At 71.2% G+C, this 57,084-nt stretch carries 50 protein-coding genes (1 of these 50 cut by a window edge); 22 read left to right on the top strand and 28 right to left on the bottom strand.

Annotation, left to right across the window (positions count from 1 at the left end):
• On the top strand, window positions 1–958 hold the 3' portion of the coding sequence (locus ACZ63E_RS15790; RefSeq protein ID WP_465336722.1) for a glycosyltransferase family 4 protein. The gene continues 179 nt to the left of window position 1, outside the view; 958 of the gene's 1,137 nt are visible here — the last part of the coding sequence; its start codon lies beyond the left edge, outside the window; the stop codon is at window positions 956–958.
• 53 nt (window positions 959–1,011) lie between these two features.
• Here ACZ63E_RS15790 and ACZ63E_RS15785 read toward each other — a convergent pair whose 3' ends face one another.
• Genes ACZ63E_RS15785 through ACZ63E_RS15775 form a run of 3 tightly spaced genes read right to left on the bottom strand, consistent with a single transcriptional unit; the run spans window position 1,012 to window position 3,955 of the window.
• Entirely contained in the window at window positions 1,012–2,082 is a 1,071-nt protein-coding gene (locus tag ACZ63E_RS15785; protein WP_465336624.1) for a hypothetical protein, read from the bottom strand.
• 4 nt (window positions 2,083–2,086) lie between these two features.
• On the bottom strand, window positions 2,087–2,269 hold the full coding sequence (locus ACZ63E_RS15780; RefSeq protein ID WP_465336623.1) for a hypothetical protein: 183 nt from the start codon (window positions 2,267–2,269) through the stop codon (window positions 2,087–2,089).
• 3 nt (window positions 2,270–2,272) lie between these two features.
• Window positions 2,273–3,955 carry an MmpA family trehalose lipid delivery protein gene (locus ACZ63E_RS15775; protein ID WP_465336622.1) on the bottom strand — a complete coding sequence of 561 codons (1,683 nt, stop codon included), beginning with the start codon at window positions 3,953–3,955 and terminating at the stop codon, window positions 2,273–2,275.
• 70 nt (window positions 3,956–4,025) lie between these two features.
• Here ACZ63E_RS15775 and ACZ63E_RS15770 point away from each other — a divergent pair, with 70 nt between their 5' ends.
• Window positions 4,026–5,246 carry a lipopolysaccharide biosynthesis protein gene (locus ACZ63E_RS15770; protein WP_465336621.1) on the top strand — a complete coding sequence of 407 codons (1,221 nt, stop codon included), beginning with the start codon at window positions 4,026–4,028 and terminating at the stop codon, window positions 5,244–5,246.
• 4 nt (window positions 5,247–5,250) lie between these two features.
• On the opposite strand, the gene ACZ63E_RS15765 is transcribed toward ACZ63E_RS15770, so the two are convergent.
• Window positions 5,251–9,261, bottom strand: coding sequence for an alpha-(1->3)-arabinofuranosyltransferase (locus ACZ63E_RS15765; protein ID WP_465336620.1), 4,011 nt, complete (start codon window positions 9,259–9,261; stop codon window positions 5,251–5,253).
• A 126-nt stretch (window positions 9,262–9,387) separates the two neighbouring features.
• Between ACZ63E_RS15765 and ACZ63E_RS15760 the strand changes: the two genes are divergently transcribed.
• Window positions 9,388–10,038, top strand: a complete 651-nt coding sequence (locus tag ACZ63E_RS15760) for a class I SAM-dependent methyltransferase (RefSeq protein WP_465336619.1) — start codon at window positions 9,388–9,390, stop codon at window positions 10,036–10,038.
• Between the two features lie 29 nt (window positions 10,039–10,067).
• Here the strand turns inward: ACZ63E_RS15760 and ACZ63E_RS15755 are convergent, their stop codons facing one another.
• Together ACZ63E_RS15755 and ACZ63E_RS15750 are read right to left on the bottom strand one after the other, a co-directional pair.
• Window positions 10,068–11,816 carry a hypothetical protein gene (locus tag ACZ63E_RS15755; protein ID WP_465336618.1) on the bottom strand — a complete coding sequence of 583 codons (1,749 nt, stop codon included), beginning with the start codon at window positions 11,814–11,816 and terminating at the stop codon, window positions 10,068–10,070.
• Window positions 11,817–11,826: 10 nt separating this feature from the next.
• Window positions 11,827–13,407, bottom strand: a complete 1,581-nt coding sequence (locus ACZ63E_RS15750) for a substrate-binding and VWA domain-containing protein (RefSeq protein ID WP_465336617.1) — start codon at window positions 13,405–13,407, stop codon at window positions 11,827–11,829.
• A 261-nt stretch (window positions 13,408–13,668) separates the two neighbouring features.
• Between ACZ63E_RS15750 and ACZ63E_RS15745 the strand changes: the two genes are divergently transcribed.
• A complete protein-coding gene (locus ACZ63E_RS15745) occupies window positions 13,669–14,469 on the top strand; it encodes a hypothetical protein (protein ID WP_465336616.1) in 801 nt (266 codons plus the stop codon).
• A gap of 38 nt (window positions 14,470–14,507) precedes the next feature.
• On the opposite strand, the gene pdxR is transcribed toward ACZ63E_RS15745, so the two are convergent.
• On the bottom strand, window positions 14,508–15,896 hold the full coding sequence (pdxR, locus tag ACZ63E_RS15740) for a MocR-like pyridoxine biosynthesis transcription factor PdxR (RefSeq protein WP_465336615.1): 1,389 nt from the start codon (window positions 15,894–15,896) through the stop codon (window positions 14,508–14,510).
• A gap of 47 nt (window positions 15,897–15,943) precedes the next feature.
• Between pdxR and ACZ63E_RS15735 the strand changes: the two genes are divergently transcribed.
• Window positions 15,944–16,402 (top strand): carboxymuconolactone decarboxylase family protein, encoded by a 459-nt coding sequence (locus ACZ63E_RS15735; RefSeq protein WP_465336614.1) that lies wholly within the window; start codon window positions 15,944–15,946, stop codon window positions 16,400–16,402.
• Window positions 16,399–17,781, top strand: coding sequence for an MFS transporter (locus ACZ63E_RS15730; RefSeq protein ID WP_465336613.1), 1,383 nt, complete (start codon window positions 16,399–16,401; stop codon window positions 17,779–17,781). Before ACZ63E_RS15735 ends, ACZ63E_RS15730 begins: the two co-directional genes overlap by 4 nt.
• 56 nt (window positions 17,782–17,837) lie before the next feature.
• Here ACZ63E_RS15730 and ACZ63E_RS15725 read toward each other — a convergent pair whose 3' ends face one another.
• Window positions 17,838–19,301, bottom strand: a complete 1,464-nt coding sequence (locus ACZ63E_RS15725; RefSeq protein WP_465336612.1) for an MFS transporter — start codon at window positions 19,299–19,301, stop codon at window positions 17,838–17,840.
• Window positions 19,302–19,387: 86 nt separating this feature from the next.
• On the opposite strand from ACZ63E_RS15725, the gene ACZ63E_RS15720 reads away from it, so the two are divergent.
• On the top strand, window positions 19,388–19,762 hold the full coding sequence (locus ACZ63E_RS15720) for a MarR family winged helix-turn-helix transcriptional regulator (RefSeq protein WP_465336611.1): 375 nt from the start codon (window positions 19,388–19,390) through the stop codon (window positions 19,760–19,762).
• Here the strand turns inward: ACZ63E_RS15720 and ACZ63E_RS15715 are convergent.
• The 9 genes from ACZ63E_RS15715 to ACZ63E_RS15675 form a co-directional block, all read right to left on the bottom strand.
• A complete protein-coding gene (locus ACZ63E_RS15715; protein WP_465336610.1) occupies window positions 19,759–21,117 on the bottom strand; it encodes a S1C family serine protease in 1,359 nt (452 codons plus the stop codon). The genes ACZ63E_RS15720 and ACZ63E_RS15715 overlap by 4 nt on opposite strands.
• 134 nt (window positions 21,118–21,251) lie before the next feature.
• Window positions 21,252–21,770 (bottom strand): cyclodeaminase/cyclohydrolase family protein, encoded by a 519-nt coding sequence (locus ACZ63E_RS15710; RefSeq protein WP_465336609.1) that lies wholly within the window; start codon window positions 21,768–21,770, stop codon window positions 21,252–21,254.
• A 3-nt stretch (window positions 21,771–21,773) separates the two neighbouring features.
• Entirely contained in the window at window positions 21,774–24,209 is a 2,436-nt protein-coding gene (locus ACZ63E_RS15705) for a GcvT family protein (RefSeq protein ID WP_465336608.1), read from the bottom strand.
• A 10-nt stretch (window positions 24,210–24,219) separates the two neighbouring features.
• Window positions 24,220–25,062 carry a formyltetrahydrofolate deformylase gene (gene purU, locus ACZ63E_RS15700; RefSeq protein ID WP_465336607.1) on the bottom strand — a complete coding sequence of 281 codons (843 nt, stop codon included), beginning with the start codon at window positions 25,060–25,062 and terminating at the stop codon, window positions 24,220–24,222.
• Window positions 25,059–25,538 (bottom strand): sarcosine oxidase subunit gamma, encoded by a 480-nt coding sequence (locus ACZ63E_RS15695; RefSeq protein ID WP_465336606.1) that lies wholly within the window; start codon window positions 25,536–25,538, stop codon window positions 25,059–25,061. Before ACZ63E_RS15695 ends, purU begins: the two co-directional genes overlap by 4 nt.
• Window positions 25,528–28,065 (bottom strand): 2Fe-2S iron-sulfur cluster-binding protein, encoded by a 2,538-nt coding sequence (locus ACZ63E_RS15690; protein WP_465336605.1) that lies wholly within the window; start codon window positions 28,063–28,065, stop codon window positions 25,528–25,530. The genes ACZ63E_RS15695 and ACZ63E_RS15690 overlap by 11 nt, the downstream gene beginning before the upstream one ends.
• Window positions 28,062–28,340, bottom strand: coding sequence for a sarcosine oxidase subunit delta (locus ACZ63E_RS15685; protein ID WP_285475991.1), 279 nt, complete (start codon window positions 28,338–28,340; stop codon window positions 28,062–28,064). Before ACZ63E_RS15685 ends, ACZ63E_RS15690 begins: the two co-directional genes overlap by 4 nt.
• An 8-nt stretch (window positions 28,341–28,348) precedes the next feature.
• Window positions 28,349–29,578: a sarcosine oxidase subunit beta family protein gene (locus ACZ63E_RS15680; protein WP_465336604.1), complete on the bottom strand. Its 1,230-nt coding sequence runs from the start codon at window positions 29,576–29,578 to the stop codon at window positions 28,349–28,351.
• Window positions 29,575–29,856: a hypothetical protein gene (locus ACZ63E_RS15675; protein ID WP_465336603.1), complete on the bottom strand. Its 282-nt coding sequence runs from the start codon at window positions 29,854–29,856 to the stop codon at window positions 29,575–29,577. The genes ACZ63E_RS15680 and ACZ63E_RS15675 overlap by 4 nt, the downstream gene beginning before the upstream one ends.
• A 57-nt stretch (window positions 29,857–29,913) precedes the next feature.
• On the opposite strand from ACZ63E_RS15675, the gene ACZ63E_RS15670 reads away from it, so the two are divergent.
• On the top strand, window positions 29,914–30,561 hold the full coding sequence (locus ACZ63E_RS15670) for a GntR family transcriptional regulator (protein ID WP_465336602.1): 648 nt from the start codon (window positions 29,914–29,916) through the stop codon (window positions 30,559–30,561).
• Here the strand turns inward: ACZ63E_RS15670 and ACZ63E_RS15665 are convergent.
• Complete coding sequence (locus ACZ63E_RS15665) at window positions 30,558–31,679, bottom strand: aromatic ring-hydroxylating oxygenase subunit alpha (protein ID WP_465336601.1); 1,122 nt, start codon at window positions 31,677–31,679, stop codon at window positions 30,558–30,560. The genes ACZ63E_RS15670 and ACZ63E_RS15665 overlap by 4 nt on opposite strands.
• A gap of 278 nt (window positions 31,680–31,957) precedes the next feature.
• On the bottom strand, window positions 31,958–32,539 hold the full coding sequence (locus ACZ63E_RS15660) for a TetR/AcrR family transcriptional regulator (protein WP_465336600.1): 582 nt from the start codon (window positions 32,537–32,539) through the stop codon (window positions 31,958–31,960).
• 91 nt (window positions 32,540–32,630) lie between these two features.
• On the opposite strand from ACZ63E_RS15660, the gene ACZ63E_RS15655 reads away from it, so the two are divergent.
• From ACZ63E_RS15655 to ACZ63E_RS15630, 6 genes are all read left to right on the top strand, one after another.
• Window positions 32,631–34,091, top strand: a complete 1,461-nt coding sequence (locus ACZ63E_RS15655) for an aldehyde dehydrogenase family protein (protein ID WP_465336599.1) — start codon at window positions 32,631–32,633, stop codon at window positions 34,089–34,091.
• A 32-nt stretch (window positions 34,092–34,123) separates the two neighbouring features.
• Window positions 34,124–35,692, top strand: a complete 1,569-nt coding sequence (locus ACZ63E_RS15650) for an amino acid permease (RefSeq protein WP_465336598.1) — start codon at window positions 34,124–34,126, stop codon at window positions 35,690–35,692.
• A 9-nt stretch (window positions 35,693–35,701) separates the two neighbouring features.
• Window positions 35,702–37,357, top strand: a complete 1,656-nt coding sequence (betA, locus tag ACZ63E_RS15645; protein WP_465336597.1) for a choline dehydrogenase — start codon at window positions 35,702–35,704, stop codon at window positions 37,355–37,357.
• A gap of 184 nt (window positions 37,358–37,541) precedes the next feature.
• Window positions 37,542–37,862 (top strand): bifunctional 3-phenylpropionate/cinnamic acid dioxygenase ferredoxin subunit, encoded by a 321-nt coding sequence (locus ACZ63E_RS15640; protein WP_465336596.1) that lies wholly within the window; start codon window positions 37,542–37,544, stop codon window positions 37,860–37,862.
• Complete coding sequence (locus ACZ63E_RS15635) at window positions 37,859–38,989, top strand: NAD(P)/FAD-dependent oxidoreductase (protein ID WP_465336595.1); 1,131 nt, start codon at window positions 37,859–37,861, stop codon at window positions 38,987–38,989. The genes ACZ63E_RS15640 and ACZ63E_RS15635 overlap by 4 nt, the downstream gene beginning before the upstream one ends.
• Before the next feature lie 38 nt (window positions 38,990–39,027).
• Window positions 39,028–39,513 carry a putative immunity protein gene (locus tag ACZ63E_RS15630; RefSeq protein WP_465336594.1) on the top strand — a complete coding sequence of 162 codons (486 nt, stop codon included), beginning with the start codon at window positions 39,028–39,030 and terminating at the stop codon, window positions 39,511–39,513.
• On the opposite strand, the gene ACZ63E_RS15625 is transcribed toward ACZ63E_RS15630, so the two are convergent.
• From ACZ63E_RS15625 to pdhA, 6 genes are read right to left on the bottom strand one after another with little or no spacing between them, the layout of a single operon-like run.
• Window positions 39,506–40,531, bottom strand: coding sequence for a class I SAM-dependent methyltransferase (locus ACZ63E_RS15625; RefSeq protein WP_465336593.1), 1,026 nt, complete (start codon window positions 40,529–40,531; stop codon window positions 39,506–39,508). The two genes, ACZ63E_RS15630 and ACZ63E_RS15625, sit on opposite strands and share 8 nt — an antisense overlap.
• A 44-nt stretch (window positions 40,532–40,575) precedes the next feature.
• On the bottom strand, window positions 40,576–41,580 hold the full coding sequence (locus ACZ63E_RS15620) for a hypothetical protein (RefSeq protein WP_465336592.1): 1,005 nt from the start codon (window positions 41,578–41,580) through the stop codon (window positions 40,576–40,578).
• Window positions 41,577–42,125, bottom strand: coding sequence for a hypothetical protein (locus tag ACZ63E_RS15615; RefSeq protein ID WP_465336591.1), 549 nt, complete (start codon window positions 42,123–42,125; stop codon window positions 41,577–41,579). The genes ACZ63E_RS15620 and ACZ63E_RS15615 overlap by 4 nt, the downstream gene beginning before the upstream one ends.
• A 55-nt stretch (window positions 42,126–42,180) precedes the next feature.
• Window positions 42,181–43,359 carry a dihydrolipoamide acetyltransferase family protein gene (locus tag ACZ63E_RS15610; protein WP_465336590.1) on the bottom strand — a complete coding sequence of 393 codons (1,179 nt, stop codon included), beginning with the start codon at window positions 43,357–43,359 and terminating at the stop codon, window positions 42,181–42,183.
• Window positions 43,352–44,347: an alpha-ketoacid dehydrogenase subunit beta gene (locus tag ACZ63E_RS15605; protein ID WP_465336589.1), complete on the bottom strand. Its 996-nt coding sequence runs from the start codon at window positions 44,345–44,347 to the stop codon at window positions 43,352–43,354. Before ACZ63E_RS15605 ends, ACZ63E_RS15610 begins: the two co-directional genes overlap by 8 nt.
• On the bottom strand, window positions 44,347–45,417 hold the full coding sequence (pdhA, locus tag ACZ63E_RS15600; protein WP_465336588.1) for a pyruvate dehydrogenase (acetyl-transferring) E1 component subunit alpha: 1,071 nt from the start codon (window positions 45,415–45,417) through the stop codon (window positions 44,347–44,349). Before pdhA ends, ACZ63E_RS15605 begins: the two co-directional genes overlap by 1 nt.
• A gap of 77 nt (window positions 45,418–45,494) precedes the next feature.
• On the opposite strand from pdhA, the gene ACZ63E_RS15595 reads away from it, so the two are divergent.
• On the top strand, window positions 45,495–46,028 hold the full coding sequence (locus ACZ63E_RS15595) for an Lrp/AsnC family transcriptional regulator (RefSeq protein WP_465336587.1): 534 nt from the start codon (window positions 45,495–45,497) through the stop codon (window positions 46,026–46,028).
• A 5-nt stretch (window positions 46,029–46,033) separates the two neighbouring features.
• On the opposite strand, the gene ACZ63E_RS15590 is transcribed toward ACZ63E_RS15595, so the two are convergent.
• The gene (locus tag ACZ63E_RS15590; protein ID WP_465336586.1) at window positions 46,034–47,260 is read right to left on the bottom strand and encodes a pentapeptide repeat-containing protein; all 1,227 of its coding nucleotides are present in this window, start codon (window positions 47,258–47,260) and stop codon (window positions 46,034–46,036) included.
• Window positions 47,261–47,346: 86 nt separating this feature from the next.
• On the opposite strand from ACZ63E_RS15590, the gene ACZ63E_RS15585 reads away from it, so the two are divergent.
• The 3 genes from ACZ63E_RS15585 (at window position 47,347) to ACZ63E_RS15575 (ending at window position 52,595) form a co-directional block, all read left to right on the top strand.
• On the top strand, window positions 47,347–47,844 hold the full coding sequence (locus ACZ63E_RS15585; RefSeq protein WP_465336585.1) for a DUF2199 domain-containing protein: 498 nt from the start codon (window positions 47,347–47,349) through the stop codon (window positions 47,842–47,844).
• A 251-nt stretch (window positions 47,845–48,095) separates the two neighbouring features.
• Entirely contained in the window at window positions 48,096–50,690 is a 2,595-nt protein-coding gene (locus ACZ63E_RS15580) for a glycoside hydrolase family 3 N-terminal domain-containing protein (protein ID WP_465336584.1), read from the top strand.
• Between the two features lie 276 nt (window positions 50,691–50,966).
• Complete coding sequence (locus tag ACZ63E_RS15575) at window positions 50,967–52,595, top strand: DUF885 domain-containing protein (RefSeq protein ID WP_465336583.1); 1,629 nt, start codon at window positions 50,967–50,969, stop codon at window positions 52,593–52,595.
• On the opposite strand, the gene ACZ63E_RS15570 is transcribed toward ACZ63E_RS15575, so the two are convergent.
• Both ACZ63E_RS15570 and ACZ63E_RS15565 read right to left on the bottom strand, forming a co-directional pair.
• Window positions 52,577–53,002 carry a hypothetical protein gene (locus ACZ63E_RS15570; RefSeq protein ID WP_465336582.1) on the bottom strand — a complete coding sequence of 142 codons (426 nt, stop codon included), beginning with the start codon at window positions 53,000–53,002 and terminating at the stop codon, window positions 52,577–52,579. The genes ACZ63E_RS15575 and ACZ63E_RS15570 overlap by 19 nt on opposite strands.
• Window positions 53,003–53,146: 144 nt before the next feature.
• A complete protein-coding gene (locus ACZ63E_RS15565; protein ID WP_465336581.1) occupies window positions 53,147–54,265 on the bottom strand; it encodes a PucR family transcriptional regulator in 1,119 nt (372 codons plus the stop codon).
• 117 nt (window positions 54,266–54,382) lie between these two features.
• Here ACZ63E_RS15565 and ACZ63E_RS15560 point away from each other — a divergent pair, with 117 nt between their 5' ends.
• From ACZ63E_RS15560 to ACZ63E_RS15545, 4 genes are all read left to right on the top strand, one after another.
• The gene (locus ACZ63E_RS15560; protein ID WP_465336580.1) at window positions 54,383–55,258 is read left to right on the top strand and encodes an esterase/lipase family protein; all 876 of its coding nucleotides are present in this window, start codon (window positions 54,383–54,385) and stop codon (window positions 55,256–55,258) included.
• A 57-nt stretch (window positions 55,259–55,315) separates the two neighbouring features.
• Window positions 55,316–55,525 (top strand): hypothetical protein, encoded by a 210-nt coding sequence (locus tag ACZ63E_RS15555; protein ID WP_465336579.1) that lies wholly within the window; start codon window positions 55,316–55,318, stop codon window positions 55,523–55,525.
• Window positions 55,526–55,588: 63 nt separating this feature from the next.
• Window positions 55,589–55,858, top strand: a complete 270-nt coding sequence (locus ACZ63E_RS15550) for a helix-turn-helix domain-containing protein (RefSeq protein WP_465336578.1) — start codon at window positions 55,589–55,591, stop codon at window positions 55,856–55,858.
• A 96-nt stretch (window positions 55,859–55,954) separates the two neighbouring features.
• A complete protein-coding gene (locus tag ACZ63E_RS15545) occupies window positions 55,955–56,986 on the top strand; it encodes a trypsin-like serine peptidase (protein WP_465336577.1) in 1,032 nt (343 codons plus the stop codon).
• Window positions 56,987–57,084: the final 98 nt, after the last annotated feature.

Raw genomic sequence — 57,084 nt, 5'->3', positions numbered from 1 at the left:
CAACAAGTTCGGCGTCTACGCGCACGCGCTGCGGGCGATCCGCCGGGCTCGCGCGGACCTCGTGGTGGACGTCCAGAACGGCATGCCGTTCTTCGCCCGGCTGGTCGCCGGCTGTCCCGTGCTGGTGCTCGTGCACCACGTCCACAAGGAACAGTGGATCAGCGCGCTCGGCGAGGTGCTGGGGCGGGCCGGCTGGTGGATCGAGTCGCGGCTGGCGCCGTGGCTGTTCCGGAAGTGCCGGTACGTCACGGTTTCCGAGGTCACCAAGGCCGAGCTGGCCGGGCTGGGCGTCGAGAACGCGCGGGTGAGCGTGGTGCCGAACGGGCTCGACGCGCCACCGGTGTGCGTGTCCGAACGGGACGCGTCGCCGACGCTCGTCGCGGTGAGCAGGCTGGTGCCGCACAAGCGGATCGAGCACGCCATCGACGTCGTCGCACAGCTCGCCCGGCGCTGGCCGGAGCTGCGGCTCGAGGTCGTCGGCCAGGGGCCGTGGGACGAGGTGCTGCGCGCGCACGCGGCGTCGCGCGGGGTGGCCGACCGGGTGGTCCTGCACGGCTGGGTCGACGAGCAGGCCAAGCACGAGGTGCTCGCGCGGTCGTGGCTGCACCTGTGCCCGTCGGTCAAGGAGGGCTGGGGCATCGTCATCATGGAGGCCGCGGCGCACGGCGTGCCCTCGGTCGCCTACCGATCGGCCGGCGGAGTCGCCGAATCCATTGTGGAGGGCCGCACCGGCCTGCTGGCGGACGACTTCGACGACTTCACGGCCCGGGTCGACGGCCTCCTCGCCGACGGCCTGCGGCGCGCGGAGATGGGCCTGGCCGGGGCCGAGCGGGCCGGCCGGTTCAGCTGGGACGCGAGTGTCGGCGAGTTCGCTTCGCTGGTGGAGGACGTCTCCGGGCGGCCGGCGCCGCGGCCGCGGGTCCTGGTCACTGCCCGGGTCCCGGAGCTCGCCGAGTGAAATGAATGAGTCATTCACGTCGCCCAGCGCCATGAATGAGTCACTCAAGTCGGTCAGTGCCGCGGCTCCTGCTCCCGCACCGCGTCCCGGAACTCACCGAGCAGCCGCGCGGCCGCCAGCGCGTCGAAGTCCTTGCGGCGGGCGCGGACCGTCACCGTCGTGGTGCCGCCCGTGGTCGCCGCGCCGAACGCCACCCCGGACCGGCCGCTGGCCGCCGGGTAGAACGCCAGTGAGCGCACGGTGTCCCCCGTGGACACCACCCCCAGGTTCGACATCAGGAACGTCGACCCGAGCCGGCTCGCCAGCAGGCGCGTGCCCAGCCGGGCCAGCCGGCTGCTGCGGGCCGGGAAGTCGGGCTCCGGCGGCTGTTCGCGCAACACGGTCGCGACGTCGTCCGCCGCCGGGTGGTTTCCCAGCCGCAGCCGGAAGAACGCGCTGTCGTGCACGGGTTCCGGTGCGACGCCCGGCCGCCACGACGCGCCCAGCGCCGCCACGATCCGGTCGGCGCGCTTCCGGTGGGCCTGGTTCCAGCGTTCGGTCGTGCGGGCCGCCGCGGCGACGAACCCCGCGGCGCCCAGGCGCACCCGCTGCTCGTACGCGGCCGCGAAGACGTCTCCCGCGGCCGGAGCGGCCCGGTCGGGAGCAATCCGCGCGGGCGGCGTGAAAAGGGCTTCAGCGAGCCGCTGGACGGCGGAGACGAGGAACGCCTTGCCCGCCACGCGTTCGCCGATCCCGGTCGCGCCCGAGGACACCGGGACGTCGAGGAGGATGCCGAGCAGGGCCAGCAGGCCGAGACCGTCGAGCGCGCCGTGGTGCGCGGCGACCAGGAGCGTCAGCTCGTCCACACAGACGGCGACGCGAACCAGCGGATCGGCGCGTTCGTAAGGCGCGACAGCGAACCGCTCGCGGACGGCGGGCAGGTCGGCCGCGGTGGTCAGCTCGATTTCGGGCAGCACACCGAGATGCGGATACTGCTGAGCGGCGGCAGCCAGCCGCGAGCGGAGCTTCTCCGGGTCGGGCACGGCCGTGCCGAGCTCCGCTTCGAGGAGGATGCTCCAGGAAACGGTGGGGTCGCCGTAGAGCCCGACGACGCGGTGCGCGTGGTCGGAGGCGAGCCGGGGCACCGCGTCAGCGGTTCCCGTAGAGCTTGGCCGGGTGGTCGGCGGGGTTGTACTTCAACGGCGCGTTGAGCTTTTCCTGCACCTGCGTGGTGCTGTCCGGATCCGCGCCCTTGGTGAGTGCGAAGCCCGCCCCCGTCGCCAGTCCGCCTCCGATGATGACGGCGGCGACCACGCCGATGACCGTGCCCACGTGTCACTCCTTCCGCGGCGGGGAACTCCTGCCGCGGCCCAATGTACGCATCGGTAACATGCGGCACAACAGTGCGACGCACAGCAACCCGAGCGCTACTCCGTTCGCCACCAAGGCGGGCGCCCACGCGATCTCCTTCACCGCCGGCACACCCGGGGTCCGGTAGAGCGTCAGCCAGTCACCCGACCACACCTCCGTCGCGCCGTCGAGCAACCGCGTGTCGACCTCGCCGGGTGTCCCGTGTTCGACGAGGATCCAGCCGATACCCGCGTCGGTGAGCTGCCGCGCCGACGTCGCCGCGCGGACGTCCCCGATCCTCGGGTCCTCACCGGCGATGCGTTCGGGACCGACCTGCAGCGCGTCGTCCATCAGCACCGGTTTCGGCAGGACGCGCGGCGCCGGGTCGAGCTGCGTGCGGCCGTCGTTCCAGGCGAAGCCGCGGAACGCCGAAAGCGGCAGCGCCAGCACGTCGCCCGGCCGGTCACCGAGCACTTCGGACACTGCCTGCCAGTCGGGCGGGTACTGCGCGGTGCCGAGCCGTCCCCAGCCGCCCCAGGCGAGGTCCGGCATGGTGAGCAGCGGGAAGACGACCGCCGCGGTCACCAGCGCGGCGCGCCCGCCCGCGGTCCGCAGTTTCGCCGCGGCGACCTCGATGGCCAGCGCGAACCCCAGCGAGAGCGGCAATGCCCACCAGGCCACCCACTTCTGGGCGTCCCGCAGCAGTCCCGCGCCGGGCACGTGCCGCGTCGCGAAGTCCAGCAGCGTCGCCCCGCCCGGCAACGTCGCCAGGGACGCCAGGAGCACCCCCGCGACACCGAGCAGGACAAGAGCGCGGACGGGCGGGGTCCCCCACCGCGCGGCGAGCGGGCGGAACCCGGCGACCGCGATGGCGACGACCACGAGGACGAGCACCGGGATCAACGGCATGCTCCGGCTGCCCGGCACCGTTTCGGCGTTCCAGATCCCCCCGAGGCCGAGCACGCTGAGCAGCGCGGGGCCCCAGCTTTCCGCGCGGGCGCTGAACGCCGCGACACCGGCCGGGTCGGAGAACGTGCCGCCGGTGTTGAGGAACGCCGGGACCAGCCACGGCAGGTTCAGCAGCAGGGAGAGCGCGACCGTTTGCCAGATCCGGCGCGGTCCCGCCGCCACGATCGCGACGGCGGCCGCGAGCACTCCGCCCGGCGGCGTCAGCACGGCCGGGGCGCAGGCGAGCACCAGCCTCGGCAGGGCGTTCGGCTCGTGGTCACGCGCCGACAGTCCCGCCCGGACGATCCACGGCAGGCACGCGTACGTCAGCAGCAGCGGCCAGTGCCCGATGAACAACCGCTCCGCGACGTACGGCGTCCAGGCGTACGCCGTCGCGGCGACGAGCCGGGTGCCGAGGTGTTCGGTCGGGACGAGCCGTCCCGCGCCCTGGGCGGCGAAGAAGATGGCCAGCAGCAAGACGATCTTCTGGACGATGTCTCCGGGCACCACGGTGGTCACGAGCGCGACGACGGCATCGGCGGGGACCGAGCGCGGCAGCACGGCGCCGAGCCCGAAGGCGTCCGGCACAAAATACTGGCGTGGCGCGAAGACCATGTCATAGCTCAGGACGAACCCGCGCCCGAGCAGGGGCGCGCAGACGGCGAACGCCAGCACCGCGGACAGCACGGGGAGCGCGAAGCGTCTGCTCGGTGTGTCCACTGCCCTTCCTTTCCGGTGCGGGCACGGTTATGGTGCCTGGTCATTACCCGCCGGTAACGGGAGCCCGCCGTTGAGCGTAGACACCGAAGTGCCGACGCGGACGGGCAACCGGGTCGCGGCGATCCTCGTCTCGCTCGCGCTCGCGGGCAACAACGCGGGCAGCTACGTGCTGAGCCTGGTGGCCGCGCGGCTCCTCGCGCCCGGCGCGTTCGGGGAGCTGAGCTCGCTGCTGGCGGTGCTGGTGATCGGCGTCGTCCCGGCGATGGGCCTGCAGACGGTGGTCGCGCTGCGCGTCGCCCGCTCGCCGCAGCACACCGGCTCGCTGTTCGCGCTGGGGCTGATGACCAGCGCGATCGTCGCGGCGGCGGCGTTGACGCTCAGCCCGTTGCTGGTGCTCCTGCTGCACCTGGGCTCCCTGGCGCCGGCGTTGCTGCTGACCGCCTCGCTGGGGCCGTTGACGCTGCTCGGGCTGTTCCACGGGCTCCTGCAGGGCGGCCACCGGTTCGCGACGCTGGCCGGCCTGATCGCGCTGGAGGGGGCGGGCAAGGTCGGCGGTTCCCTGGCGGGGCTGCTGGTTTCGGGGTCGACGACGGGCGCGCTGGCCGGCACGGCGATCGGTTCGCTGGCGGTGGTCACGGCGGGCTGGCAGGTCTGCGGCCGCCCGCGTCCCCGCTGGTCCGACCGCCACGGCGCCGAGGTGCTGCACACGGCCCAGGCGATGCTGGCGCTGGTGCTCCTGGTGAACCTGGACCTGGTCCTCGCGCGGCACACGCTCCCGGCGGCGTCGGCCGGCGAGTACGCGCTGGGGGCGATCGTCACGAAGATCGCGTACTGGCTGCCGCAGGCGGTGGGCGTGCTGGTGCTCCCCCGGTTCGCGCTGTCGGCCGGCCGTCGCCGGGTGCTGCCGGTGGCGCTGGCGGTGTGCGCGGCGCTGGACTCGGTGGTGCTGCTGGTTTCCGTGGTGCTGGGCCCGTCGCTGCTGGCGTTTATCGGCGGCGCGAAGTACGCCGGGAGCACGATGCCGGTGTGGCCGTTCGCGCTGGCCGGGTCGATGCTCGCGCTGGTGCAGATCCTGTTGTACGCGCGCCTGGCCGACGGCGACCGCCGCGTGACGGTGCTGATGTGGGCGGCGGTGGCCGTGGAGGCACTGGTGATCACGGCCTGGCTGCACGCGTCGGCGGCGCAGGTGGTGACGGTGGCCGCCTGCTGTGCCGGTGGGCTGGCCGTGGCCGGGGTGGCACTGGAGCTGCGAGCTCGCCGGTCTTCCGCGGCCGTCGTGAGTGGTAATTAGGGTTCTAACCCGAATTACCACTCACGACATCTTTGCGGGTGAACCAGTCCACACAGGTCGACACCATCGCGGCCGCCGCCAGCAGCAGAGCCGCCTGGGTCACCGGCCCGTAGGCCCACTCCTGCCCGTGCCCCAGCACCCGCCCGAACACCGACACCACCACGGCCACGAGCACCCCGCCCAAGGCGATGTACCGCGGCGCCCGCTCCGAGAACTGCCGCGCCAGCAGGCACCCGATCAGCAGCACCACCGGCAGCATCCCGCCCAGCGCTACGAGCAGCCCGATCAGCACCACCGGCACCAGCGACCCGCCCGGAGCCACCGTGAAAACCTTCCGCCGGGCCGGCCAGAACACCCCCACCAGCAGCAAAAGCACCGCCAACGCGCCGATCAGCAACCCCAGCCGGTACGAAGAGTCCGGGCCGAACGACAGGGAGACCACCCCGCCCGCGCCGGCCGGGACGATCCACGCCTGCTGCCAGCCGTCGACCCGGGTGCGGGTCAGCTCACGACCGTCCAAAGTGGCCGTCCAGCCCGCGTTCGCGTTTTCCGGCACCGCCAGCACGGCCTCTTCGCCCGGCGCCACCGTCACCGACCGCGACGCCGCGTCCCACTTGCCCACCTGGACCGCGCGGTGCACCGGTGGCGCCGTGGCCGTCGCCGGGCGCAGCCAGAGGTCCTGGACCACGAACGACTCCGACCGGTCCGTCCGCAGCTCGTGCCCGCCGGCCGGGAGCACGATGCCGCCCTCGGAGTCGCGGCACATCCGCAGCTGAAGCGGCCGGTGCGCGGTGATGTCGGCCAGCGTGCCCTGCACCGACGTCCGGTAGTCGAGGCCGTCCAGGTGGACGTTCGGCCCGGACCCGCACGGCACCGTGAACGCCGGGTCCGGGCCGGGCAGCAGACCGTCCGTTCCGGACAGTGAGAGGTTGCCGATCCCCACCGCCGAGCGGGCCGTGGGATCATCGTCGTCGCCGGGCAGCACGATCTGCAGCTGGTCGGTGTCCAGCGGCTCGAAGCTCGCGGACCCACCCGCGTCGAGCTCCACCGTGCGGTTGCCCGTACGGCCGATCAGCTGCACCTGCCGCGGCACCCGGGCCCCGCTCGACGGCGAAACCCCGATGTGCAGCCCGGAAATCCGCTTCGGCCCGGTCCACCCGAGCGTGAGCGTCGGCCGCAGGTCGGTGATGTCGGGCTGCCACGTCGTGCCCGCGTCGCCGTCCACGGCCGCGAACCCGCCCGCCGCCGGGTCACCGCCGAGCTGCGACGTCGACGCGACCGAAACCCCGGGCAGCTGCACCGGGTTCTTGCCACCCCCGGCGGGCAGCACCGAGCCGCCGACCAGGAACGTCTGCTCGGCCGTGGTGCTGAAGAGCCGCCGGATGCCGTCGGGCTCCTCGCCGTCGCGGGCGGCGGAGGCGTCGCACCGCACCGCGCCGTCGGCGGGCAGGCACGCGTACCGCGGTGACGCGCCGCGCGTGAAGGCGAACCCGGGCGCGGGGCCGGCCGGCAGGTCCGCGGGCACCTCCAGCGCACGCTGCGGCTGGGTGCCGGGAATGGCCAGCTCCGCGATGCCGACGTTGCCGTCCTGCCGCCCGACCACCAGCGACAGCAACGTGATCCGCACCTTGCGCGTGACGCCGGCGGCGACGGAGTAGCTGTGCGCACCCGCGCCGCGGACGACCTGCTGGTCGACCGAGCCGTTGTCGGTCGTGATCCGGACGCGCGTCGCCGGCCAGCCCACCCGGATGTCGTCCACCATCTGCAGGTCCACCGAGGTCACCAGCCGCGGGGTGTCCAGCTCCACCTCGAGCCACTGCCCGATCGGCCCGGTGAACGACGACGAGTGCCACGCCGTGCGCGGGTCGCCGTCGATCGCGGCGAACGGCTGGTGCCCCGGGTCCGAGCCGCCGAAGGCGTCGGCGAACGACGCGGCCGTCGACGCCGTCACCGAGCGGATGCCCCGGTAGGCGGCCACGGTCTGGTGCTCCTGCCCCGGGAACGGCAGCACGTCACCGGCCGCGCGTTGCTGGCGGTAGGCCTCGCCGGCGGTCAGCGTCTGGCTGAGGTTGTCCCGCACCCCGCCGACGTTCCGCTCGGCGCGCCGCAGGCCGTCGGTCACCAGCCGGGGCCCACCCGGCGAGCCGCCGTCACCGGTCAGCACGGTCGGCGTCGCCGGGTCGAGCTGACCGGAGTCGATCAGCGGCAGCAGGTTCTCCGGCCCGCCACTGACCGTCGGGACGTCCTTTGTGGACGTCGCGGTCGCGAGCGGCACCTGCTGCCGCACCTCGTAGACCTCCAGCGGCCCGAACTCGGCCGCCTTGCCGATGCCCGGCGACCCGGCGAGCCCTGCGCGCAGCGTGGCGATCGACGGGGCCGTGGTCCGTTCCCGGTCGATGTCGTTGCGCAGCAACAAGAATCGGTAGCCTGAACGCGCGAGCAGCGCGGCCAGCCCGGGATCACCACGGCCGTCGGCGAGCGCGGCGTCCACGGAGTCCATCAGCCGTGTGTTGCCTTCCGACCCCAGCGGCACCTGGTTGCGAACCGCCCACGGGCTCTTCGCGATCGCCTGCGCGGGCTCGTCGACCGTGCGGCCCCAGTCGTACTCGCCGAACCCGGTGGCCGGCAGCATCAGCGTCCGCGCGTTCGGATCGGCCTTCGCGACGTAGTCCATCGCGTTGTGCCAGTAGGCGGGCACCTCGTCCCAGCCCGGGCCGGACCGCAGGTTCAGCAGCCACGCCGGCGCGGCCATCACCAGCACCAGCAGCAGCCCGAGCGCGGGCCGCAGGAGCCGGCGCGCGGACTTCAGCCGGGCCGGGCTCGAGATGCCGTGCACGAACGCCAGCATCAGCGGCAGCCGCAGCACCGGCTCGAACTTGTGGACGTTGCGCAGCGGGGCCAGCGGCCCGTCGAGCAGGTGCCGGACCTGCTCGGCCAGCGGGCTGTCGAGCGTGCCGACGTACCCGATGGTCAACAGGGTCAGCCCGGTGAGCACACCCAGCACCAGGAACCGCCGCTCGGGCAGGCCGCGCCGGGTCAGGCCGAACAGGCCTACTCCCGCGACGAGCCCGGTCGCGAGCATCAGCACCGGGTTGTCGATCAGCGACCAGCCGCCGGGCCACCACGGCGTGCCCTGCACGACGTAGGCGACCCACTGGTTCGTCCCGCGCAGCACCTCGAACAGCGACATCGGCGCGGTGGTGTTCGTCGCGGACTCGATGTAGTCCAGGAACGGCAGGCTGTACTCACCGAGCAGCAGCAGCGGCAGGATCCACCACAGCGTCGCGCCGAGGACGAACACCGTCCACCACAGGACGAGCCGGACGTGCTCGCGGGTCCACTTCCGCGTCAGCAGCCAGAGCCCCGGCAGGACGAGCGCCATCACCACCATGGCGCCGTTGACCCCGCCCATGCACAGCACGGCCAAGGCGGACAGCCCGGCCGCGCGCCGCGGCGAGCCGGTCCGCCCCGCCCGCACCAGCGGCACCAGCACCCACGGCAGCAGCACGGCGGGCAGCATTTCCGCGGACAGACCACCGATTTCGGTCAGCATGCGCGGCGCGAGCGCGTACCCGAGCGCGCCGATCAGCCGCGTGCGCTCGGTGCCGATCTTCATCGCGCGCGCGAGCAGCAGCGCCCCGCCGAACGCGGCCGACAGCAGGATCGCGCCCCACAGCCGTTGCGCGATCCACGCGGGCATCCCCGCGGCCTGGCACAGCGCGAAGAACGGGCCCATCGGGAACAGGTAGCCGTACGCCTGGTTCTGCAGCTCGCCGGCGGTGGCCTCGGGGTTCCACAGGTGCAGCGCGCGGCCGAGGAACGCGAGCGGGTCGACGGCGAGGTCGAGCTTCGTGTCGAACGTCGTCTTCCCCGGCATCTGCAGGAACGACAACGTGGTCAGCGCCAGCACGATCCACGTGCTCGGGCGGCGGAGGAACGCGCCCACCGAGAACTTCCGGGCGCCGCCGGAGGGCGGGGCGTCGTCCCGGGCTCGTTCGCGGGTGGCGGTTACCATCCGGTAGATACTAGGCCGAAACCTGGCTACCATGTGCCGACGATTTTCCGAGTCCCCCGAACTCCTGGCAGGTGCGCCATCTCGTTCGAAGACGCCTGGGCTCTGGCCGAGCCGGTCAAGGGCTGGATGACGCGCGCGCAGGGCGAAGCGCTCTGGCACGCCGCGTGCCGGCTGGAGAAGGGTGACGTGGTCCTGGAAATCGGCAGCCACCAGGGCAGATCCACGATCGTGCTGGGCGCCGCCGCCCGCACGGTGGGGGCCACGGTGATCGCCGTCGACCCGTTCGTCGACGGCCGGCTCTTCGGCGGATCGCCGACGCGGCAACTGTTCGAGCGCAACATCCACCGGGCCGGGCTGGACGACGTCGTCGAGCTCGTCGCCGGTTACAGCACGGCACTGCGTCCTGACTGGGACCGGCCCTTACAGCTGCTTTACATCGACGGCAAGCACGACTACTGGACCTACACCGATGACCTGCGCTGGTCGGCGCACCTGCCGCCGGGCGCGGAAATCCTGGTCCACGACTGTTTCTCCTCCATCGGCGTCACGCTCGGCACGGTCGTGAAAGTCCTCTTCGGACGGCGCTACACCTATGTGGACCGGGCGACGTCGCTGGCGCGCTTCCGGCTTTCGCCGCCGTCCGCTGCGGACCGGCTGCGGGTGCTCGCACAGCTGCCGTGGTTCGTGCGCAACGTCGGCATCAAGGTGCTGCTGCGCCTGCGGTTGCGGCCGCTGGCTTGGTTGTTCGGCCACGACAGCCCGTACGACCCGTACTGATGTCGTGAGTGGTAATTCGGGTTCTAACCCTAATTATCACTCACGACGGGTTTCCCGACCTCCACCTTCGCGACGCACACCGGCGCGCCCGCGCTCGACAGCCGCAGGTCGAGGTGGTCGAACAGGCCGTCCACCGGCAGGTAGAGCGAGTGCAGGCCGGCCTGGAACCAGACCGGGGTCCGGTCCACCAGGCCTTCCCCACCGTCCGAAGTGTAGTAATCGAGCTTCAGCAGGTACCGGCCGAGCACCGGGGTGTCCAGCGCGACGCGCGCCGTCGCCTCGCCCACCGCCGTCCCGCAGTTCGGCACCGGGCCCGCCACCCCGCGGGAAACCGGTTCCACACCGGTGATCCGGTGCGGGGTGCCGGTCGCGTCGAGCTGGTGCATCCGGCTTGTCGGCTGGTCGAAGTGCGTGCCGGGCAGCAGGCCGACCACCCGGGACGCGCGCGAGTCCGCGCCGAACCACTCGTGGACCACGTCGGAGGGCACAAAAGTGTCGTAGAAGACCAGATCCGGGTCCGCGGCGACGGCCGCGCGCACGTTGGCGACGTACTGTCCCGAATGCTCGAACCGCAACGGCGGGGAAAGCCGCAGGAACCCCACGGCGGAGCCGGCGAGCAAAAGCACGCACACCACTACCGCGATCGGCCGTTCACGCTTTCCGCCGGACGGCGCAACTTCGCCGCGGGGCAGGAAAGCGAACCCTCCACAAAGGGCGGCCGCCAGCACCAGATCGGCGACGTACCGGGGATCGTCGCCCGCGGCCGGCCCGACCTCCTTCAGCCGGGTCAACGCGAGGAGCCCGACGTCCACCGCGAACAGCGCGCCGAACAGCAGCCACGCGCCCCCCGCGCGCCGCCCGCCGGCCCGCACGCCCGCGACGACCAGGGCCAGCGCGGCCGCGATCAGCAGCACCACCACCACGAACGGCGACGGCGCCCAGGTCGCGCCCGGGCCGGGGCCGGACCACGGCCCGCCCGCGAGGCCCGGCAGCAGCGTGTCCCCGACCATCCGGCCGGTCAGGTCGGCGACCGTCCCGGCCGACAGCGGCGACGCGCCCGAGCCGACCTGGCTCGACGTCAACGCGAAGAAGACCGCGACGAACGCCACCAGCAGGACGGCGTGGCCGAGCCAGTAGCGGGCCCGCTCCCGGAAGGACTGTCCCAGCCGGACGGTGACCCCGGCCAGCAGCAGCGGGATCACCGCGGCCTTCTCGTAGAACGCCAGCCCGAAGAGCGTCCAGGCGAAGGCGCCGACCCACCACCGGCCGCCGTCGGCGAGGTAGCGGACGTGGGCGTGCAGCGCCCCGGCGGCGGCGAGCACCACGGGCACCAGCTGGACGCCGAACGACCACCACAGCGTCGGGACCAGCAGCAGCGTCGAGGCGCTGAACACGGTGAACGGCACCAGGATCGCCCACCGGGCGCCGAAGCACCGCACCAGCAGGCACCAGAAGAACACCGCGGCGAGCGCCCGCATCAGCAGCAGCGGCACCATCAGCACGGCGAAGTTCAGCGGCGCCCAGGCCGTCAGCACCGCGGCGAGGAAGAACCCGCCCGGCTGCAGGTGCCCGTGGTAGTCCTGGAAGAGGAACCCGAGGTCGAACGGCCCGGCCGCGGCGGCCCGGTAGGTGACGACGAAGTCGTCCTGGGCGAAACTCCCGTGCAGCGCGGCCCACGCGTGCAGGGCGAACGGGACCGCGCCCGCGACGAACGCCACGAGCACCAGCGCGGACGGTCTTCGGCGGGCCCGTGCCGCGGGCTTTTCGGTCTCCAGCAACACGGGATCCTCAATTCTTGCAGGCGGGCGGCTGGCACATGAGCTTGCTCAGCGCCTGGTAGAAGACGTCGGAGATCTTGCGCGGGTCGGGCGTGGTGAAGGACTCGCCGCCGGTCGCGGCCGAAACCTGCTTGAGCTCGCCCGCGTCGATGTCGGGGCCGATGCCGATCCCGATGACCGACAACGGTTTCCGCGGGTCCTGCAGCCGGCCGAGCTCGGCGAGCAGGCCGGGCAGCCCGATCGAGTCGCCGTCCTCGTTGCGGCCGTCGGTGAGCACGACGACCACGTTGATCCGGCCGAGCTGCCAGCTCTGCCGGGCGTTCTGGTACGCGGCGAGGATCGAGTCGTACAGCCCGGTCGCGCCGCCGGGCTTGGGCTTGACCGCCTGCAGCGTCGCCAGGCCGCCCTTGGCGAGCTGGTCGGCGATCGAGCGCATCGGCAGCAGTTCCTTGTAGTCCTTGTCGCCGTCGAGCCGGGTGGAGAACAGCCACAGGCCGAGCTCGGTCGTCGGCTTGAACAGCCCGAGCCCCTGCGTCGCGGCTTCCAGCGTGAGCGCCATCCGGCTGCGGCCGGTGCCGGGCACGGTGGCGGCCATCGAGCCGGAGACGTCGAGCAGGACCTGGACCCGTGCGCTGAGGTTCGCCCCGGCCCAGGCCTGGAGCACGCCGTACATCGCCTCGGGCGCGGGTGGCCCGCCCGGGCGCGGCGCGGCGTTCGTGCGCGTGTCGGCCGGCCGGTCGCCGAGCAGCTGCCCGGCCGGCGTGCGGAACCCGGCGTCGCCGAACGTCTTCGTGGCGGTCTGGTCGAGCAGCAGCCGCAGGAACCGTTCGGCCGCCGACCGGGAGGCTTCCGACGCGCGCGGCAGCACGACGTACGGGTAGTCGAAGCTCGGCACCCCGGCCGCCGGGTACGCGGCGACGAGCTTGCGGGCCAGCACGGACTGTTCCGACGCCGGCGACGCGGTGTAGGGCGCCTTCACGGCCGAAAGCTTGCGGATCTCCTCGGTGAACGCGGCGGCCGGGTCGGGCGCGTCCTTCGTCAGCTGCTGCAGGCCGATCAGCGCGGCGATCCCGGCCGGGTCGCGCCCCGGGTCGGGCAACCCGACCGCGCCTCCCGCGAGGACGTCCGACCAGGACGGTGCCTTTCCCGGCCAGCCGGCCTGCTTCGCGACGTCGTCGGTCAGCGCCAGCACCACCGGCGAGCTCGCCACGGACTGGCCGGTCTCCGGCAGGTTCCACGCGCCGCCGTCGCGGGCCTGCAGCAGCCAGGTGCTCGACTCGGGCACCCAGACGTCGGGACCGTTCGCGCCGTTGGCTTCCAGCGCCGCCGCGGTGGCCGGCGACGCGCTCGCCGTGACCTCGACGCGGTAGCAGTCCCGCTCCGGTGTGGACCGCGCGAGCGTGGTCAGCACCGGCGCGATGTCGGGCGCGGCCGTGATGCGCACCGGCGTTGTGGTGTCACAGCCGCCGGACGCGAGCCGGTCGCGCAGGTAGTCGACGCCGGCCCAGGCCAGCAGCGCGAGCACGAGCAGCACGCTCAGGACGACGACCCGCGCGTCGAAGCGCCGGGACCGCGCCGGGGGTGCCGCCATGCACGTGCCTTCCGTCGGTGAAGTGCTGGCAGCTTGCCAGCCGGGTGAGCGGGAAGCCAGTACCGCGGGCGAAAGGTGACCGTGGGTGTGTGTGCCGGTGGTGAAGGAATTGCGCGGTGCGGCCGTTTTGGTGATTGACAGGAACTGCGTAACGTTTCCCGCTTGACGCCCGTCCCACGTGGGTAACAGCACGATGGCGGATCGCAGGACGATTTCGCCGTGCCCGCAAGCGGCGAATGGCACCGAACGGAGACCGAACCCGTGCGCACGATGTACGACGCGGTCACGGCCGCGAACATCCCCGGCGACGCCCAGATGGTGGCGGGATACATCGACAAGATCAAACTGGAACCCTGGTCGGCCTCGGACTGGGCGCGCTTCCCCCGCGCCGTCAAGGTCACCATCGTCAAGAAGGCCGGCACGAACGACGGCCACGTCCTCGACGTCGAACCCGGTGACGCCACACCGGGCGAGGCGCCGGGCTGGGTCCGGATGCGCCGCGCGGCCGGCGCGGACCCGACCATCTACTGCAGCCTGTCGACCTGGCCCGCGGTGCGGTCGGCGTTCTCGTCCGCCGGCGTGGCCGAGCCGCACTACTGGATCGCCCACTACAACGGCGATCCGGCCATCCCCGACGGCGCGGTGGCCAAGCAGTACCGCGGGAACGTCGCCCCGGGCTACGACGTCTCGTCGGTCGTCGACTACTGGCCCGGAGTGGACGGCATCGGATCCGCCTCGACCGGAGTGGAGATCATGGAGCGCATCACCGTCACCCCGCCCAACGCCGAGCAGAACACCGTGCGGGTCTTCCTGTCCGGCAGCCCCGGCGCGGCGGTCATCATCCGGCCCCGGCTCGGCGGCGACGGCTTCTCGAAGCCGATGTGGGTCGGCGACATCTTCGCCTGGGGCAACGACCGCCAGGGTGTCGGCCACAACCCGACGCAGACGCCGGGGTACAACAACAAGCTGACGTCCCACCGCCGCTACGACCTGCCGGGCGCGGTGTGGGCCGACATCAACTACAGCTCCGGCGACCCCTTCGAAGTCGACATCGTCGGCTGACGCCCCAAGGCCACATTGGGGCGCTCGGTGGCATCGGCTCAGGCGGGCGGCAACGCGCGGCACAGCGCGTCGACGGCCGCGGCGTAGGCGGGTTCGGACGGCGTCGCGTACCCGACCACCAGTCCGTCCGATGTGGACATCGTGGCGGCCGGGTGCCGGAAGGCGGCCAGGCCGTCCAGCGCGAGTCCCTGCCACGCCGCGGCCTTGACCGCGGACTTCTCCGTGCCCGGCGGCAGGCGCAGCACCGCGTGCAGCCCGGCGGCGACGCCGGTGGGCACGACGTGCGGCGCCCGTTCGGCGAGCGCCTCGACCAGGACGTCCCGGCGGCGCCGGTAGCGCTGCCGCATGCGCCGGATGTGCTTGTCGTAGCTGCCCGCGGTGATGAACTCGGCGAGCGTGAGCTGGTCGAGCACCCCCGCCCACGCCTCGCGCTCCCCCTTCACCGCCAGCACGGCGTCGACGAGGTGCTCCGGCAGCACGAGCCACCCGAGCCGCAGCGCCGGTGACAGGCTCTTGCTGACCGAACCGGCGTAGACGACGTGCTCGGGGTCGAGGCCCTGGACCGCGCCGACCGGCTTGCGGTCGTACCGGAACTCGCCGTCGTAGTCGTCCTCGACGAGCACCCCGCCGGACGCGCGGACGTGCCCGACCACCGCCGTGCGGCGGTCGTGGTGCAACGGGCCGCCGGTCGGGAACTGGTGCGCGGGTGTCAGCAGCACGTTCGCGACGGCCAGGTCCTCGACGCGCGCGCCCTTTTCGTCCAGGGCCAGGGGAAGCGTCTCGACACCGGCCGCGGCGAAGATCGAGCGGTGGAACGCCAGGCCGTACGACTCGACTGCGAGCGGGCCTGGCAGCACCGCCGGGAACAGCAGCCGCAACGCGTGCGCGAAGCCCGAGCAGACGACGATCCGTTCCGGTGACGTCCGCACCCCGCGGGCGCGCGCGAGGTATCCGGCCAGCGCCTCCCGCAGTTCGGGACGGCCGCGCGGGTCACCGGGGCCGAAGGCGTCGTGCGGGGCGACGTTCAGCGCCCGGCGCGCGGCGGCGAGCCAGCCGGCCCGCGGGAACGTCGTCGCGTCCGGCTGGCCCTGCCGCAGGTTGTGCCGCGGCTTCGGCGGCCCCGGCGCCTTCTTCGGGGTCCGCGACCGGGGCAGCGGCTCGGCCCGCTCGGCGACCCGCGTGCCGGAACCCTGGACGGCGGTGAGCCAGCCCTCGGCAACCAGCTCGGCGTAGGCGTCGGCGACGGTATTGCGGGCCACGCCGAGGTCGACGGCCAGGGCGCGGTACGGCGGGAGCCGGGTGCCCGGGGCGAGCCGTCCGGTGCGGACGGCGTCCCGCAACGCGGTGATGAGCGCGGCCCGCCTGCCGCCGGAGCCGGTCAGCTCGAGGTGCAGGTCGACTCCGGAATTGACCCACGAATCTGCCACGGAAATGCACCCTATACGGAGGTCAACCGAGCCCTAGATTTCTGGTCATGACGAACCGAGTGAACTTCGCCAAGACCGCCCCGAAGGCCTTCAAGGCCCTGATCGGCTTCGACGCCGCCGCCCGCGCCGGGCTCGACCCCGCGCTCGTCGAGCTGGTCCAGATCCGCGCGTCGCAGCTCAACCGCTGCGCCTACTGCCTCCACATGCACACCTCGGACGCCCGCAAGGCCGGCGAGAGCGAGGAGCGGCTGCACATGGTGGCCGTGTGGCACGAGGCCACGAGCTTCTTCAGCGAGAAGGAGCAGGCCGCGCTGGCCCTCACCGAAGCCGTCACGCTGATCTCCACCGGCGGTGTCCCGGACGACGTCTACGCCCGCGCCGCCGGCCGGTTCGGCGAGGAAGAGCTCGCCCAGCTGCTCGCGCTGATCTTCACGATCAACACGTGGAACCGCATCGCCATCACCACGGCGAAGGTGCCGGGCACGGACGAGCGGGTGACCCGGTGACCCGCCGTCCGGGCGCGGTGCTGGCGCTGCTGGCGTTCGCGCAGCTGATCATCTCCCTCGACTACAACATCGTGTACGTGGCCCTGCCGGACATCGGCCGCGAACTCGGCTTCTCCGCGCAAAGCCTGCAGTGGGTGGTGAGCGCGTACGCCGTGGCGTTCGGCGGGTTCCTCCTGCTCGGCGGGCGGGCCTGCGACCTGTTCGGCTCGCGGCGGGTGTTCGCGCTGGGCTGCGCGCTCTACGCCGGCTCGTCGCTGGCCGGCGGGCTGGCCGCCGACCCGGGCCTGCTCGTCGGGGCCCGGGCCGGGCAGGGCCTCGGCGGGGCGCTGTTGTTCCCCGCGACGCTGACGCTGGTCAGCACCAGTTTTGCGGCGGGCCGCGAGCGCAACCGCGCGTTCGCGGTCTGGGGCACCGCCGGTGGCAGCGGCATGATCCTCGGCTCCCTGCTGGGCGGGGTGCTGACGCAGGCGTTCGGCTGGGCGGCGGTGTTTTTCGTGAATGTCCCGCTGGCCGCGGTGGCCGCCGTGCTCGCTTTCCCGCTGCTGGCCGGGGATCCCGCCCGGGAGCCGGGACGCCGGTTCGACCTCGGCGGCGCGCTGACCGCGACCCTCGGCACGACCCTGCTGGTGTTCGCGCTGGTGGAAGGCCCGGAGCTGGGCTGGACGTCGGCCGTGGTCCTGGTGGCCGCGGCGGCGGGTGTGACGCTCCTGGCCGCGTTCGCCGTGATCGAACGCCGGGGCCTCGACCCGCTGCTGCCCCTGCGGCTGCTGCGGGAGCGCAACCTCGGCACCGGCGTGGTCGTGACGTTCCTCTACATGGGCACGTTCGGCACGCTGCTGTACTTCCTGACGCAGTACTTCCAGGGTGTGCACGGCTACGGCGCGCTGGCGACCGGGCTCGCGTTCGGCGTCCCGATGGTCGCGATCGCGGCGGGTTCGCAGGCCGCGGGCCGGCTGGCCACCCGCTACGGCACCCGGCCGACGCTGGTGGTGAGCCTGGTCGTCGGCGGCGCCGGTGCGGTGGCGCTCGGGCTGTCGATGACCGCGGACGCGTCCTACCTGGGGCTGGTCCCGGCGCTGGTTGTCCTGGGGCTGGGCCAGGGCGCGGGGTACACGCTGATGTTCGGCGCCGCGGCGGCGGGCATCCCCGCGCGGGAACAGGGCATCGCGTCCGGCGTCGCCTCGACCGCGCAGCAGGTCGGCGGTTCGGTGGGCCTGGCGGTGTTCGTCGCGGTGGCCAACTCGGAGACGTCCATAGTGGACGGTCTCCGCACGGCGGTTCTGCTGGCCGCGGCCGGAATCGCGCTGACGGCGTTGGCGGCCCTGCGCTTCAGCCGCCCCCGCCAGCTCACCCCGGCCCCGGCCCCGGCCCGAACGTAGTGAATGACTCATTCATGTCGCCTGGCGACATGAATGAGTCATTCACGGCATCGGATTCAGTCGGCGAGGGCCAGGAGATCGCCCTCGGGGACCGGCTCCGGTTCGGGAGCCGGGCGCTTGCGGGCCACCAGGCCGCTGATCGCGATCAGCAGGCCCAGCACCGCGATCCCGGTGACCACGCTCAGCGCCGGGGTCAGCCCGGTCAGCAGCGCGGCCGGCGAGGCCTCACGGCCGCCGTTGGCGGTCAGCACCGCCGTCACCACCGCGAGCCCGATCGCGCCGCCGACCTGCAGCGACGTGTTCAGCAGGCCACCGGCCAGCCCCTGCTCGTCGTCCGAAATCCCGGCTGTCCCCTGGATGTTGAGGGACGAGAACGCCAGCGTGAAGCCGATGCCGAGCAGGATCATGCTGGGCAGGACGTACCCCGCGTAACCCGAGTGCTCGTCCACGCGCAGGAACAGCGCGTAGCCCAGCACGTGGGCGACGACGCCCGCGAAGATCGTGCGCGGCGTGCCGACCCGGTCGATCAGCGGCTCGATGCGCGGCGAGCCGAACGCCACGATCAGCGCCGCCGGCAGGAACCCGAGCGCGGTCTGCAGTGCGGACCAGCCGAGGACCCGCTGCAGGTAGAGCATCACGACGAACTGGAACCCGATGTACGCGCCGAAGAACAGTGCGCCGCCGAGGTTCGCCCTCGCCAGCGGCCCCGACTTGAGGATTCCCAGCCGCAGCAACGGGTGGGCGCTGCGCTTCTCGATGACCACGAACGTCACGAGCAGGGCGAGCGCGACGGCGAACGTGATCAGCGTGCGCGGCGCCGCCCAGCCGATCTCGGGCGCCTCGACAACGCCGAACACCAGCAGCAGGGAGCCGGCGGCGCCGGTGATGGCGCCCGGGAAGTCGTACCCGCGGCCTTCTTCGCGCCGGTAGGACGGGATCAGCTTCCAGGCCGCGACAAACGCGACCAGCGCGATCGGCGCGGGCAGCAGGAACGTCCAGCGCCAGCCGACCTCGGTCAGCAGGCCGGAGAACACCAGCCCGGCGGAGTACCCGCTGGCGCCGAACACGGCGAAGATGCTGATCGCCTTGTTGCGGGCGGGACCTTCGTGGAACGTCGTGGTGATGATGGACAGGGCGGCCGGCGCCGTGAACGCGGCGGCGAGTCCCTTGATGAAGCGGCTGGCGATCAGCAGCGCGCCGTCGTCGACGAGGCCGCCGAGCAGCGAGGCCAGCGCGAACACAGCGACGGCGACCAGGAACACCCGGCGGCGGCCGAGCAGGTCGGCGGTGCGGCCGCCGAGCAGCAGCAGGCCGCCGTACCCCAGCACGTACCCGCTGACGACCCATTGCAGTGCGTTCGTGGACAGGCCGAGGTCGGCCTGGATGGCCGGGAGGGCGACCCCGACCATCGATACGTCGAGCGCGTCGAGGCCGATGACGATCGAGACGGTGAGCAGGACACCCCAGAGACGTGCATCCCACCGGGTCGAGGTGGTGGACAAGGCAGCGGAAGAGCTCATGGCGGCGACAGTACATGCATACGCATCTAATGTCTAAGCATTTAATGTCTTTGCATCTGATGTGCGCGCATGCTAAGTTGGTCGCTGTGAGCGACGTCGCCGAGCAAGGCCTGGTGCAGGAGTGGCACGAACTTCTGGCGCGGTATTCGGCCGTGTTCGGCACGCTCGAGTGCCGCCTGCAGGAGCGCCACGGCATCGGCGCGAACGAGTTCGAAGCCCTCGAACGGCTCGCGACCTGCGACTTCCAGTGCCGCTCGGCCGACCTCACCGGCGCGATCCACCTCAGCCAGAGCGCGACTTCACGCCTGGTGGCCCGCCTGGAGAAGGAAGGCCTGGTCCAGCGCGCGCTCTGCGACGTCGACCGGCGCGGGATCTTCGTGACCCTGACCGACGCCGGCCGCAAGCGCTACCTCGAGGCGAAGCGAACTCACCGCGAAGTGCTGAACGAGACGCTACGTTAGCCCACGGGCCCTTCGATGGCCTTGACCTGCACTTGCCGCTGAGCGCCGGAGGCGTTCGACACCGTCAGCGTCAGCTGGTCACCCGGGTGGTGGGTGTCCATCACCGTGGTCAGCGTGGTCGCCGAGTCGACCGGCGTGCCGTTGATGGCCGTGATCACGTCGCCGGCCGCCAGGCCCGCGTCCTGCGCCGGGCCGCTCGCGACGACGTCGCGCACCTGGGCGCCCTGGCCCTGGCCGTCGGCGACCGAGACGCCGATGAACGCCGTCTTGCCGATGTGGATCTTGTCGGTGGCCGTGCCCGCGACGATCTTGTGCGCGATGTCGACGGCCTGGTTGATCGGGATCGCGAAGCCCTGGCCGCCCGCGCCGCTGCGGCGGCCGTTGAGCTGGTAGCCGGTGGACGCGGCGGTGTCGACGCCGATCACCTGCGCGTTCGCGTTGACGAGCGGGCCGCCGGAGTCGCCGGACTCGATGTTCGCGCGGACCTGGATCAGCCCGGTGAGCTGCTCGGACGCCCCGCTGGATTCGTCGGAGGCGGTGATCGACTGGTCGAGCGCGCTCACCGTGCCGGGTGCGGGGACCGGGTCGCCGCCCTTGCCGCCGGCGTTGCCGAGCCCGAGGATCTGGTCGCCGACCTTGACCGTCGACGAGTCGCCGATCGACGCGGTCGGCAGCCCCGACGCGTCCTGGAGCTGCAGGACCGCGATGTCCTCGCTGCGGTCGTAGCCGACGACCTCGGCCTTGTAGGTGTCGCCGGTGCCGATGCTGGTGACCTTGATGCTGGTCGCGCCCGCGACGACGTGGTTGTTCGTGAGCACCTCGCCGTCCGGCGTGAGCACGATGCCGGTGCCCGCCGCGGCCGCGCCCTGCAGCCCGAGCTCGGTGTTGACGTTGACGATGGCCGGGTTGACCTTCGCGGACACGGCGTCGACGTCGAGCACGGTGGCCGACGCGGTGGGCTGCCCGGAGAAGCCGAAGTTCTGGTTGCCGGCGGCCGTCGGGTTGTTCACCGAGATCAGGTGCCCGATGCCGAGCCCGGCGACCACCGCCAGGGCGACCGCGACGACGGCGACGGTCAGCGCGCGCAGCGGCCGCCGGCGCGGGGGCTGCGGAACGGGCGGCGGGTAGCCGTAGCCGGGAGCCTGGCCGTAGAAGCCCTGGGGCTGGGTGTACTGCGGCGGGTACGAGCGTCCCCACTGGTCACGGGCCTGGCCGTACTGGTCGTAAGGCTGCTGGCCGTACTGCTCGTACGGCTGCTGCGGGTACCCCTGGCCGTAGTGGCCCCGCGGGTCACCCTGGCCGTAGCCGTACGGGTACTCGCCGCCGCCCTGCGGTCCTCGGTCGTACTCACTCATGCACAGCTCCAGCCCTCGACCAGCCTCCGGCCCCTCCAGGAAACGCCGCGTTCCTGAGAATTTCCTGGCGTCGATCCATGGAGTTGCTGTGGATGTACCCGCGACGACCTTCCGGCATGCCGACGTGATCCACGTTACGCCGGAACCACCCCCCGCCGGATCGAGGCCGTCAGGCGGTCCGCGTGCTCGCCCACGGCCGCCACCTCGGGCGGAGCCGCCGCGCCGGAGTGGATCTCGATGCTGATCCCGGCGGTCGTCGCCGCGGCCCGGGCCGCCTCCGCCACCGCCGCCAGGTCGGTGGCCGGCAGCGGGTCCGGCGGCACCCGGTCCGCCAGGTCCAGCACGGCGGCCGCGGCGGTGATCACCTCCGCCGCCGGTGCGCACGCGCGCCGGCGCGCCTCGGCCACCGCGAGCTCCCGCGCTTCGCCGGGCGGCAGCCGATGGGCCCGGGCGAGCATGGCCGCCGCGTGCGCCTCCTTCTCCGCCAGCCGCAACGCGTGCATGCTCAGCGCCCCGGCCTCGCGCCCGTCGGGCGACGCCTTGCCGACCAAGGCCGCCGCCTGTGCGACGTGCAACGCCGCCGTCGCCCCGCCGCCCGGGGAGGCCTCGGACGCGAGGGCCTTCAGGAAGTCACTCAGGATCTGGTCACGCACGACTCACCGCCGGATTCGTTCCATGCCGGGGTCGACCAGTGGCTCGGCGGCCACGGTGGCCGCGACCCGGCGACCGAAGTACTCGATTTCGACACTGCTGCCGACGTCCGCCGACGCCGGGAGCCAGGCGTAGGCGATCGGCCGGCCGATCGTGTAGCCGTAGGCCGCGCTGGTGACGTACCCCGCCGCGACGCCGTCGACGAACACCGGTTCCTTGCCCAGCACGACCGTGCGGCCGTCGTCGACCGTGAGGCACCGGAGCCGCCGTGACGCGGTTTCCTCGCTGCGCCCCGCGATCGCGTCACTGCCGGCGAACGGCCCCTTGGCCGGACGCACCGCGAAGCCGATCCCGGCCTCGTACGGATCGTGCTCGGTGGTCATGTCGGTGCCCCACAGCCGGTAGCCCTTCTCCAGGCGCAGGCTGTTGAACGCCGCGCGTCCGGCCGCGATCACCCCGAGCGGCTGGCCGGCCGCCCACAGCGCGTCCCACAGCCGCAGGCCGTTGTCCGCGCTGGTGTAGATCTCCCAGCCGAGTTCGCCCACATAGGACAGTCGCATCGCGACGACCGGCACTCCGGCGATACGTGCCTCGCGCGCCCGGAAGTACTTCAACCCCGTGTGCGAGAAGTCTTCCCGGCTCAACGGCTGGACGAGGTCGCGCGCCAGCGGCCCCCACACGCCGATGCAGCACGTGCCGCCGGTGGTGTCCCGCACCTGCACCCCGGCCGGCGCGTGCTTCACGAAGTGGTCGACGTCGATGTTCCCGTTGATCCCGACCTGAAACCGCTCCGGCCCGAGCCGGGCCACCGTGACGTCGCTGCGGACGCCACCCGCGTCGTCCAGCATCAGCGTGTAGGTGACCGACCCGACCGACTTCTCCAGCTGGTTCGTGGTCAATGACTGCAGGAACGCCAGTGCTCCGGTTCCGCTGACCTCCACGCGCTTCAGCGGTGTCATGTCGTACATCGCGACACCGTTGCGCGTGTGCCAGGCCTCGGCGGCCGCGATCGGCGAGTGGAACTGCGCCGACCACGCGTCGCGCGCCGGCGGGAGCGCGTCGTGCGGCAGCTTCTTCAGCAGCGGCGCGTTGGCCTCGAACCAGTGCGGCCGCTCCCAGCCGCCCGCCTCGAGGAACACCGCGCCCAGCTCCCGCTGCCGCACGTGGAACGGCGTCACGCGCAGATCGCGCGGGGAAAGTTTGGGCTGCAACGGGTGCAGGATGTCGTAGACCTCGACGAAGTTCTGCTGCGCCGTTTCGTGCACATAGGACGGTGCGAGCTGGACGTCTTCGAAGCGGTGCACGTCGATGTCGTGCACGTCCACTTCGGAATGTCCGTCGACGAGCAGCTCGGCGACGGCCTTGGCGATGCCCGCCGAGTGCGTCACCCAGATCGCTTCGGCCAGCCAGAAGCCGCGGACGTCGGCCGACTCGCCGACCAGCGACTGGCCGTCCGGGGTGAAGGAGAAGATCCCGTTGAAGCCCTCCTCGACCTTGGTCTGCCGCAACGCGGGCAGCAGCAGCTTGCTCTCCTCCCACGACGGCGCGAAGTCGTCCTCGGTGAAAGGCAGCATCGACGGCATCGCGGTCTCGGTCACCGACGGGTCCAAAGTGGACTCGTCGACCGGCATCGGCCGGTGTGCGTAGGACCCGATGCCGATCCGGTCGACGTGCTCGCGGAAGTACAGGTCCTGGTCCTGGTGGCGCAGGATCGGCAGGCTCGCCTCGACCGCTTCGGTGTTGCGCCCGACCAGCTCGTCGACGCGTCCGGTCTTGACGTACTGGTGGGCCAGCGGCAGCAGCGGCACGTCCATGCCGACCATCGCGCCGATCTCACGGCCCCAGAACCCGGCGCACGACACGACGACGTCCGCCGGGAAGTCACCCTGGTCGGTCCGGACGCCGGTGACACGCCCACCTTCCTGCAGGACGTCGGTCACCCGAGTCGAGCCGACGAACCGGGCCCCCCGCGCGGTGGCCCGTTCGGCGAGGACTTCGACGGCTTTCGCGGCCCGCGCGAGGCCGTCGGTCGGGGTGTGCAGCGCGCCGAAGACCTGCGACCCGTCGAGCAGTGGCCAGCGGTCGACGCATTCGCCGGCGTCGATGATCGAGCCGGGCACACCCCACGACGTCGCCCAGCCGTGCTTGCGTTTGAGGTCCTCCCAGCGCGCCGGAGTGGTCGCGACCTCCATGCCGCCGACCTGCAGAAAACAGTCCAGCTCCAGCAGCTTTGCGACGGTGTATTTCGCGAACTCCGTCATCGACTTGGACGCGTTCGTCTGGAAGACCAGGCCGGGCGCGTGCGAGGTCGACCCGCCGGTGCGCGGCAAGGGACCTTGGTCGAGCACGGTGACGTCGGCCCAGCCGCGGGCGGTCAGCTCGTCGGCGAGGTTCGCGCCGACGATGCCGGCGCCGATGATCACGACTTTCGGTGCGGTCATGGCGGAACTCCTAACGGAAAACGACGGTGCTGTTGCCGTTCAGCAGAACGCGGCGTTCGCAGTGCCAGCGCACCGCGCGGGAGAGGGCGAGGGCTTCGGCGTCGCGGCCGACGGTCACCAGCTCGCGCGGCGAGTAGGTATGGTCTACGCGCGCGACCTCCTGCTCGATGATCGGGCCCTCGTCGAGGTCGGGCGTGACGTAGTGCGCGGTCGCGCCGACGTACTTGACCCCGCGGTCGTAGGCCTGGTGGTAGGGCTTGGCGCCCTTGAAGCCGGGCAGGAACGAGTGGTGGATGTTGATCGCGCGGCCTTCGAGCTTGAGGCACAGGTCGTTGGACAGCACCTGCATGTACCGCGCGAGCACCACGAGGTCGGCCTGGTACTCACCGACCAGGTCGAGCAGCCGCTGTTCCGCCTCGGGTTTGGCCTCCGGGGTCACCGGGACGTGCTCGAACGGCACCCCGGCCGCCTCGCACATCGGCCGCAGGTCCTCGTGGTTCGAGACGACCACGGCGATGTCCGCGCCGAGACTGCCCGCGCGCCAGCGGAAGAGCAGATCGTTGAGGCAGTGCCCGAACTTCGACACCATCACGAGGAGCCGCGGTGGCGTCCCGTCGGAGAGGTCGAACTCCATCCCGAAGCCCCCGGCCACCACCGCGAAGTCGCGGCGCAGATCATCCACTGTGGTCGGTTCGGGTGCGGTGAACGACGTGCGGAGGAACAGCGAGCCGCGGACGTCGTCGTCGAACTGCTGGTGCTCGACGATGTCACAGCCCTGCCCGACGAGGAACGTCGTCACGGCGTGCACGATGCCCGAGCGTTCGGGGCACTTGAGCGTCAAGGTGAAGGTCACGGGACGTACTCCAGACTCGCATCGGCCAGCCAGGCTTTGAAGTAGTCCGAAAAGGACTGTCGCACGAGGATCGTGAAGCCGTCTTCGCGGACCATGAGCACGATCCCGGTGCGCGCGAACAACGTCTGCACGCACGTACCCGGTGGCGACATCTCCAGGTCGACCGAGCATCCGTGCGCCAGCACGTCGACAGCGTGCGCCCCGGTGAGCTGCACGGTCACCCGCTGACACGAAACATCCGTGACGGCCAAAACGGAGCTTTCACGTGAAAGCTCGGCCTCCAGGTCGGAGCTTTCACGTGAAAGCTCCGGCCCCAGGACCAGGTACTCGTCCGGGCCCATCCAGAGGATGTCGATGCCGTGGGTGCTGGTGAACGTGCACGGCCCGGGCAGGTCGACGCCGAGCAGGTGGTGCCCGTCGCGGAGGCGGACGGTGAGCTGGGTGCGGAACGGTTCTTCGACCGCGTCAACCGTCACGGCGGGCTCCTTCCTTGTCGAAGAGCACGGATTCGGTCACCGTCACCGGCACGACCTGGTCGCCGACCGGGACGTACAGCGTCTCGCCGACGCGCTCACGGCCCGAGCGCACCAGGGCCAGCGCGAAGGTGCGGCCGAGGGCGGCGCTGTCGTAGCTGGAGGTGACGTGCCCGAGCATCCGCACCGGTGGTTCGGGCACAGTTTCGGACTCGATGACCTGTCCCCCTTCCGGCAGCAACACCGACGGATCGACGGGGAGCAAACCAACCAGGTGTTTGCGGTCCGGGCGGTTGTTCTCGGCGCGGGCGAACGAGCGCTTGCCGAGGAAGTCGGCCTTCTTCTTGGACACCGCCCAGGACATGCCGAGGTCCTGCGGGGTGACCGTGCCGTCGGTGTCCTGGCCGATGATCGGGTAGCCCTTCTCGGCGCGCAGGACGTGCATGGTCTCGGTGCCGTACGGCATGGCGCCCTGTTCCACAATGGACTCCCAGAGCGCGAGCCCATACCACGAAGGCACGTTGATCTCGTACGCCAGCTCGCCGGAGAAGCTGATCCGGCAGACGCGCGCCTGCAGCCCGGCGACCTCGGCGTCCTGCCAGGTCATGAACCCGAACGCCTCGTTGCTCACGTCAAGACCCGGTGCAAGAGCGCCCAGGACCTCCCGCGAACGCGGGCCGACCAACGGAATGGTGGCCCAGTGCTCGGTGACCGACGTCGCGAAGACACGCAGGTGCGGCCACTCCGTCTGGAGCCACTCCTCCATCCACTCGAGCACCATCGCCGCGTTGCCGGTCGTGGTGGTGACGAGGAAGCGCTCCTCGCCGACGCGGATGACCGTGCCGTCGTCGATCACCATGCCGTCGAAGCCGCACATCACGCCGTAGCGGATCCGGCCGACCTTGAGGTTGCTCATCATGTTCGTGTAGAGCATGTCGAGGAACGCGCCGGCGTCCGGGCCCTGGACGTCGATCTTGCCCAAAGTGGACCCGTCCATCAGCGCGACGTCGGTCCGCGCCGCCCGGCATTCGCGCTGGACGGCGTCGGGCATCGACTCGCCGGGCCGCGGGTAGTACCACGGCCGTTTCCACTGGCCGACGTTCTCGAACTCGGCCCCGTGCTCGACGTGCCACGGGTGGATCATCGTGACCCGCACGGGATCGTGCAGCTCACCGCGGTTCCGCCCGGCTAGCGCGGCGAACGACACCTGCGTGTACGGCGGCCGGAACGTCGTCGGGCGCTGGGTCGCCAAGTCGACACCGAGGGCTTCGGCGGTGATGCCCGCGGCGAGGAGGCCGGACGTCTTGCCCTGGTCGTGCGCGGTGCCGATCGTCGTGTAGCGCTTGATGTGCTCCAGCGAGCGAAGCCCGGCGCCGGTCGCGCGCAGGACGTCCGACACGGTGGCGTCACGCTGCTGGTCGACGAACCGGGTGTCCACTTCGGACTCCGGCGCGGGCACCTGCCAAAGGATCTTCGTCTCCGGCAGCCCTTCGCCCGCCGCGGCACCCACAACGCTCACGTTCGGCAGTTCACCGTCCGGGACGTACGCACCGAGCCCGGCGTCGTACCGCAGCGTGCCGCGAGCCTGGCTGTAGAGGTGGACGGCCGGGTTCCAGCCGCCGGACACGAGCAGCAGGTCGCACTCGACCCGCTCCCCCTGCGTTTCTCCCAGCGGAGCGACGTGGGCGGCGGTGATGTGGGTGTCGCCGTCGGTGCCGATGACGCCGTAGCCCTCGCGGGCGTCGACGATCCGCACGATCTCGGCGCCGGCCGCCGCCAGGTCGGAGGCGGCCTCGAGCGCGGAGTCGTTGGTGGTGAACACGACCACGCGCCGCCCGGCCAGAACGCCGTACCGGTTCAGGTACGTGCGCGCGGCACCGGCGAGCATGATGCCCGGACGGTCGTTGTCCGGGAAGACGATCGGCCGCTCGTGCGCGCCGGTGGCCAGCACGATCTTGCGAGCCCGGATCCGCCACACCCGTTGCCGCGAGATCCGTTCGGGCGCGGCGGGCTCGCCCCGGCGCTCCAAAGCCAGCACGAACCCGTCGTCGTAGATGCCGAACGCCGTCGTGCGCGAAAGGAACCGGACGCCCTCCGGAGCTTCACCGCCGGGCTGGTCGTCCACGAGCAGGACCCGGCCTTCGGCTTCGGCCGCGGCGGCCCGGCCCGCGGGTCCGGCGCCGACGACCAGGACGTCGCAGTGGGCATGCTTGGCGTCATATCGCGCCGGGTCCGGTTCTGCGGCGAGCCGCCCCTGACCGCGCAGGCCGCGAGCCTTCAGGCCGTCGTACAGCTCGACGGTGGTGGCCGACAGCATCGGCTCCGGGAACGGCGCTTCGATCTGGACCAGGGCGTTCGAGTCCTCGACGCCGGCGGCGACGATGCCGCGCGGCCGGCCGTACTTGATGCTGGTCGCGACCTGGTGGATCCCGTTGGCCAGCAACGCGGAAGCCAGGGTGTCGCCGAGGAAACCGGTCAGCTCGCGGCCGTCGAAGGTGAACTTGAGCGGGACGCCGGACAGCCGGGTCATGGGATCACCGGCTTGGGTTCGTCGAGGCGGTAGACCGCCAGGAGGTCGTGGGTGCGGGTGTCGCGCACGGCGTTGAACCACCGGCGGCAGCCCGCGGAGTGGCTCCAGCGCTCGGCGAGCGGGCCGCTCGGGTTGGCGCGGAAGAAGACGAACTTCGCCCAGTCCTCATCGGACAGTGCGGCGGGATCCTCGGGGTAGGCGACGTGGGCCTGGCCGCCGTAGTGGAACTCGGCCTCTTCACGCGGCCCGCACCACGGGCAGGGAATGAGTTGCACAGGGACTCCTAGTGGGCCACGGCGGCGGCGCCGTGCTCGTCGACGAGGGAACCGGTGGTGAACCGGTCCAAAGTGAATGGTTCGGCGTACTCGTGGGGTTTGCCTCGCGCGATGGTCGCCGCGAAGACGTCGCCGACCCCGGGTGTGGCCTTGAAGCCGCCGGTGCCCCAGCCGCAGTTGAGGAACAAGTTCTCCACCGGGGTGAGCCCGATGATCGGCGACGCGTCCGGGCTGACGTCGACGATGCCCGCCCACGTCCGCAGCAGGTGCGCCCGGGCGAACACCGGGAACAGCTCCAGCGCGGCGGCCATCTGCTGCTCGATGATGTGGAACGAGCCGCGCTGGCCGTAACCGTTGTAGCTGTCGATGCCCGCGCCCATCACGAGTTCACCCTTGTGCGCCTGGGAAACGTAGACGTGTACGGCGTTCGACATGACGACCGTGGGGTGGATCGGCTCCAGCAGTTCGGACACCAAGGCCTGCAAGGGATGGGACACGAGCGGCAGGTCCAGGCCGACCATCCTCGCGAGCACCGACGAGTGCCCGGCGGCGCACAGCGCGACCTTGCCCGCGGCGATCCGGCCCCGCGACGTCTCGACGCCGGTGACCCGGCCGTCCACTGTGGAGATGCCGGTGACCTCGCAGTTCTGGATGAGGTCGACCCCCAGTTCGTGCGCGGCCCGCGCGAATCCCCAAGCGACGTAGTCATGCTTCGCGATACCCGCGCGCGGCTGGAAGGTCGCGCCGAGCACCGGATACCGGACGTCGGGCGAGGTGTTGACGATCGGGCAGATCTCCTTGACGCCGTCGGCGTCCACCCATTCGGCGTCGATGCCGTTGAGCTTGTTGGCCTCGACCCGGCGGACGCTGTCGCGGACGTCCTGCAGGCTGTGCGCGAGGTTCAGCACCCCGCGCTGGCTGAAGAGGATCGGGTAACCGAGGTCCTCTTCGAGGCCTTCCCACAGCTTGAGGGAGTGCTCGTAGATGCCGGAACTTTCGTCCCAGAGGTAGTTGGAGCGGATGATCGTGGTGTTGCGGGCCATGTTGCCGCCCGCGAGCCAGCCCTTCTCCAGCACGGCGACGTTGGTGATGCCGTGCACCTTGGCCAGGTAGTACGCGGTGGCGAGGCCGTGCCCGCCGCCGCCGACCACGATCACGTCGTAGGCGCGCTGGGGCTCGGGGTTGTCCCAGAGGAAGTCCGGGTGCTCCGGCAGGTCCGCGCCGGGTGTGCGGGTCATCGGGTCTCCTGCGGGTAGGACGGGAACGGCTCGGCCAAGGTCCGCTGCCGGCGCTCCGGTCCGGCCGCGACGACCTGTGCGATGAGCTGGTGCTCCTTCGCCGGGCGCTCAACCTCGGCCACGTCGACCCGGAAGTCCTTTCCGGACACAACGTGGCCGGAGGCGATCATCTCGAGCGTCGACCGCCGGCGGTGCAGCTCGGCGCCGATCGCTTCGGCCACGACCGGGTCGTAGCCGGCCGGGGAGCGGTTGAGCGCTGGGGCGATCGTCGAGGTCATCACGAACCTTCCGTGGTCGACTTCTGATATATCAATCGTCGATGTAGGCTAAGCGGCATGCACCCGCAGGTCAATCCCCCGTCGCTGGCCGAACAGGCGTACGTCTTCGTCCGCGACCGCCTGGTCATGCTCGACATCCGGCCGGGCGAGCCCATCAACGAGGAGTGGCTCGGCACCACGCTCGGCATGGGCCGCACGCCGATCCGCGAAGCGCTGAAACGGCTGGAGTCCGAACGGCTGGTCGTCGCCTACCCGCGGCGGGGCACGTTCGCCACCGACGTCAACATCTCCGACCTCGCGCACATCTCCGAGGTCCGGCGCACGCTCGAGCCGATGGCGACGGCCGCCGCGGCCGAGCGCGCGACCGCGGCCGACCGGGCGACGCTCACCGAGCTGCGCGCGCAGCTCGACGCCGGCGTCCCGAGCGGGGACAACGCCGAGCTGCTGCGCACCGACCTCGCCCTGCACCGGGCGATCTACCGGTGCGTGCACAACCCGTTCCTCGAGGACACGCTGATCCGGTACGACAACCTCGCGACGCGGATCTGGTGCGTGTTCGTGCCGCGGCTGTCCGGGATGGCCGGCCACGTCGACGAGCACGTCCCCCTCCTCACCGCGATCATCGAGGGTGACGCCGAGAAGGCGGCCGCGCTGACGCTGGAGCACGTCACCGGGTTCGAGGCCGCCATCCGGGCGTTGATCTAGAACCCCAGCCGGGTGCGGACCCAGTCGTGGAACTCCCCGATGTGGTGCTCGCTGGGCACGAGCACCCCGCCGCCGGCGTAGGAGCGTGAGTCCATGGCGAGCTGGCAGCGTTCACACGCCTCGAAGTCCTGCAGGTTGACGCGGTGGAACAGCTCGACCGAGCGCGTCAGGTCGCGGCCCGACTCGACCACGCCGGGCAGGTAGAGCCAGTCGCAGCGCACCAGCGTCCGGTCCGGGGCCAGCGGGAACATCCGGTGGAGGATCACGTGGTCCGGCACCAGGTTGACGAACACCTGCGGGCGGACGGTGATGGCGTAGTACTTGCGGTCCTGGTCCTCGGTGACGCCGGGCAGCCGGTCGACCCCCTCGCTGCCGTCGATGGTGAACCCCTGGACGTCACCGCCGAACGCCGCACCGTGGCCGACGTAGTACTGCGCGGCGTACCCGTCGGCGAACTCCGGGAGGACCTCGGTGAGCTCGGGGTGGATCGTCGCGCAGTGGTAGCACTCCATGAAGTTCTCGATGATCTGTTTCCAGTTCGCCTTCACGTCGTACTCGATGCGCTTGCCGAGCGCGAGGCCGTCGACGCCGTACGCCTCGATCGCCTCCGCGCCGCCGAGCCGTTCGGTGACCGCGGCGACGACGGAGCCGTCGAACGGCGGCGGCTCGTCGGCCAGGCAGACCCACGCGTAACCGAGCCACTCGCGCAGGTGGACGCGGGTGAGGCCGAACGTCGTGCGGTCGACGTCCGGCATGCCGGTGAGGTTCGGCGCGGCGATCAGCTTGCCGTCGAGGCCGTAGGTCCAGGCGTGGTACGGGCACTGGAAGGCGCGCTTCACGGTGCCGGACTCTTCGGTGCAGAGCCGGGCGCCGCGGTGGCGGCAGACGTTGAGGAACGCGCTGAGCTTCCCGTCCCGCCCCCGCGAGACGAGCACGCTCTCCTTCCCGACCTGGACGGTCTCGAACGCCCCGGGCCCGGCGAGGTCCGCGCTGCGCACGGCGCAGAACCAGTCCGCCTCGAAGATCTTCGCCTGCTCCAGCGCGAAGATCGCCGGGTCGGTGTAGTAGGTGCCGGGCAGCGTGGCGAGCAGGCTCGGCGGCAGATCGGTAGTGGTCACCGGCGTGGTCCTCTCCGCGGATCAGGACGGGAGTTGCGCAGAACGCGTCTTGTTGCTCACTCCGGAACAGAGTGACTGCCACCCGGCAACGCTGTCAAGCCAGGTTTTTCAACGCCCACCAAGACTCCCGGCACGTTTCGGGCATCACCCGTGACTGGACGGGCATCACGCGTGATTGGGCGGGCATCATGCGTGACTGAGCGGGCATCAGCGCGATGCCTCTCCAATCACGCGTGATGCCCCTTCAATCACGAGTGATGCCTCTCGGATCACGCGAGTTACGGGTTGGCCGGGCCGTGGATGGCGCGGCGGAAGAGGGTTTCGATCTCCTCGCGGGACGGGCGGGGGTCGGCGAGGGCCGCCTGCATCAGCAGGCCGCAGAACAGGCCGGCCAGGAGACGGCCGGTCAGGGGGTCGGTGCGGGAGCCGAAGAACGCGATCAGCGCCTCGTCCCAGGCCGCGCTCGCCTTGCGGAGCCGGGGGCGGTGCAACGCCGCGACGTACAGGTCGTACTCGACGACCGTGTCGCGGTACTGCTCGTTGACGTACCCCATGACGAGGTCGGCGAGCGCCGTGGCGAAGTCGACGCCCGGCGGGAGGGCGGACTCCCACTCCTTCAGCGCGTGGACGTTCTTCTCCGCGGCCTCGACCAGCGCGACCTCCAGCAGGTCGTCCAGCGTCGCGAAGTGGTAGGTCGTCGAGCCGAGCGGCACCCCCGCGGCCGCCGCGACCGAACGGTGCGTGACCCCGTCGATCCCCCGCTGCGCGACCACCTCGATCGCCGCCTTGGCGATGCGCGCGCGGCGTTCGGGGTCGTTCGGGCCGCGGCGCCTCGCCGCGGCGGGTTCGCTCTTCGCCATCGAGCCCCCTTGTGGACATCTGTACACGTATCGCGTACAAATGTACGCACTCTTGACACGAAGCAGCCACTACCGATCCGGAAGGGGCCGCATGAAGGATCTTTACATCGACGGGGCCTGGTCCGACGCCGGCACGCACTCCGACGTGCTGAACCCCGCCACCGGCCAGGTGATCGAGCAGGTCGCCGAGGCCGGGCGCGAAGAGGTCGACGCCGCGGTCGGCGCCGCGCGGCGGGCCTTCGACGGCGGCCCGTGGCGGCGGACCACCGCCACCGAACGCGGTGAGCTCCTGCGCAAAGTCGCCGCCCTGCTGGTCCGCGACCGCGAGGAGCTGGCCCGCACCGAGAGCCTCGACACCGGCAAGACGCTGGGTGAAGGCCGCATCGACATCGACGACGTGACGAACGTCTTCCGCTACTACGCCGACCTCGCCGACAAGGACGCCGGACGCCTGGTCGACGCGGGCAGCGCGTCCGTCGTCAGCCGGATCGTGCACGAGCCGGTCGGCGTCTGCGTGCTCATCGCGCCGTGGAACTACCCGCTGCTCCAGATGTCCTGGAAGGTCGCCCCCGCGCTGGCCGCGGGCAACACGATCGTGCTCAAGCCGAGCGAAGTGACGCCGCTGACCACGATCAAGCTCGTCGCCCTGCTCGAGGAGGCCGGCACCCCACCGGGCGTCGTCAACCTGCTGCTCGGGCCGGGTCACGTCGGCGCGGCCATGGTCGAGCACCCGGCCGTCGACCTTGTCTCCTTCACCGGCGGGTACGCGACCGGCGAGAAGATCATGACGGCCGCCGCGAAGGGCGTCCGCCGGGTCGCCCTCGAGCTCGGCGGCAAGAACCCGAACGTGGTCTTCGACGACGCCGACTACGACACCGCCCTCGACTACGCGCTGATGGCCGCGTTCGTCCATTCGGGACAGGTCTGCTCGGCGGGCGCGCGCCTGATCGTCCAAGATGGAATCCATGACCGGTTCGTGGCGGACCTCGCCGCGCGCGCCGACCGGATCCGGGTCGGCGACGGCCTCGATCCCGGGACCGAGACGGGCCCGCTCGTCTCGGCGCAGCACCGCGCCAAGGTCGAGGGCTACATCGAAAGCGCTCTCGCCGAGGGCGCCACGCTCCGGGCGGGCGGCAAACGCCCCGAAGGCGCCCGGTACGAAAACGGTTTCTTCCTGCGCCCGACCGTGTTCAGCGACTGCACGAAAGACATGGCGGTCGTCCGGGAAGAGGTCTTCGGCCCGGTCGTCACCGTGGAACGCTTCACCGACGAGGCCGGCGCGATCGCCCTGGCCAACAACACCGAGTACGGGCTCGCCGGAGCCGTGTGGACGTCGGACGCGTCCCGCGCCCAGCGGGTCGCCGGGGCCCTGCGCCACGGCACCGTGTGGATCAACGACTACCACCCCTACCTGCCGCAGGCGGAGTGGGGCGGGTTCGGGAAGTCCGGCATCGGCCGCGAGCTCGGACCGTCCGGGCTGGCGGAGTACCAGGAGAGCAAGCACGTCTACCAGAACATCGATCCCGTTCCGCAGCACTGGTTCAAAGGCTGAATTCCCCTCCCCCACCACGTGAGGACGTTGCCATGACCACGCAAGAAAAGCCGGCGGGCGGGGGGCCTGCCCCGGACGACAGCTCCGATCTCGAGAAGTTCGGTTACCGCCAGGAGCTCGAACGCTCCCTCGGCTCGTTCTCCAGCTTCGCCGCCGGGTTCTCTTACATCTCGATCATGACCGGCGTGTTCCAGCTGTTCTTCTTCGGCTTCGGCTCGGGCGGGCCGGCGTTCATCTGGACCTGGCCGCTGGTGTTCCTGGGCCAGCTCGCCGTCGCGCTGTGCTTCGCCGAGCTCGCCGGCCAGTTCCCGCTCGCCGGATCGGTGTACCAGTGGGCGAAACAGATCGCGAAACCCGCGACGTCGTGGCTCGCGGGCTGGATCATGATCATCGGCGCGATCGTCACGGCCGGCGCGGTCGCCGTGGCCTACCAGATCATCCTGCCGCAGGTCTCGACCGCGTTCCAGCTCGTCGGCAGCGACTCCGACGCCGGGCTGACGTCGACCCCCGGCGGCGCGCAGAACGCCATCATCCTGGCCCTGGTGCTGGTCGTGTTCGCCACGATCGTGAACGTCATCGGCGTCAAGCTGATGGCGAAGATCAACAACTTCGGCGTCGCGGTGGAGCTGTCCGCGGTCATCCTGCTGATCATCGCGCTGGCCATCCACATCAAGCGCGGCCCGCAGGTCGTCTTCGAGACGCACGCCACGGGTGACGGTCACTCGCTCGGGTACCTCGGGGCGTTCCTGGTGGCGTCGCTGATGAGCGCGTACGTCTTCTACGGCTTCGACACCGCGGGCTCGCTCGCCGAGGAGACCACCCAGCCGCGCAAGCACGCGCCGCGCGCGATCCTGCGGGCGATCACGGCGTCGTTCATCGTCGGCGGCCTGGTGATGCTGGTCGGCATGATGGCGGTCGGGGACATCAACGCCGACGAGCTGAGCACGTCCGGCATGCCGTACCTGCTGAAGAGCACGCTCGGTGAAGGCCTCGGCGACGCGTTCCTGATCTGCTCGGCGATCGCGATCACCGTGTGCTGCCTCGCCGTGCAGACCGCGGCGATCCGGATGGCGTGGGCGATGGCCCGCGACGGCCGGCTGCCGTTCAGCAAGGCGATGGCGAAGGTGTCGCCGCGCTCGAAGACGCCGATCCTGCCGGCGCTGCTCACCGGCGGCCTCACCGTCGTGGTGCTGCTGATCAATCTCGGCAACCAGCGGGCGTTCTTCATCCTGACCTCGACGGCGATCATCCTGTTCTACATCCCCTACCTGATGGTCACCGGCCCGATGCTGCTGCGCCGCCTGCGCGGGCAGTGGCCGCGCCCGGGCCACGGCCCGTACTTCAAGCTCGGCCGCTGGGGCACGTTCGTGAACCTGGTCGCGGTGGTCTACGGCGGGGCGATGACGGTCAACCTGATCTGGCCGCGTGCCGAGGTCTACGGCGACGACCACTGGTACTTCCAGTGGGGCGCGGTGATCGTCACCGGGCTGATCGTGATCATCGGTGCGATCATGCTCTACGTCCGGCGCCGCACCTGGGGCTCGTCGCACACGAGCCCCGAGCACATGCCGGACAACGCCCCGGACTCACTGCCCGGCTGAGGAGGACGCATGAGTGAAAACTACGACTTCGTCATCGTCGGCGGTGGTTCGGCGGGCTGCGCGCTGGCGAACCGGCTGTCGGCCGACCCGAACAACAAGGTCCTGGTCCTGGAAGCGGGGCGGTCCGACTACAAGTGGGACGTCTTCATCCACATGCCGGCCGCGCTGACCTTCCCGATCGGGTCGAAGTTCTACGACTGGGGCTACCGCAGCGAGCCCGAGCCGCACATGAACCGCCGCCGCATCTACCACGCGCGCGGCAAGGTGCTCGGCGGGTCGTCCAGCATCAACGGGATGATCTTCCAGCGCGGCAACCCGATGGACTACGAGCGCTGGGCCGGCGACGCGGGAATGTCCACTTGGGACTACGCGCACTGCCTGCCGTACTTCCAGCGCATGGAAAACTGCCTAGCCGATGCCCCGGACGGGCAGTGGCGCGGCCACGACGGGCCGCTCGAACTCGAGCGCGGCCCGGCGTCGAACCCGTTGTTCCAGGCGTTCTTCGACGCCGCCGAGCAGGCCGGTTACCCGCGCACCGACGACGTCAACGGCTACCGGCAGGAAGGCTTCGCGGCCTTCGACCGCAACGTCCGAAAAGGACGGCGTTTGTCCGCCGCGGGCGCTTATCTGCACCCGGTGGAGAACCGCCCCAACCTCACGGTGAAGACGCACGCGTTCGTGTCGCAGATCCTTTTCGACGGCACCCGCGCGATCGGCGTCGAGTACGCCGAGGGCCGGGGTGTGCCGGGTGAGGTGTACGGCAAGGAGATCATCCTCTGCGGCGGGGCGATCAACAGCCCGCAGCTGCTGCAGCTGTCCGGCGTCGGCAACGCGGCCGACCTGGAGAAGCTCGGCATCGACGTCGTCAAGGACCTGCCGGGGGTCGGCGAGAACCTGCAGGACCACCTGGAGGTGTACATCCAGTACGCCTGCAAGGAACCGGTGTCGATGCAGCCGTCGCTGGCCAAGTGGAAGCGGCCCTACATCGGCGCGCAGTGGCTGTTCCTGCGCAACGGCCCGGCCGCAACCAACCACTTCGAGGGCGGCGGGTTCGTCCGCTCCAACGACGAGGTGAAGTACCCGAACCTGATGTTCCACTTCCTGCCGGTGGCGATCCGCTACGACGGTTCGGCGCCCACGGAGGGGCACGGTTACCAGGTGCACGTCGGCCCGATGTACGCCGACACCCGCGGCTCGGTGAAGCTCACCTCGACCGACCCGCGGCAGCACCCGGCGATCAAGTTCAACTACCTGTCCACGGACAACGACCGTCGCGAATGGGTCGAGGCCGTGCGGGTGGCGCGGAAGATCCTCAACCAGTCCGCGATGGACACCTACAACGGCGGGGAGATCTCGCCGGGACCGTCGGTGGAGACGGACGAGGAGATCCTCGACTGGGTCGCCAAGGACGCCGAGACCGCGCTGCACCCGTCGTGCACGGCCAAGATGGGCGTGGACGAGAAGTCCGTCGTCGACCCGCAGACCATGCGGGTGCACGGCACCGAGGGCCTGCGTGTCGTCGACGCGTCGGTCATGCCCTACATCCCCAACGGCAACATCTACGCGCCGGTGATGATGACCGCCGAGAAGGCGGCCGACCTCATCCTCGGCAACACCCCGCTGGCGCCGATCAAGACGCCGTTCTACCGGCACGGGGAGAACTAGCACCCGGACGTCGCAGCGCCCGTACCGCCATCCCCGGTACGGGCCTTCGACGTGCCCGGACTATCCGTTATCGGGTAACGAAAACTACCCGGCCGTAGCCCCTTGACGATGCGCTTCACGGGACTCAGACTTTGTTGCGGATCACAGTCGATGTTCCTCAATGCGCAACTGTCTCGGAGGACTCATGATTCGCGCATGCACCGTCGACGAGCTGCCCCCGGGTGAGTCCGTCCGGATCCCCGGGGCCCCCGCGATCGCGGTGTTCAACACCGACGACGGCGAGCTCTACGCCATCGACGACACGTGCACCCACCAGGACGCTTCCCTGGCCGACGGCTGGCTCGAGGGCTGCTTCGTCGAGTGCCCGCTGCACGCGGCGCTGTTCGACCTGCGCACAGGCATGCCGAGCTGCCTCCCGGCCAAGGAGCCGGTGCGCACCTACACCGTCCTCGTCGAAGACGGCGTCATCTACGTCCAGAGCACGGCCCAGGAGGACGCGGCGTGAAGCGCGTCGCGGTCGTCGGCGCGTCGCTCGCCGGGGTCCGCGCCGCGCAGGAGCTGCGCGCGCAGGGCTACGACGGCGGGATCGTGCTGATCGGCGAAGAGGCGCACCTGCCCTACGACCGGCCGCCGCTGTCCAAGGGCTTCCTGGCCGGGACGGCTTCCCGGGCGTCGCTGGAGCTGCTCGACGCCGGGGATCTCGCGTCGCTGGCGCTGGACTTCCGGCTCGGCGTGCGGGCCACGGCGCTGGAGCCGGCCGAGCGGCGGGTCCGCCTCTCCGACGGCGGCTCGGTGCACGCGGACGGCGTCGTCATCGCCACCGGCGGCCGGGCGCGCACCTTGCCGGGCTTCGAAGCCGCCCACACGCTGCGGACGATCGACGACGCTCTCGCGTTGCGCGCGGCTCTGGTGCCCGGGGTCCGGGTGGCGATCGTCGGCGCCGGGTTCATCGGGGCCGAGGTGGCCTCGACGTGCCGGTCACTGGGCCTCGACGTGGTCGTCCTGGAAGCGTTGCCCGCGCCGCTCGCGCCGGTGCTGGGCCCGGACCTGGCGGCGGTCTGCGCGCGGCTGCACGCCGAGCACGGCACGGAGCTGCGCTGCGGGGTGTCGGTGACGGGCATGTCCGAAGCGGGCGTCCAGCTGGCCGACGGATCGCTCGTGTCGGCCGACGTGGTCGTGACCGGCGTCGGCATGACCCCGGCGACGGACTGGCTGGCCGGGTCCGGGCTGACCGTTTCCAACGGAGTCTGCGTGGACGCGGGCCTGGTCACGGAACTGCCTTCGGTGGTCGCGGTGGGCGACGTCGCGCGGTACGGGGGACGGCGGCACGAGCACTGGACGAACGCGTCCGAGCAGGCGCCGGTCGCGGTGGCGAACCTCCTGTCCGGGCAGACCTCGCGGACGTACACCCCCAGCGGGTACGTCTGGTCGGACCAGTACGCGGGACGGCTGCAGCTGGCCGGGCACCCCCGCCCGGACGACACGCTGACGTTCGTCGAGGGCGGCCCTTCGGACTCGTCTTTCGTGGCGACCTGGCACCGCGACGGTGCGACGGTGGGGGTGTTCGCGTTGAACAACCCGAAACTCTTCAACCGCCTGCGACGTCCGCTTCGGGTGCCGGCGGCCGTCTGAAAGTCTCAACCGGCGGTTCAAAGATACGCTTCACCCACATGGAGCTGACTCTCGACGAGCTGCGGGCGCTGACCGGCTGGGCCGCCGGCTGCGCTTCGCGGGCGCTGCCGTTGATCCCGGACGACCCCCGCCCGGCGGCGGCGATCGCGGCGGCGTGGGAGTTCGCTTCGGGCGGCCCGCGCACGAAAGCCTTGCGCACGGCAGCGTGGGCGGCGCTGAAGGCGGCGGGCGCGACTTCCGACCCGGCCGCGGCCGCCGCGGCCCGCGCGGCAGTCGGCGCGGCGGGGGCGGCCTACCTGCACCCGCTGGAGTCTCCGCACCAGGTGAAGCACATCGTCGGCCCCGCGCAGCAGACGGCGTTGGCGCACGAACTGGCCGGCGGTGACGCCGCGGCCGAGATCCGCTGGGCTCTCGACCACGCTCCACCGGAGGTACGCGACATCCTGAGCCGCTTCCCACCCGGCGAACCCGGCAAGTCCCGGCTCGGCGAGCTGCACCGACAGCTGGAGTCGGCGCTCAGGTGACGGTCGGGCGCTCGACGACCACGGTGGCCATCAGGGAGTGGCCGACCCCGAGTCCTTGCTGGGCTTGCTGTTCCCACGCGAAGAGCGACCTCGCGAGCTCCTTCGCGTGCTCGGCGGACGGCACGGCGGCCGCGGCGAGGATCCGGTTCCAGCCTTCGGCGAAGGCGTTGAAGAACAGCTGGACCGATCGTGGCGCGTGCCCGGCGGGCGGCTCGAACCGCAGCCGGGCGGGGTCGACGTCGGTGGCGCCGCGGGCGAGCTCGTTGAGGAGGGTGCGGTAGGGCGGGATCGCCGGGTTGAAGGACAGCGTGGCGGTGTGCCGGCCCGCGAGGATCGACCGGTCGGTGAACGTCGTCCCGCTCAGCCGGGCCCCGGCCCGGATGGCGGCTTCGACGAGCACCGCGTCGAGCGACCCGCGGTCGAAGAAGCTCATCCGGTCGTGGAGGGTCTCGGTCGCGTCCTCGAAGAAGCTCATGTTGTACGACCAGCGGGTTTCCGGCCACTTCGGCGTCCACTCGACCGAGTAGCGGCCGAGGACGTCGACCACGAGCACCGCGCTGTCGCGAGTCTCGACGATCCGCTGCATGAGACCGGTCAGGACCTCGACGACGTCCTCGTGGGGAAGGTGGGAGTAGGGCACACCGCAGGAGAGGTAAAGGTCGAAGTCGCCCGCGGGCAGTTCGGACCGCATGTCCGCGACGGCGAAGGTGGCCCGCCGTCCTGCATGGAGCGCGCGGGCGGTGTCGACCATGTCGGGATCGATGTCGACCCCGAGGTAGTCGAGGGTGTGCTCGTCGGTCAGCGGGGCGAGGGCGCCGTGCGGCTCGGTCAGCAGGGCCAGGCCGTCCCCGGTCCCACAACCGACGTCGACGACCCGCAGCGGCCGGCCGCGTTCGGGCCGGACCCGGGAGATGGCATCACGCAGGACTCGGTGGGTGACCACTTCCTCCAGCATCGTCTTGACCGGATCACGCCTTTTGGGCGAGGTGTAGTGGGCCGTCGCGTCGCGGTAGGACATGATCAAAACGTAGTTCATCACCGGTGGCGGCCGGGCGGATTTCGCTAGAGAGCCAGCTCGTCCAAGTCGCTTTCCAGCCGCGCGCGCCAGGTCCAGCGCCGTTCCGTCGTGTCCGCGTTCTCGCCGGCCGGCGGGCCCAGGGGCAGTGCCGGGTCCACGATGCGGAACGTCACGCGGTAAGCCAGCACCGAAGCCGCCGTGCGGATCCACGTGTCGCCGGCCGCTCCGGCCGGTGGGGCTACCCCCAGTGCGTGGCCGAACCACGTCGGCAGCAGCGCGTTCGAGCCGAGCGCGTCGGTGATCCTCGTCCGCAGCCGCACCTGCAGGTCGTGCCACGCTCGCTCGGCGCGCTCCAGCTGGGGCACGATCCGCGCCTCGACCGCGTCCGCCTCGCGCAACGCCAGCCGCGCCTGGTCCGCCGCCTCCGAGGCCGCCGGGATCTCCTCGTCCAGCAGCGTCCGGCGCCGGGTCGACAACGCCCGCAACGACGACTCCGCGTCCCCTCGGGCCCGCGAAGCGCGGTCCGTCGACGCCAGGACCCGCATCACCTCGAGCAGGTCGGTGTCACACCGGGCCTGCGCTTCGTGCACCGAAGCCAGCCGCGCGATCTCCTGCTCGTGCCGGGCGCGCTGCTCCTTCGTGACGAGCTCCTTGTGCAGGTCGTCCCAGCGCGCCGCCTCCGCCGCGAGCGCCCGGGTCTCCGCGCCGACGTCGTCGAGGTTCACCTGGGGCACACCGTCGGACACCCGCACCGCTCGTTCCAGGGCCTGGACCTGCTGCTGCAACCGGTCCAGCTGCCGGCCGAGCAGGTCGATGCGGTCCTCCTGGCGGTGCCCGCCGCCGCGCTCGAGCCGGTCGGTCAGGTCCGCGACGTCCTGGCGCAGCCCGCGGTCGCGGTCGTCGGCCTCCTCGACCGCGGCACGCAGCCCGTCGACCGCCGCGAACAGCTCGTCGAGGTCGCGGCGCGTCGGGTCCGCGGCCTCCGGGTAGCCGGCGTACTCCTGCTCGAACCCGGGGTCGTCGCCGTAGGTCGCGTAACCGTGGCTCACGGGATCCGGCTTTCCCGCCACAGCAACGCGGCCGTGGCCGCGACGCCCAGCGCCGCCAGGATCGTGCAGACGACCGACCCGGCCCACGGCACCAGCGCCGCCACCAGCACGGCGGCCGTGACGCTGCCCGCCCACGCGGCCCGCGTCCGCTCGCGGATGACTTCGCCGACGCGCCGGACCGGGCCGAAGCCGATCCACAGCCCGGCCGCGAACAACGGGACGAACGCCAGCAGCCACACCGGCGAAAGCACGTCGAACAGCACGAGCGCCGCGGCGGCCAGCGGAACCAGCACCGGCGCGGCCGCGAAGTACACGACCGCGCGCTGCGTCGCCGCGTGCCGCGACTCGAGCTCGGCGATGGCGAGCCGGTGCTTCGCCTCGTCGAACGCCAGCTCGGCGTCGAGCAGCCGGTGGGCCGTCGCGACGAGCTCGTCCATCACCTCGACGTCGCCGGGCGGGGTCACCAGCCCGTCCCGCAGGTCCTGCTTGAGCCGGCCCACGCGTGCTTCCGCCTGGTCCCGGTCGTGCTGGGCTGGAGTCGTCACGCGAACACTTTAAGTGCCACGGCCGTCACATCCGGCCAATCCGCCCGGTGAGTCGTTAGAGGTCGCCCAGCGCCGTGACCGGCGACTCGACGCAGTCCGCGACGAACCGGAGGAACCCGCCCGCCGTGCCGCCGTCGCAGACCCGGTGGTCGAAGGCCAGCGTCAGCTCGCAGATCTTGCGGGCGACCAGCGCGCCGTCGACCACCCACGGCCGGTCGATGATCCGGCCGATGCCGAGGATCGCGGCCTCGGGGTGGTTGATGATCGCGGCCGAGCCGTCGACGCCGAAGACGCCGTAGTTGTTGACGGTGAACGTGCCGCCGGTGAGGTCCGCGGGCGGCAGCTTGCCGTCGCGGGCGGTGCGGGCGCGGTCGCCGATCGCCGCCGAGAGGTTCCGGGTGGACAGTTCGCCTGCGTCGCGCACGACCGGGACGACCAGCCCGCGGTCGGTCTGCGCGGCGAAACCGAGGTGGATCCTGTCCAGCAGGACGATCTCGTCGCCGTCGACGCGGGAGTTCAGCTCCGGGAACTTCTTGAGCCCCGCGACGGTGAACCGCGCGATCAGCCCGAGCAGGCTCACCGGCCGGTCGGTCTTGGCATTGAGGGCCGCGCGGGCGGCGACCAGCTCGGTCGCGTCGACGTCCACCCACACCGTCGCTTCGGGGATCTCGCGCCGCGACGTCGTCAGCTTGGTCGCGACGGCCTTGCGGACGCCGGTCAGCGGGATCCGGCGCTCCCCTTCCGCCTGCGGCTTCTTCAGGAGCGCTTCGACGTCGGTCCGGCGGATGATCCCGCCGGGGCCGGTCGGGGTGACCGTCGTGAGGTCGATCCCGTTGTCCGAAGCCAGCTTCCGGACGAACGGCGAGATCACGCCGGGCGCCTTGGCCTTCGGCGCGGGAGCTTCGACGCGGCGGACGCGCTTGCGGCGCGTCGTCGGCGCGGTGCCGTAGCCGATGAGGACGTTGCCGCTGCCGCTCGATGTTGTCACGCCCGGTTCGGCGAACCCGCCGACGGACAGCAGCGGCGCGCCGACCGGCAGCAGCTGCCCCGGCTCGCCGTGCAGCGCGGACACGACGCCGGCGAACGGCACCGGCACCTCGACCGCGGCCTTCGCCGTCTCGACCTCGACGACGATCTGGTCGATCTTGACCGTGTCGCCGACGGTGACGTGCCAGTTGAGGATCGCCGCCTCGGTCAGGCCTTCGCCGAGGTCCGGCAGCAGGAAGTCAGGCACCGGCCACCACCGGGGTGTCGGCCCACTGCAGGCGCGCGATCGTGTCGAGGATCCGGTCGACGTCCGGGAGCAGGTGGCGCTCGAGCTTCGGCGCCGGGTACGGGATGTCGAGCCCGGTCACGCGCAGCACCGGCGCGTGCAGCTGGTGGAAGCACTGCTCCGTGACGCGAGCGACGACCTCGGCGCCGTACCCGCCGAAGCCGGCGGCCTCGTGGACGACCACCGCGCGGCCGGTGCGGCGCACGGAAGCCGTCACGGTCTCGTCGTCGAACGGCGACAGCGAGCGCAGGTCGACGACCTCGACGTCCCAGCCCTCTTCCTTCGCGGCTTCGGCGGTTTCCATCGCGGTGGCGACCATCGGGCCGTACGCGATGAGCGTGACGTCCTTGCCTTCGCGGCGGACGACGGCCTTGTCCATGCCCGGGCCGCTGCGCGTGAAGCTGACCTCTTCCCCGGACCAGTAGCGGGCCTTCGGCTCGAGGAAGACGACCGGGTCCGGCGACTCGATGGCGTCGCGAAGCAGGTCGTAGGCGTCCTGCGCGGTGCCCGGCGTGACGACGCGAAGGCCCGGCGTGTGCGTGTAGTAGGCCTCGCTGGAGTCGCAGTGGTGCTCGACGCCGCCGATGCCGCCGGCGTAGGGGATCCGGATGACCATCGGCAGCGAGAGCGCGCCGCGCGTGCGGTTGCGCAGCTTCGCGACGTGCGAGGTGATCTGCTCGAACGCGGGGTAGGCGAAGGCGTCGAACTGCATCTCGACGACCGGGCGGAAGCCGCCCATCGCCATCCCGACGGCGAACCCGACGATGCCGGACTCGGCGAGCGGGGTGTCGAAGCAGCGGTCCTCGCCGAAGTCGGCGGTGATGCCGTCGGTGACCCGGAAGACGCCGCCGAGCGTGCCGACGTCCTCGCCGAACACGAGCACCCGGTCGTCGTCCTTGAGCGCGTCCCGCAGGGCGGCGTTGAGCGCCTGCGCCATCGTGGTCGTCATCAGGCCTCCAGCTCGGCTTTCAGTGCGGCCCGCTGCACTTCGAGCTGGCGGGTCGGCTCGGCGTAGACGTGGTCGAACAGCGACATCGGGTCGAGCTCGGCGTCGGCGTTCAGGGTGTCGCGGACGGACTCGGCGAACTCTTCGGCTTCGGCGTGGCAGAGCTCGATTTCGTGCGCGGTGAGGGCGTCCCCGAGGTAGGTCTCGAGGCGCTTGAGCGGGTCCGCTTCGCGCCACTTCGCGACTTCGTCCGCGTCGCGGTAGCGGGTGGCGTCGTCGGCGTTGGTGTGAGCGTCGATGCGGTAGGTGTGGGCCTCGACGAGGACCGGGCCCTTGCCTTCGCGGGCGTGCTTCACGGCGTCGTCGAGAACGGCGAGCACCGCGACGGCGTCGTTGCCGTCGACCTGCTCCGAGCGCATGCCGTAACCGATTCCCTTGTACGCCAACGCGGGCGCGGCGCTCTGCTTCTCGAAGGGGACGGAAATAGCGTAGCGATTGTTCTGCACGAAGAACACCACGGGCGCCCTGAAGACGGCGGCGAAGTTGAGCGCCTCGTGGAAGTCGCCTTCGCTGGTGGCGCCGTCTCCGATGAGCGCGAGTGCGACGGCGTCTTCGCCGCGTCGCTGCATGGCGTGCGCGAGACCGGCGGCGTGCAGGGTCTGCGTCGCGAGCGGAGTGCACTGGGGCGCTACGCGCGTCTCGACGGGGTTGTAGCCGCAGTGCGCGTCGCCGCGAAGGAGCGTCAGGACTTCGCCGGGCTTCAGGCCGCGCGCGACGAGGGCGACGGAGTCGCGGTAGGTCGGGAAGAGCCAGTCGTTGTCCTGGAGCGCGAGCGCGGCGGCGACCTGGCAGGCCTCCTGGCCGGCGCTGGAGGGGTAGACGGCGAGGCGGCCCTGCTTGGTGAGGGCGGTCGCCTGGACGTCGAAGCGGCGGCCCAGGACCATCTGCCGGTAGACGGCTTTCAGCCGGTCCTTCGTGGGCTCGGCGTACTCGCCGTGCTGGTCGACGCGCGTCCCGTCCTCGGCGACGAACCGCACCGGCGACACGGACGGCAGCAGGGTCTCCGCGGCCATGGCGCACACCACCTCTCGCAGACATATGATGCTGAAATGGTGGTTCTTGGTGGTCGTCTGTTCAAGGGTTGGCGGAAATGAGCGACAAACGGCCTCCTTCGGGCCCCTCTTCGGACCATACGTCTTCCGACTCCCAGCCACTGGACGGTCTCACGGGACGAACGGTCCCGGCCCTCGACGAGGTCGACCGGGCGATGCTGGCGGAGCTGTCCGCGGACGGCCGCCTGGCGGTGCGCGCGCTGGCGGAGAAGCTGCACATCTCGCGCACGAACGCGTACGCGCGGTTGGAGCGCCTGATGGCCGAAGGGGTGATCACCGGCTTCGGCGCGCGCATCAACCCACGCCGGGCGGGCCTGGGCACGTCGGCGTACATCATGGTGACGGTGGAGCAGACGTCCTGGCGCACGATGGCCACGGACCTCCACGCGATCCCGTACGTCGACCACGTGGCGCTCGTCGGCGGCGACTTCGACATCCTGCTGCTGGTGCGAACACCGGACAACACGACGTTGAGGGACGTGGTCCTGGAGCGGCTGCAGGCCCTGGAGGGGGTCCGGTCGACGCGGACTTGGCTGATCTTCGAGGAGCTGCCGGGCTCGGTCCTCGGCTGAGCCGTTCAGTCGAAGTCGTCCGGTGGCCGCGGACTCCACTCCGGCGGGCTGTAGGGAACACCGTCCAGCAGGCAGTCGACGAACCGGACGTCCTCACTGAACGTCACGTCCTTGAAGTCGGCGTAACCGCCGAACTCGACGTTGATGAACCAGCCTTCCCGGGCGAAGGTGACCTCCACGAACCGGGCGTCACGACCGAAGTCGACCCCCGGCAGGTAGGCCTCGTCGGCGAACCTCGCCCGGGAGAAGTCCGAGCCGCCGGCGAACGTGGCCTTGCTGAAGATGGCCTTGCCCGCGAACTCGGCCTTCTCGAACCGCGCGAAGCCTTGGAACCGCGCGTCGCGGAACACAGTCGCCCCGAAGAACCTGGCTTCGTCGAACCTCGCGTCCCGGAGGAAAGTGACGCCGTCGAACCGGGTGCTGTCGGAGAACTCCGCCTCCGCGAACCACGCCTCACCCTCGAACACCGCGTCGTCGAACCTCGTGCTCCCGTGGAACTTGATGCCCAGCAGGGAAGCTTGCCCGACGAACCTGGCCCGCGCGAAGTTCGCGTTCCGCAACGAGCAGTCGTGGAGCTTCAGGTCGATCAGCACGGCGCCGCCCAGGTCCAGATCGAGGTCCGCCCAGAACCGGGCCCGGTCGGCCCCGGCCGGAGCGACGTGGTCGGTGAGGATCTGCTGGGCGGTGACCCGCACCTCGCGCTCCTCCAGGCAGGCCCGGCCGGGCTCCTCGGCGCCCTCGGCCGGCGGGTCGTACGGCATCCGCAGGTACGCGCTGATCACGTTGACGATGGTCTGCCGGTGAGCGTGGTTGTCCTGCGCGAGCCGCTCCAGGGCGTACAGCCCGGCCAGCCGGACGGGCGCCTTCTCCGCGCCCAGCTGTTCAACCGCTTTGAGGTAGAGATCGCTGATCCGCCGCTCCGCGGCGTCGTGGCGAGCGTCCTCGTTGGCCTGCTCACGCAGGAGGAGGTCGTTCCGCTTGGTGGCCACGTCCTGCTCGGCCGTCTGCTGCCGCCGGGCAGCCGGCAGCAAGGCGATGAAGCCGCCCGCGCCGAGGACGATCGTGCCGACGGTCCGGACGCTTTCCAGCCGTGCCTTGTCGGCGTCGGTCCCCTGGCCGTAGAGCGAGAGCAGCACCCAGCACGCCGCCGCGGCGACGAGGACCAGCACGACCGCCGAAACGCCGATCGTCCGGTTCGAGAGCAGCCGGTTTCCCCCTGAACCATCCGCCATCGTTCCAGCATCGCAGTTTTCGGGGCGAGCACCGGAAGTTCGCCCGGTCGGGGCAGCCCTCGGCTCGTGCCCCCTACTCTGTCGCCATGACGACCGACCTGGGGTACACCTGCACCTGCTGCGGCGAGAGACACGACGAACTCCCCTTCGCCTACAGCGCTCCAGCGCCGGCTTTCTGGCAGGACGGCCTTCCGGACAGCGTCCTCGAACCCGAACGCTGCGTGATCGGCGGTGAGCACTTCTTTCTCCGCGGCCGCCTGGTGCTGCCGGTCCTCGACGCCGACACCGACTTCGAGTGGGGTGTCTGGGTTTCGGTGAGCAAGGACAACTTCTTCCGCGCGCAGGAAGTCTGGGACCGTCCGGACCGGGTGAGCGAACCGCCGTACTTCGGGTGGCTCACGACCGAGCTGCCCGGCTACGAGCCCGGCACCCTGAACCTCAAGACCAACCTGCACACACGGCCGCCGGGTGAGCGGCCGCTCGTCGAGGTGGAGCCGACCGGGCACCCGCTCGCCATCGAGCAGCGGGGCGGGATCACGCTGGTCCGGGTGCAGGCGATCGCGGAGATGCTGCAGCACCCGTGATCCCGGGCAAGACGTCTGCCCGGCCGCACCCTTGACCGCAAGCACCACACCCGCTAGACGCGCCCAACCACCGGGCGACTCTTATTTTATGTCGAGAATTAACTTGCCCCGCAAGCGTCCGAAACTATTGACGCCGTCCCCTTCGCCCGGTGAGGATCGGCCGGTCCGCCGTTCATCGCAGAATGGACCAGACCATGGCCAGAAGATCCCGCGCGTGGTCCCGTGCGCGCCGAAGTTCGCTCGTCACCCTGATGAGCCTCAGCCTGCTGGGCGGAGTCGCGCAGGCGATCCCCCAAGCGGCCCAAGCCGCGGAGCAGCCCGTCATCGGGCAGCCCGCCAAGGACAAGTACGGCTGCGCCAAGATCGAGCCGAGCCTGCCCACCCTCGCGGACTGGCCCAAGGTCGACAGCCGGTTCAAGGGCAAGGCCGGTGACGAGGCGCGCATCGCCCAGATCGTCTCCGGGATGACCCTGGAGGAGAAGGTCGGGCAGATGACGCAGCCCGAGATCACCTCGATCACCCCCGCCGAGGTGAAGCAGTACGCCATCGGCTCCGTCCTCAACGGCGGCGGCGCGTGGCCGGGCGCCAACAAGCACGCCACCCAGCAGGACTGGCTGAACCTCGCCGACGCCTACTGGTACGCCTCCAAGTCGAGCCGCACGAAGATCCCCGTCATCTGGGGCATCGACGCCGTGCACGGCAACAACAACGTCTACGGCGCCACCGTCTTCCCGCACAACATCGGCCTCGGCGCGGCGCACGACCCGTGCCTGGCCCGCGACGTCGCCGCCGCCACCGCGCGGCAGATCCGCGCCACCGGGCAGGACTGGGCGTTCTCGCCGACCCTCGCCGTCGTCCAGGACGACCGCTGGGGCCGCACCTACGAAGGCTTCTCCGAGGACCCGCGCATCACCCGCGCCTACGGCTACGAGGCCATCGACGGCCTCCAGGACGAAGCCACCAAGCGCATCGGCTCCAGCGGCGTCATCGCCACCGCCAAGCACTTCATCGGCGACGGCGGCACGCTCAAGGGCCAGGACCAGGGCGTCAACCCCTCCTCCGAAGCCGACATGATCAACATCCACGGCCAGGGCTACTACGGCGCGCTCGCCGCCGGCACCCAGACCGTGATGGTGTCGTTCAACAGCTGGACCAACACCGACCTCGGCATCAACGAGGGCAAGCTGCACGGCAGCGACAAGGCGCTGAACCAGATCCTCAAGGGCAAGATGGGCTTCGACGGCCTCGTCGTGTCCGACTGGAACGGCATCGGCCAGGTCACCGGCTGCACCAACTCCTCCTGCCCGCAGGCGATCAACGCCGGCATCGACATCGTGATGGTGCCCGCCGACTGGAAGGCGTTCATCACCAACACGATCGCCCAGGTGCAGAACGGCCAGATCCCGATGGCCCGGATCGACGACGCGGTGACCCGCATCCTGCGCGTCAAGCTGCGTGACGGGCTGTTCGAGGCCCAGGCGCCGTCGGACCGCTCGTTCGCCGAGTCGGCCGAGGCGCTGACCGACCACCAGCTGGCCCGCGCGGCCGCCCGCGAGTCGCAGGTGCTGCTGAAGAACAACGGCAACGTGCTGCCGCTCAAGCCGAAGTCGAAGGTCCTGGTGGTCGGCAAGAGCGCCGACAGCATCTCGAACCAGACCGGCGGCTGGACGCTGAGCTGGCAGGGCACCGGCAACACGAACGCCGACTTCCCGAACGCCACCTCGATCCTCGCGGGGCTCAAGGAGGACCTCGGGGACGCCAACGTCACCTTCGACGCCACCGGCAACACCGACCCGAAGGGTTACGACGCGGTCATCGCGGTCATCGGCGAGACGCCGTACGCCGAGGGTGTCGGCGACCTGACCCGCAAGACGCTCGAGGCGTCGAAGCTCTACCCCGAGGACCTCGCCGTGCTGGACAAGGTCAGCGGCAAGGGCACCCCGGTCGCCACCGTCTACGTCGGCGGCCGCCCGCTGTACATGAACAAGGAGATCAACCGCTCCGACGCGTTCGTGGCGGCCTGGCTGCCCGGCTCCGAGGGCGGCGGCGTCGCGGACCTGATGGTCAAGGGCAAGGACGTCAACGGCGGGTACACGGCCAAGCTGTCCTACTCGTGGCCGAAGAGCGCGTGCCAGTCGCCGCTCAACCCGTGGTCGCCGGACTACGACCCGCTGTTCAAGCTGGGTTACGGCCTCAAGACCGGCCAGCGCGTCACGATCGGCCAGCTGGACGAGACCCCCGGCCCGGCGACCTGCGGGTCCACCGGTGGCGGCGGGACGGCAACCGAGGACCTGTCGATCTTCGACCGGACCGACGTCGCGCCGTATAAGAGCTTCATCGGCTCGGCCTCGAACTGGGGCGGCACGGAGATCGGCCCGGACGGCGCGGCCGACCACCCCGAGATCAACACCGTCCCGACCGACGTCAACGTGCAGGGTGACGGCCTGAAGGCGACCTGGACGGGCACCGGCGCGGCCCAGCTGTACCTGCAGAACCCGACGGGCACGAACGACCTGCGCAGCTACCTGAACGCGGACGGGGCGCTGGAGTTCGACACGACCGTCCAGCAGGCGCCGGTCAACCGGACGGTGATCAGCATGCACTGCGTCTACCCGTGCTTCTCGGAGGTGAACGCGACGAAGCTGTTCACCGACCTGGCGGGCGGCCCGAAGACGACGGTCAAGATCCCGTTGTCCTGCTTCAACAACGGGCTGGACTTCGAGCACATCAACACGCCGTTCCTGGTCTACACCGACGCCGCGTTCCAGGCGTCGTTCGCGAACGTGCGGTGGGTCCCCAACGGGGCGAAGGATCCTGATGCGAGACCTTGTTCGAGTTTGACCTAGGTGCCGGCCGGGCCGGGAGCGCGAAGCTCCCGGCCCGGTCTACGTTCCGGCGTTCATCGCCACGCTCAGCGCGCGTTCGGACAGCTCCGAGCGCGTCAGCCGCGCCACCACCTCCGCTCGAGCCAGATCGCGAAAGAGCACCTTCTACGGGTTGCCGCGGGACAGCGTGGCCACGAGGTGGTCCGGGCCGCCGCGCTGGCGCTCTCGCGCGAGCTCGCGCTCGCCCCGGTGCGAAATCCCCTCGATCGAGGGTGAGCGCGCCGACACAATGACCGGATGACTTCTGCTTCCGCGCTCGCGGACGAGCTCGTCGACGTCCTGGCCACCTGGTCCCCGCTCGAGGCGACCTTCGTCGGCGTCCCTGGGCACGACGCCGAGCTGGGCGATCCGAGCGAGGCCGGCCAGGCGCGGCTGCGCGCCCGTGCCGCCGATGTCCTGGCGCGGGCGCGGGTCTCGCCCGACGCCGACCGCGTGACGCTCGGCGTGGTCGTCCAGCAGGCCGAGGCGATGCTGGCGCGGCTCGACGCGCGGGACGTCGAGTTCACCTTGGCCGACCCGATGTTCGCGGCCGGGACCAGCCTCCTGACCTTCCTGCCGCAGCTCACGACGTCCGGCGCGCAGGCGGAGGAGGACTTCCTGGCCCGGCTGGCCGCGTTCCCGGCGTTCTACGCCGCGCTGGCCCAGCGCCAGCGCGCCGGCTCGCACCGGCACGTCGAGCGGATGGCGCACACGACGATCGGGTTCCTGGACCGGTTCCTGGCGCAGGACAAGCCGTTCGCCCTGCCGTTGACCGGCGACCGCGCCGAGCGCCGCGACCGGCTGGTCGCCGACGTGGTGCGGCCGGCGCTGGCCCGCTACCGCGAGTTCGTCGCGACCGAGCTGGCCGGCCGCGGCCGGCCCGACCACGAGCCGGGGATCTGCTGGCTCGAAGGCGGCGAAGCGCACTACACGGCGTTGGCGCGCATGCACACGACCACCGACCACACACCGCAGGAACTCCACCAGCTGGGCCTCGACGTGCTCGCCGGGCTCCAAGCCGAGTTCACCGACCTCGGCAACCGGGTCTTCGGGCTGACCGACCCGGTCGAGGTCCGCCACCGGCTGCGGACCGACGAGAGCCTCCGCTGGCGCGACGCCGAGGAGATGCTCGAGACCGCACGCTCGGCCGTCGCCCGCGCGACCGCCGCCGCGCCGGGCTGGTTTCCCCGCGTGCCGGCCGCCGAGTGTGTCGTGCGGGCGGTCCCGGACGCGGAAGCGCCGGTCGCCGCGCCCGCGTACTACCTGCCACCCGCCCTCGACGGCTCCCGCCCGGGCGTCTACTACACCAACACCCACGAGGTGCGCACGCGCGACCGGTTCATCGCCGAGACCGTGGCGTTCCACGAAGCCGTGCCGGGACACCACTTCGCGGAGTCGCTGACGCAGGAGCTGACCGGGTTGCCGCAGCTGCGGCGCATCGCGATGATCACCGCCTACAGCGAGGGCTGGGCGCTCTACACCGAACGGCTCGCCGACGAAATGGGTCTCTTCTCCAGCGACCTGATGCGCCTCGGCATGGTGGCGGAGGACTCGCTGCGCGCGGCGCGCCTGGTCGTGGACACCGGTTTGCACGCGCTGCGGTGGACGCGTGAGCAGTGCGTCGAGTTCCTGCGTGCGCACACGGTGTTGAGCGAGGTCGAGGTGCAGTCCGAAACGGACCGGTACATCGAGTCGCCGGGCCAGGCGCTGGCCTACATGACCGGCCGCCTGGAAATCCTGCGCCTGCGCCGGTTCGCGTCGGAGACGCTCGGGGATGCGTTCTCCCTCAAGGACTTCCACGGCGTGGTGCTCGGCGGCGGGCAGCTGCCGCTGAAGGTGCTCGACGACGTCGTCCGCGCGTGGGCCGGTCAGTGCTGCATGCCGTAGGACTTCTGGCACGGGTAACCGTCGTTGGTGGCGGACCAGCCGGCGGGATACCCGTTCTGCGCCCAGGCGGCGTACGCCTGCGCGTAGGAGTACCCGCGGGCGTGGAGCCACTGGCACGGCGTCTGCCCGGCCGAAGGGGTGATGGTGATCCACGGCTGCGCGGCGATCCAGCCCGGCTGCGCGTACCACTGGTTCGAAGCAACGGCTTTCGGCGCGACGACAACGGTTTGCGGCGGCTGCACGACAACGGTCTGCGGCGGCGCGACGGTGACGGTGGGCGTGGCGGCGGCGGTGACGGTCGCGGTGGCGGGCGCCTGAGCGGGACTCCCGGCAACGGTGCGCGGCAGGCCGCAGGCGGCCAGCGCGAGAACGGCGGAGAGGGCGGCGGTCGCGCGGAGGATGCGCATGGGCTGGCTCATTTCGTCCGGGTCAGGTGGCTGCCGGCGAGCGACCACGATCGGCTTTTTCCGTGTCCGCACCAGGAATCGGGTGGGCAGCGGAAAGCGCACTTGATCCGGGGGAATCGCGACGCGAACGTTATACCGTGACATTCACCCGTTCTGGCGGCTGATGTCGTAAGCCGTCATCGCCGCGGCCAGGTGGCGGGCGTCCGCCGGCCGGGTTGCGTCGTAACCCGTGATCAGCTGGATGCGGCCGAGGCGGTAGGTCAACGTGTTGCGGTGGATGTTCAACGCCGTCGCCGCTTCGCCGCGGTTGTAGCCCGACGTCACGAACGCGCGCAACGCGTCGATCAGGTGCGGATGGTCTTCCAGCGGCAAAAGAATCGCGGCGAGCGCTTCCCGCGCCGGGCTCGGCCGGGCCAGCTGGTATTCGATCGCCAGGTCGGCCAGCCGGTACAACCGCGGCGGACGGCGGAGGCTTTCCGCCAGCGCCAAGATTTCCACGGCTTCGGAATGCGCCGCGGGAATGTCTTCGAGCGCACCCGCGCGGGCCGCCGCCGCGACGCACGAGCGGCCGCAGAGGACGTCCACCCGCGCCGCGACCTCGTCCACCGAGGACGCCGACGGGACCAGCAGCACGCCGCCGTCCCCCTTGAACGTCACCAGGACACCCGCCTGACCATCCAAATCGGACCGGATCGCGCGGAAGAGGTCCGTCGCCTCACGGGAATCCGGGGGCGCGGGCCGCAGCGGCAGGTGGAACACCACGACGTCGTAGCTCGGCGCGAGCTCGCGGTGGCGCACCGGGCGGCCGGCGAGCAGGCTGGCCGCGAGGTTCTGGCGGTCCTCCCGCCGCTCCCAGTCGAGGGCGTCGCGCTCGCGCAGGTACGCCGACGCGACCCGCGGCATCACCTCGCCGAGGAAGTCCAGCATCCGCGCGCCGAGCACCGCGCGGTCGCCGTCGGCCTGCTCCCACGCGACACCGGCGGCGAGCGGGTAGATCTTCAGCACGGCCTCCAGCGGCAGGCCGTCCCGCGCCCGCTCGGCGCCCCACACGATCGGCAGCGCCAGCTCGTCCTCGGTCGGCCGCCGGTCCTCGGCGACCGTGGTCAGGAACAGCTCGAACACCGCCCGCGCGTTCGCGACCAGGTCGCCGGCCAGCACGCTCTCCGGCAGCAGCCGGTACGCCGGGATCTCGGCGGCACACCGCGTGATCATCGCGGTGGCGATCTCACCCGTCCGAGGGAACAACCGGTCGACGGCATCCATGCCCGGTATTGTCACCATGCACAAACGGCCACGGCAAGTTTCTGCGCGTTCTGCCAGCAGACAGCCTTGATTGTGTGGTTCATGCTGTGCATAGCAACCAGACGAAGGGACTTCGCAATGGCGCGAGGAATGGCGCGGGGAACAAAACGATGGCTGGCCGGACTCGGGATCGCGGGCCTGCTGGCCCTGGGCGCGGCGGCCCCGGCCCAGGCCGCGACCAGCGGCGGGAACAACAACTTCGGCTGCCGCCCGAGCGCCGCCCACCCGAACCCGGTCGTGCTGCTCCACGGCACCTTCGCCACCTACTACGAAGACCTCAACTTCCTGCAGGCCGACCTCGCCGCGCGCGGGTACTGCACGTTCTCGCTGACCTACGGCGCCTACCCGCAGTTCCCGTTCGTCGGCGGCCTCAAGCCGGTCGCGGAGTCGTCGCTGGAGATCAAGAACTTCGTCGAGAAGGTCCGCGCGGCGACCGGCGCGGCCAAGGTCGACGTCGTCGGGCACTCCGAAGGCGGTCTCCAGTCGATCTACCTGGCCAAGATGCAGGGCATCCAGAGCGAGATCGGCCAGGTCGTCGCGATCGCGCCGCCGACCCACGGCGCCAACGCGTCCGGGCTCCTGACGCTGGCCTACACCGTGCTCGGCAAGAGCACCTGGGACACGATCGTGAAGACGATCGGCCTCCCGATCTTCGCCGACGAGCTGGACGGCGGCGCGGCGATCGTCGCCCTCAACAGCGGCCCGGTCGCCCAGCCCGGCATCGGCTACACGATCATCACCTCGCGCTACGACGAGCTGGTGACCCCGACGGAGACGTCGTTCATCCGCGAGCCGGGGGTGCACAACATCTACGTCCAGGACTCGTGCCCGTTCGATCCGGTCGGCCACATCGGCGAGGCGTACGACCTCAACGTTTGGCATCTGGTTCGCAACGCCCTCGACCCGGCGCACGCGGCGCCGATCAAGGTCTGCGCGGTGGGCTCACCCGGCTGACGCGGCCTGCCCGTCCTTTCCCGCTGGTATTCTTGCCGCGGCGGAGGGGTGGTTCCCATGTCCCGGAAAAAAGCGTTCGTCGTGCTCGCCGTGGTCGCGGGTCTCGCGGCGGCCGGGATCGGCGCCGCCGCGAGGCAACCCGGTCCCGAAACCCCGGTGGTGCACACCAACCCCCAGGACCCGGCCGAGGTCGACCGCCACTGGACGCCCGACCGCATCCGGCAGGCCGACGAAAACATGCGCCACCAGAGCGGTCCGGACGACTAGGCGTATCTGCGCCCCCGCCTGCCCCCTCTTCTCGGTGCGGGTTTTCCGGCTTGGGGGGATGACATGAACGACGACTTCGTGGCACTCGAACACCGGCGGAGCCAGGTCCTCGAACGCGTCGGGAGGCTCAGCCGGCGGGAACACGAAATCCTCGTCCTGCTCGGCCACGGCCTGTCCAACCGCGGCATCGCGCGCCGGCTGGGCATCAGCGAGCGCACCGTGAAGTTCCACGTCAGCAACGTCTTGATCAAGCTGCGCGTCGAGTCGCGGCTGCAGGCGGGCTCGGTCGCCGGCCTGCTCATCTCCCGGCCGGAGCACCCCGGTCTCCCCTGAACGGCGCAACTCCAAGGTCCAGTGTCGCCGCCCGGCGCGCGGCGGGAGGCTGGCTGCCGGGCGGGACCACCGCCCGGGGGAATCCGGAGGTGCCCAGTGAGACGTACCCGATCGGCAGGGGCGGTCCTTGCCGTCGTAGTGCTCGGGGGAATGCTGGTCCACGGCACGGCGCAAGCCGCGACGACGGCCGACGCGGTGCCCGGCAAGGCATCCGCGGCGGTCGTCCAGCAGGCGACCACACCCGCGAAGGACGTCCTGAGCCAGTGGACACCCGAGCGGATGCGCGCGGCCAAGCCGGCCGACGTGCCCGCCGAGCGGCACGGCGCCGAACCGCAGACCCACGTCCTGCCGGCGACGTCCGCGCCGGGCGCGGCGGGACCGAAGTCCGCACCGCAGGGCCCGCCCGCGCTCACCTCGCTCAGCCAGTCGGGGGTCTGGACCGCACACGGCCAGATGCCCGCGTCGACCGTCGGCAAGCTCTACTTCGACGAGCCCGACGGCGGTCACCAGTGCACCGCCAGCGTGATCAACTCCGCCAACCGCAGCATGGTCTGGACCGCCGGGCACTGCGTCACCGACGGCGCGAAGCACTGGTACAGCAACTTCGTCTTCGTCCCGGACTACGCCGGCTCCGGCGAGCCGCTGGGCCGGTGGACCTGGAAGTCGTTGTCCACACCGAACGGCTACTTCGACGGCAAGGACAGCGACTACGACTTCGCGGCCATCTCGCTGTGGCCGAACGGCAGCGGTGTGAGCGTCGCGAACGCGACCGGCTGGCAGGGCTACAAGTTCGGCCAGGGTTACGACTGGAACGTCTACGAGTTCGGCTACCCGTTCGACACGCACCCGGCCCGCACCGGCATCACCGGGCAGCAGCTGCGCTACTGCACCGGGACGACGTGGCGCCCGGGGATCTGGCCGTTCCAGCCCGACCAGGAGGCGATCCACTGCGACCAGGGCCACGGCGCGAGCGGCGGCCCCTGGCTCGACGACCTGCAGCTCGCCCGCGGCTGGGGCTACCTCGTCGGCAACGTGAGCCACCACTCCGACGACAACTCCGACGAGGAGCGCAGCCCGCACTTCGGCGACGCGGCGATCAACGTCTACAACGCCCAGCAAGCCGCCTGACCCCTCCGCGGGGGGGGGGGGGGGGGGGGGGGGGGGGGGGGGGGGGGGGGGCAAAAGGAAGGGAGAGAAGAAGAGGGGGAGAAGGGTCCGGACGACGG

It is taken from the genome of Amycolatopsis sp. NPDC104819 (genome assembly GCF_055583145.1).
This window is presented reverse-complemented; position numbering and strand designations above follow the sequence as displayed.

Excerpts from the sequence above, each read along its gene's own strand:
- ACZ63E_RS15765 (WP_465336620.1), bottom strand. The coding sequence starts at position 9,261 with ATGGTAACCGCCACCCGCGAACGAGCCCGGGACGACGCCCCGCCCTCC.
- ACZ63E_RS15760 (WP_465336619.1), top strand. The coding sequence starts at position 9,388 with ATGACGCGCGCGCAGGGCGAAGCGCTCTGGCACGCCGCGTGCCGGCTG.
- ACZ63E_RS15750 (WP_465336617.1), bottom strand. The coding sequence starts at position 13,407 with ATGGCGGCACCCCCGGCGCGGTCCCGGCGCTTCGACGCGCGGGTCGTC.
- ACZ63E_RS15735 (WP_465336614.1), top strand. The coding sequence starts at position 15,944 with ATGACGAACCGAGTGAACTTCGCCAAGACCGCCCCGAAGGCCTTCAAG.
- ACZ63E_RS15725 (WP_465336612.1), bottom strand. The coding sequence starts at position 19,301 with ATGAGCTCTTCCGCTGCCTTGTCCACCACCTCGACCCGGTGGGATGCA.
- ACZ63E_RS15715 (WP_465336610.1), bottom strand. The coding sequence starts at position 21,117 with ATGAGTGAGTACGACCGAGGACCGCAGGGCGGCGGCGAGTACCCGTAC.
- ACZ63E_RS15705 (WP_465336608.1), bottom strand. The coding sequence starts at position 24,209 with ATGACCGCACCGAAAGTCGTGATCATCGGCGCCGGCATCGTCGGCGCG.
- ACZ63E_RS15690 (WP_465336605.1), bottom strand. The coding sequence starts at position 28,065 with ATGACCCGGCTGTCCGGCGTCCCGCTCAAGTTCACCTTCGACGGCCGC.
- ACZ63E_RS15680 (WP_465336604.1), bottom strand. The coding sequence starts at position 29,578 with ATGACCCGCACACCCGGCGCGGACCTGCCGGAGCACCCGGACTTCCTC.
- ACZ63E_RS15675 (WP_465336603.1), bottom strand. The coding sequence starts at position 29,856 with ATGACCTCGACGATCGCCCCAGCGCTCAACCGCTCCCCGGCCGGCTAC.
- ACZ63E_RS15670 (WP_465336602.1), top strand. The coding sequence starts at position 29,914 with ATGCACCCGCAGGTCAATCCCCCGTCGCTGGCCGAACAGGCGTACGTC.
- ACZ63E_RS15660 (WP_465336600.1), bottom strand. The coding sequence starts at position 32,539 with ATGGCGAAGAGCGAACCCGCCGCGGCGAGGCGCCGCGGCCCGAACGAC.
- ACZ63E_RS15655 (WP_465336599.1), top strand. The coding sequence starts at position 32,631 with ATGAAGGATCTTTACATCGACGGGGCCTGGTCCGACGCCGGCACGCAC.
- ACZ63E_RS15650 (WP_465336598.1), top strand. The coding sequence starts at position 34,124 with ATGACCACGCAAGAAAAGCCGGCGGGCGGGGGGCCTGCCCCGGACGAC.
- betA (WP_465336597.1), top strand. The coding sequence starts at position 35,702 with ATGAGTGAAAACTACGACTTCGTCATCGTCGGCGGTGGTTCGGCGGGC.
- ACZ63E_RS15640 (WP_465336596.1), top strand. The coding sequence starts at position 37,542 with ATGATTCGCGCATGCACCGTCGACGAGCTGCCCCCGGGTGAGTCCGTC.
- ACZ63E_RS15630 (WP_465336594.1), top strand. The coding sequence starts at position 39,028 with ATGGAGCTGACTCTCGACGAGCTGCGGGCGCTGACCGGCTGGGCCGCC.
- ACZ63E_RS15625 (WP_465336593.1), bottom strand. The coding sequence starts at position 40,531 with ATGTCCTACCGCGACGCGACGGCCCACTACACCTCGCCCAAAAGGCGT.
- ACZ63E_RS15605 (WP_465336589.1), bottom strand. The coding sequence starts at position 44,347 with ATGACGACCACGATGGCGCAGGCGCTCAACGCCGCCCTGCGGGACGCG.
- pdhA (WP_465336588.1), bottom strand. The coding sequence starts at position 45,417 with ATGGCCGCGGAGACCCTGCTGCCGTCCGTGTCGCCGGTGCGGTTCGTC.
- ACZ63E_RS15595 (WP_465336587.1), top strand. The coding sequence starts at position 45,495 with ATGAGCGACAAACGGCCTCCTTCGGGCCCCTCTTCGGACCATACGTCT.
- ACZ63E_RS15590 (WP_465336586.1), bottom strand. The coding sequence starts at position 47,260 with ATGGCGGATGGTTCAGGGGGAAACCGGCTGCTCTCGAACCGGACGATC.
- ACZ63E_RS15585 (WP_465336585.1), top strand. The coding sequence starts at position 47,347 with ATGACGACCGACCTGGGGTACACCTGCACCTGCTGCGGCGAGAGACAC.
- ACZ63E_RS15580 (WP_465336584.1), top strand. The coding sequence starts at position 48,096 with ATGAGCCTCAGCCTGCTGGGCGGAGTCGCGCAGGCGATCCCCCAAGCG.
- ACZ63E_RS15575 (WP_465336583.1), top strand. The coding sequence starts at position 50,967 with ATGACTTCTGCTTCCGCGCTCGCGGACGAGCTCGTCGACGTCCTGGCC.
- ACZ63E_RS15570 (WP_465336582.1), bottom strand. The coding sequence starts at position 53,002 with ATGCGCATCCTCCGCGCGACCGCCGCCCTCTCCGCCGTTCTCGCGCTG.
- ACZ63E_RS15565 (WP_465336581.1), bottom strand. The coding sequence starts at position 54,265 with ATGGATGCCGTCGACCGGTTGTTCCCTCGGACGGGTGAGATCGCCACC.
- ACZ63E_RS15560 (WP_465336580.1), top strand. The coding sequence starts at position 54,383 with ATGGCGCGAGGAATGGCGCGGGGAACAAAACGATGGCTGGCCGGACTC.
- ACZ63E_RS15555 (WP_465336579.1), top strand. The coding sequence starts at position 55,316 with ATGTCCCGGAAAAAAGCGTTCGTCGTGCTCGCCGTGGTCGCGGGTCTC.
- ACZ63E_RS15550 (WP_465336578.1), top strand. The coding sequence starts at position 55,589 with ATGAACGACGACTTCGTGGCACTCGAACACCGGCGGAGCCAGGTCCTC.